The sequence below is a fragment of the Macrococcus brunensis genome (assembly GCF_004359615.1).
GTDB lineage: Bacteria > Bacillota > Bacilli > Staphylococcales > Staphylococcaceae > Macrococcus > Macrococcus brunensis.
Genome location: NZ_SCWA01000018.1, coordinates 1 through 40,505 on the forward strand (window position 1 = coordinate 1; position 40,505 = coordinate 40,505).

42 protein-coding genes, 1 pseudogene and 1 riboswitch are annotated in these 40,505 nt (G+C 38.8%); of the genes and pseudogenes, 10 read left to right on the plus strand and 33 right to left on the minus strand.

All coding sequences use genetic code 11. The features are described 5' to 3' along the window. Nucleotides 1–181: 181 nt before the first annotated feature. From ERX27_RS09150 to lpdA, 8 genes are all read right to left on the minus strand, one after another. Complete coding sequence (locus ERX27_RS09150) at nt 182–664, minus strand: TspO/MBR family protein (RefSeq protein WP_133432534.1); 483 nt, start codon at nt 662–664, stop codon at nt 182–184. Nucleotides 665–715: 51 nt separating this feature from the next. Beyond that, a complete protein-coding gene (gene merA, locus ERX27_RS09155) occupies nt 716–2,041 on the minus strand; it encodes a hypothiocyanous acid reductase MerA (RefSeq protein WP_133432535.1) in 1,326 nt (441 codons plus the stop codon). 78 nt (nt 2,042–2,119) lie between these two features. Next, on the minus strand, nt 2,120–2,437 hold the full coding sequence (locus ERX27_RS09160) for a thioredoxin family protein (RefSeq protein WP_133432536.1): 318 nt from the start codon (nt 2,435–2,437) through the stop codon (nt 2,120–2,122). A 55-nt stretch (nt 2,438–2,492) separates the two neighbouring features. Then, nucleotides 2,493–3,887: an MFS transporter gene (locus ERX27_RS09165; RefSeq protein ID WP_133432537.1), complete on the minus strand. Its 1,395-nt coding sequence runs from the start codon at nt 3,885–3,887 to the stop codon at nt 2,493–2,495. A 528-nt stretch (nt 3,888–4,415) separates the two neighbouring features. Further along, entirely contained in the window at nt 4,416–5,609 is a 1,194-nt protein-coding gene (locus tag ERX27_RS09170; protein WP_133432538.1) for a dihydrolipoamide acetyltransferase family protein, read from the minus strand. A gap of 18 nt (nt 5,610–5,627) precedes the next feature. Then, a complete protein-coding gene (locus ERX27_RS09175) occupies nt 5,628–6,614 on the minus strand; it encodes an alpha-ketoacid dehydrogenase subunit beta (RefSeq protein WP_133432539.1) in 987 nt (328 codons plus the stop codon). 15 nt (nt 6,615–6,629) lie between these two features. After that, nucleotides 6,630–7,619: a thiamine pyrophosphate-dependent dehydrogenase E1 component subunit alpha gene (locus tag ERX27_RS09180; RefSeq protein WP_133432540.1), complete on the minus strand. Its 990-nt coding sequence runs from the start codon at nt 7,617–7,619 to the stop codon at nt 6,630–6,632. A gap of 10 nt (nt 7,620–7,629) precedes the next feature. Beyond that, nucleotides 7,630–9,039, minus strand: a complete 1,410-nt coding sequence (gene lpdA, locus ERX27_RS09185) for a dihydrolipoyl dehydrogenase (protein WP_133432541.1) — start codon at nt 9,037–9,039, stop codon at nt 7,630–7,632. 272 nt (nt 9,040–9,311) lie between these two features. Here lpdA and ERX27_RS09190 point away from each other — a divergent pair, with 272 nt between their 5' ends. Both ERX27_RS09190 and ERX27_RS09195 read left to right on the plus strand, forming a co-directional pair. Further along, complete coding sequence (locus tag ERX27_RS09190; RefSeq protein ID WP_133432542.1) at nt 9,312–9,782, plus strand: CHAP domain-containing protein; 471 nt, start codon at nt 9,312–9,314, stop codon at nt 9,780–9,782. Nucleotides 9,783–9,867: 85 nt separating this feature from the next. Further along, the gene (locus ERX27_RS09195; protein WP_133432543.1) at nt 9,868–10,593 is read left to right on the plus strand and encodes a tryptophan-rich sensory protein; all 726 of its coding nucleotides are present in this window, start codon (nt 9,868–9,870) and stop codon (nt 10,591–10,593) included. A gap of 37 nt (nt 10,594–10,630) precedes the next feature. On the opposite strand, the gene ERX27_RS09200 is transcribed toward ERX27_RS09195, so the two are convergent. The 4 genes from ERX27_RS09200 to ERX27_RS09215 all read right to left on the minus strand — a co-directional run bounded on the left by ERX27_RS09200 (nt 10,631) and on the right by ERX27_RS09215 (nt 13,452). Beyond that, entirely contained in the window at nt 10,631–11,359 is a 729-nt protein-coding gene (locus ERX27_RS09200; RefSeq protein ID WP_133432544.1) for a CBS domain-containing protein, read from the minus strand. Nucleotides 11,360–11,469: 110 nt separating this feature from the next. After that, on the minus strand, nt 11,470–12,300 hold the full coding sequence (locus tag ERX27_RS09205) for a formate/nitrite transporter family protein (RefSeq protein ID WP_133432545.1): 831 nt from the start codon (nt 12,298–12,300) through the stop codon (nt 11,470–11,472). Between the two features lie 96 nt (nt 12,301–12,396). Then, on the minus strand, nt 12,397–12,792 hold the full coding sequence (locus ERX27_RS09210; RefSeq protein WP_133432546.1) for a hypothetical protein: 396 nt from the start codon (nt 12,790–12,792) through the stop codon (nt 12,397–12,399). A gap of 60 nt (nt 12,793–12,852) precedes the next feature. Further along, nucleotides 12,853–13,452: a TetR/AcrR family transcriptional regulator gene (locus ERX27_RS09215; protein ID WP_165983141.1), complete on the minus strand. Its 600-nt coding sequence runs from the start codon at nt 13,450–13,452 to the stop codon at nt 12,853–12,855. Nucleotides 13,453–13,604: 152 nt separating this feature from the next. Here ERX27_RS09215 and ERX27_RS09220 point away from each other — a divergent pair, with 152 nt between their 5' ends. Together ERX27_RS09220 and ERX27_RS09225 are read left to right on the plus strand one after the other, a co-directional pair. Continuing rightward, the gene (locus ERX27_RS09220) at nt 13,605–14,960 is read left to right on the plus strand and encodes a YhgE/Pip domain-containing protein (RefSeq protein WP_165983142.1); all 1,356 of its coding nucleotides are present in this window, start codon (nt 13,605–13,607) and stop codon (nt 14,958–14,960) included. A 246-nt stretch (nt 14,961–15,206) separates the two neighbouring features. Next, nucleotides 15,207–16,049 (plus strand): YitT family protein, encoded by an 843-nt coding sequence (locus ERX27_RS09225; protein WP_133432549.1) that lies wholly within the window; start codon nt 15,207–15,209, stop codon nt 16,047–16,049. Here ERX27_RS09225 and ERX27_RS09230 read toward each other — a convergent pair whose 3' ends face one another. Then, nucleotides 16,050–16,511 (minus strand): hypothetical protein, encoded by a 462-nt coding sequence (locus ERX27_RS09230; protein WP_133432550.1) that lies wholly within the window; start codon nt 16,509–16,511, stop codon nt 16,050–16,052. 142 nt (nt 16,512–16,653) lie between these two features. Here ERX27_RS09230 and ERX27_RS09235 point away from each other — a divergent pair, with 142 nt between their 5' ends. Beyond that, entirely contained in the window at nt 16,654–16,896 is a 243-nt protein-coding gene (locus ERX27_RS09235; RefSeq protein WP_133432551.1) for a hypothetical protein, read from the plus strand. 31 nt (nt 16,897–16,927) lie between these two features. Here ERX27_RS09235 and brnQ read toward each other — a convergent pair whose 3' ends face one another. Together brnQ and ERX27_RS09245 are read right to left on the minus strand one after the other, a co-directional pair. Then, nucleotides 16,928–18,286 carry a branched-chain amino acid transport system II carrier protein gene (gene brnQ / locus ERX27_RS09240; protein ID WP_133432552.1) on the minus strand — a complete coding sequence of 453 codons (1,359 nt, stop codon included), beginning with the start codon at nt 18,284–18,286 and terminating at the stop codon, nt 16,928–16,930. A gap of 165 nt (nt 18,287–18,451) precedes the next feature. Then, the gene (locus ERX27_RS09245; RefSeq protein ID WP_133432553.1) at nt 18,452–19,261 is read right to left on the minus strand and encodes an alpha/beta fold hydrolase; all 810 of its coding nucleotides are present in this window, start codon (nt 19,259–19,261) and stop codon (nt 18,452–18,454) included. 186 nt (nt 19,262–19,447) lie between these two features. Here ERX27_RS09245 and ERX27_RS09250 point away from each other — a divergent pair, with 186 nt between their 5' ends. Next, the gene (locus ERX27_RS09250) at nt 19,448–20,329 is read left to right on the plus strand and encodes an RluA family pseudouridine synthase (RefSeq protein WP_133432554.1); all 882 of its coding nucleotides are present in this window, start codon (nt 19,448–19,450) and stop codon (nt 20,327–20,329) included. 39 nt (nt 20,330–20,368) lie between these two features. On the opposite strand, the gene arcD is transcribed toward ERX27_RS09250, so the two are convergent. The 6 genes from arcD to tenA form a co-directional block, all read right to left on the minus strand. Beyond that, nucleotides 20,369–21,787, minus strand: a complete 1,419-nt coding sequence (arcD, locus tag ERX27_RS09255) for an arginine-ornithine antiporter (protein ID WP_133432555.1) — start codon at nt 21,785–21,787, stop codon at nt 20,369–20,371. A gap of 147 nt (nt 21,788–21,934) precedes the next feature. Next, nucleotides 21,935–22,348, minus strand: a complete 414-nt coding sequence (locus ERX27_RS09260) for a DUF2188 domain-containing protein (protein ID WP_133432575.1) — start codon at nt 22,346–22,348, stop codon at nt 21,935–21,937. A 74-nt stretch (nt 22,349–22,422) separates the two neighbouring features. Further along, on the minus strand, nt 22,423–23,682 hold the full coding sequence (locus ERX27_RS09265) for a Y-family DNA polymerase (protein WP_133432556.1): 1,260 nt from the start codon (nt 23,680–23,682) through the stop codon (nt 22,423–22,425). Between the two features lie 102 nt (nt 23,683–23,784). After that, entirely contained in the window at nt 23,785–24,942 is a 1,158-nt protein-coding gene (locus tag ERX27_RS09270) for an aminotransferase class I/II-fold pyridoxal phosphate-dependent enzyme (protein ID WP_165983143.1), read from the minus strand. A gap of 68 nt (nt 24,943–25,010) precedes the next feature. Beyond that, a riboswitch (SAM riboswitch) is annotated at nt 25,011–25,113 on the minus strand. Nucleotides 25,114–25,368: 255 nt separating this feature from the next. Continuing rightward, complete coding sequence (locus ERX27_RS09275; RefSeq protein WP_133432558.1) at nt 25,369–26,544, minus strand: M20 family metallopeptidase; 1,176 nt, start codon at nt 26,542–26,544, stop codon at nt 25,369–25,371. A 159-nt stretch (nt 26,545–26,703) separates the two neighbouring features. Further along, a complete protein-coding gene (gene tenA / locus ERX27_RS09280; protein WP_133432559.1) occupies nt 26,704–27,396 on the minus strand; it encodes a thiaminase II in 693 nt (230 codons plus the stop codon). A 450-nt stretch (nt 27,397–27,846) separates the two neighbouring features. Here tenA and ERX27_RS09285 point away from each other — a divergent pair, with 450 nt between their 5' ends. Beyond that, nucleotides 27,847–28,950, plus strand: coding sequence for an IS30 family transposase (locus ERX27_RS09285; protein ID WP_133432560.1), 1,104 nt, complete (start codon nt 27,847–27,849; stop codon nt 28,948–28,950). 292 nt (nt 28,951–29,242) lie between these two features. Here ERX27_RS09285 and ERX27_RS09290 read toward each other — a convergent pair whose 3' ends face one another. The 3 genes from ERX27_RS09290 to ERX27_RS09300 all read right to left on the minus strand — a co-directional run bounded on the left by ERX27_RS09290 (nt 29,243) and on the right by ERX27_RS09300 (nt 32,870). Further along, nucleotides 29,243–30,136 (minus strand): Abi family protein, encoded by an 894-nt coding sequence (locus ERX27_RS09290; RefSeq protein WP_133432561.1) that lies wholly within the window; start codon nt 30,134–30,136, stop codon nt 29,243–29,245. 290 nt (nt 30,137–30,426) lie between these two features. Further along, nucleotides 30,427–32,517, minus strand: coding sequence for a heavy metal translocating P-type ATPase (locus ERX27_RS09295; protein WP_133432562.1), 2,091 nt, complete (start codon nt 32,515–32,517; stop codon nt 30,427–30,429). Next, the gene (locus tag ERX27_RS09300; protein ID WP_133432563.1) at nt 32,514–32,870 is read right to left on the minus strand and encodes an ArsR/SmtB family transcription factor; all 357 of its coding nucleotides are present in this window, start codon (nt 32,868–32,870) and stop codon (nt 32,514–32,516) included. The genes ERX27_RS09295 and ERX27_RS09300 overlap by 4 nt, the downstream gene beginning before the upstream one ends. Before the next feature lie 96 nt (nt 32,871–32,966). Here ERX27_RS09300 and ERX27_RS09305 point away from each other — a divergent pair, with 96 nt between their 5' ends. After that, entirely contained in the window at nt 32,967–33,566 is a 600-nt protein-coding gene (locus ERX27_RS09305) for an SCO family protein (protein WP_133432564.1), read from the plus strand. Nucleotides 33,567–33,806: 240 nt separating this feature from the next. On the opposite strand, the pseudogene ERX27_RS09310 reads toward ERX27_RS09305, so the two are convergent. Then, nucleotides 33,807–34,094, minus strand: a pseudogene (locus ERX27_RS09310) (transposase); the annotation flags it as partial. A gap of 258 nt (nt 34,095–34,352) precedes the next feature. Here ERX27_RS09310 and ERX27_RS09315 point away from each other — a divergent pair. After that, nucleotides 34,353–34,913 (plus strand): histidine phosphatase family protein, encoded by a 561-nt coding sequence (locus ERX27_RS09315; protein ID WP_133432566.1) that lies wholly within the window; start codon nt 34,353–34,355, stop codon nt 34,911–34,913. Beyond that, complete coding sequence (locus tag ERX27_RS09320; RefSeq protein ID WP_133432567.1) at nt 34,910–35,428, plus strand: tunicamycin resistance protein; 519 nt, start codon at nt 34,910–34,912, stop codon at nt 35,426–35,428. Before ERX27_RS09315 ends, ERX27_RS09320 begins: the two co-directional genes overlap by 4 nt. 20 nt (nt 35,429–35,448) lie before the next feature. Here the strand turns inward: ERX27_RS09320 and ERX27_RS09325 are convergent, their stop codons facing one another. From ERX27_RS09325 to ERX27_RS09360, 8 genes are all read right to left on the minus strand, one after another. Then, entirely contained in the window at nt 35,449–35,997 is a 549-nt protein-coding gene (locus ERX27_RS09325) for a histidine phosphatase family protein (RefSeq protein ID WP_133432568.1), read from the minus strand. 37 nt (nt 35,998–36,034) lie between these two features. Then, nucleotides 36,035–36,616, minus strand: a complete 582-nt coding sequence (locus ERX27_RS09330; RefSeq protein ID WP_133432569.1) for an NUDIX hydrolase — start codon at nt 36,614–36,616, stop codon at nt 36,035–36,037. 10 nt (nt 36,617–36,626) lie between these two features. Continuing rightward, entirely contained in the window at nt 36,627–36,929 is a 303-nt protein-coding gene (locus tag ERX27_RS09335; RefSeq protein ID WP_243715886.1) for an NUDIX domain-containing protein, read from the minus strand. A 150-nt stretch (nt 36,930–37,079) separates the two neighbouring features. Next, a complete protein-coding gene (locus ERX27_RS09340) occupies nt 37,080–37,247 on the minus strand; it encodes an HIT domain-containing protein (protein ID WP_133432570.1) in 168 nt (55 codons plus the stop codon). Nucleotides 37,248–37,352: 105 nt separating this feature from the next. After that, a complete protein-coding gene (locus ERX27_RS09345; protein ID WP_133432571.1) occupies nt 37,353–37,676 on the minus strand; it encodes a GNAT family N-acetyltransferase in 324 nt (107 codons plus the stop codon). A gap of 33 nt (nt 37,677–37,709) precedes the next feature. Beyond that, complete coding sequence (locus ERX27_RS09350) at nt 37,710–38,903, minus strand: AlbA family DNA-binding domain-containing protein (RefSeq protein WP_133432572.1); 1,194 nt, start codon at nt 38,901–38,903, stop codon at nt 37,710–37,712. 56 nt (nt 38,904–38,959) lie between these two features. Further along, the gene (locus tag ERX27_RS09355) at nt 38,960–39,898 is read right to left on the minus strand and encodes a hypothetical protein (RefSeq protein ID WP_133432573.1); all 939 of its coding nucleotides are present in this window, start codon (nt 39,896–39,898) and stop codon (nt 38,960–38,962) included. 76 nt (nt 39,899–39,974) lie between these two features. After that, a complete protein-coding gene (locus tag ERX27_RS09360) occupies nt 39,975–40,364 on the minus strand; it encodes an integrase core domain-containing protein (protein ID WP_243715887.1) in 390 nt (129 codons plus the stop codon). Nucleotides 40,365–40,505 lie beyond the last annotated feature (141 nt).

Consider the following 40,505-nt stretch of genomic DNA (forward strand, 5'->3'; position numbering starts at 1 on the left):
TTATTACGTAATTACATCAGTAAAAAAATGGATGATCGCTACCTCTGTTTAGGTGTTTTCAATTTTTAAATTTTCGTAGAAAATAAAAGTTCAGAAAATTCTGTATTTATTTATGCAACACTAGTGACTTATACCCTCTTTACATTTATACATACAAAAAAAAACAGCCAATCGGCTGTTTTTAAAAATCTCGGCTAAATCCTGGTTTATCATGGTTCAGCTTAATGGTACCTGCTGTCAGATAACTTGCATATGCGAGCCATGCGACATAAGGTGTCATTAAGAGACCTGCTATCTCATTATGGTCATAAAAGATGAGGGCTGCTAAAAGTCCAGCCGCAAGCAGACAGAAGCTTTCAATGAGGGCTGTACCTCGTAATTTTAGATTAAAATACAAAATCGACCATAAATAGTTTAAACCGAGCTGTGCATAATGACTGACCTTAACACTTTTGTCTGTCGTGTAGCGATCAGCTAAATAATAAGCCACGCCCATTCCTGTATAAAGTACCGGCCAGACAATCGGGAAGGCAGCAGGTGGTGGTGCGAGCGGCGGCTGTTCATACTGCTTATAATCGTCTTGAGCTTTACTCGTTAATGCGCCGACTATGAGACCACCTGCTAGTGGTAACGTCATTTTTATGATTTGTTTCTTAACGGTCATGACTATCCCTCCAGAGTATAATTACTTATTCTATACCCGAATGGAAAATAATTACTCACTGACATTGAATAGATCATTGAATGACTCCACAATCGTTGGATGTGTATAGATCGTATCACGAATGACCTCATAAGGAACTTGCTGATTCATAGCAAGTGCAATCAAGTTAATCAGCTCATCAGACTTCACACCGTAAAGTGTCGCACCTAATATTTGATGTGTCTTCTTATCAACAACAGATTTAAAGAGTCCTCTGCCTTCGTCATCTATTGTGTGACGCGTGATGCTTGAGACTTTGACTCTACCTTCCATAATGTCATAGCCTTTAGCACGAGCTTCATCAGCTGTCATACCGACGACAGAAATAGGCGGTGTGATGAAAACGGTATACGGAATAATACCTCTATTTTCTGTCGTGCGTTTACGCTCGCCAACAAGTCCGTCTTTAATAACACGGAAATCATCAAGCGAAATATATGTGAACTGGGGTCCGCCCGTCACATCACCTGCAGCATAGACATTTGGCACAGTTGTTTCAAGATATTCATTTACTTTGATCTCACCGCGTGCACCGAGTTCTATATCTGTGTTTTCGAGTCCTAAATCTGTATTCGGCTTACGTCCTGTCGCATAGAGGACTGCATCTGCTGTAAAATCGCCTTGAGATGTCTTCACTATGACCTCATCACCTTGATCTTCAAATGCTTCAGTACTCGCATTTAATACGAAAGTCACATTATGCGCTTCCATATCTTTGATGGCCATAGCAGCAATCTCCTGGTCCTCGTGCCCAAGAATTTGGTTGCCACGCTCAAGGACCGTGACTTCGGTACCGAAATCACCGAATGATGCAGCGAACTCAAGTGCGATATAGCCGCCCCCGACAATGACCAGACGTTTAGGCTGCTTCGTCAGCTGCATAATGCCTTCTGAATCATAGACGTGTTTCGATTCTATAACCCCTTTAATAGGTGGCACGTTGGAGACAGCCCCTGTATTGATGACGATATGCTCTGCTGTCATTTCTTCTGCTGTCCCATCTGCAAAGTGCAGTTCAAGTACTTTATTCGATTTGAAGTGTGCTTTTGCGTCAATTACTTCTACATTTTCTTCCCCAGATAATTTATGATAATTCTTTTTGTTCAGAAGTGACGTCACTTCTTCCTTACGAGCAATCGACTGTTCGAATGGTCGTTGCTTCGCACTATCGTGAATGAGTAACTTTGAAGGAATACAACCGATATTAATACAAGTTCCCCCGTACATTCTGCTGGATTTTTCAATCACTGCGACCTGTTTACCTTGCCGACCCATAAATTTAGCCAGCGTCTTTCCTGCCTTACCAAAACCGATGACAATTAAATCATACTCTTTCATTACCATGTCCTCCTTATGTTTGGAACAATTGATGAAAACGCTTCAATTAATTATCTCACTGTTATGAACTGATTGCCATTAATATTCCAGTTTCAGCTGCTTCATTCGCGTATGAAGAGTTTCAAAATCAATGATCCGTGCTTGCCGGTGATATTCTCTATCCTGATTAAAGAGCATGACTACCGGAGAAGTAAACAAAGAGAGCTGACCCGCTGCCTCAGGAATCTCATCAGCCATCAGATAATAGCCCGAAATTTGTTCTTCCTCTACCAAAGCTTTTACACGAGGATAATCAGCATGACAGACTGAGCAGCCTGTTGTCATCGTATAGAGCAGTTTCTTTTCATTATTATTCAAGATCTTAAGCCATTCCTCGTAAATATTCAGTTTTACCATTTTATAACCTCCAATAAAAAAGAGACAACGATAACGTTGTCTCTTGAATTCTATCCTATTTTACACGTTTATCATCATTAGGAATTAAGAACATGATAGCCAGGAATGATACTAACGCCATAGCTACGTTCACCCATAATGCAATCATTGCACCGTGAGAAAGTCCCAGTCCAACAATAGCAGTCGCATAGACAGCACCACTGATTGCCATACCAAAACCGTTACCTAAAGATGAAGCCATTTTGTAGATACCCGCTGCAACCCCTGCTTTATTTTCAGGTGCAGTAGATACCGCTGTATCTGTAGAAGGCGTTGCATAGATACCTAAACCTAAACCAAATAATAAGTAACCGATAATTGAGCTGACGATATAGAGCATTTGAGGCAGGAATGTTAATGAAATTAACAGGATACCGATTGCCGCAATAATTGATCCTAACATCATCGGTTTTTTAGCGCCCATTTTCTGTAACATCTTTTCACCGACACGAATCATCAGTAAGACCATCACTAAGTAAGTCAGTGATAAAGAACCTGCTTGGAAAGATGAGAATCCAAGGCCTTGCTGTACAAATGTATTCGCTACAACTAAAGTACCACCGACTGCGTTTAACAGGAAATTAGAAACAACAGCACCTGTATAAGGTTTGTTAGAGAAGAGGTGGAAGTCGATTAATGGATTTCTTGATACGCGTTCACGTAAGAAGAAGATGATGAATGATACGACGATTAAAGCGATTAAACCTAATGAGATCATTGAAGTATAACCAAATTCTCCACCTTTAGTGATGAAGAGTTCAAGACCTAATACAAATACGACTAAAATGGCTAAACCAGGCACGTCAAAGCGTGTACGTGTTTCTTCATCTGCTTTTGTTTCAGGTGTACCTTTAATCAGGAAGATTGCAATAATAGATAAGACGATTGAAATAACGAAAATCCATTGCCATCCGAATGTTGTTGCAACGGCTCCACCGAAGAATGAACAGATACCTGAACCACCCCAAGAACCGATTGACCAGAAACTTAATGCTCTCTGACGATCTGCACCGTGGTAATAAGCTTTAACAATAGCGAGTGTTGCAGGCATGATTGCTGCTGCTGAGAAACCTTGGATAACACGTCCAACCATCATAACAGCTGGAATAGTTGTCGCTATAACGAGGACTGAACCGATAATGCTTAAAATAAGACCGGCTTGTGTGACTTTTACACGACCGTATTTATCTGCTATACCACCTGCACCTACCACGAACATCCCACAGAAAAGAGCTGTTAAGCTGAGCGCTGTATTGATGTTACCCATACTTGTATTAAAAGTATCTTTTAATGTCGGGACGATGTTAACGAGTGATTGAGCAAAAAGCCAGAAAGTTAATACTGCAAGAACAATACCGATAATTAACTTGTTATCGCCTTTAAAGTTTTCACTTGTGTGATTTTGATTCATGATTATCCACCTTTTATCGAGTTTTTTTCAACACATTACTTTTAGTTCCACTAATTAAAAATTTACAAACATTCTTTAGAAAAACGACTTAAATTTTCAAATATTCTGAAATTTTGTAAGAACAGTTATTCTATTATGAACAATCCTGCAGTAATTCCTCATAATCTTTCAGTTGTATAATCAACTGAGTTTTAACTGTACTACATCAATCTTAGTCTTCAGGACTCCTCTCCTGTTTTTTAATACCACTACTATACACCAAAGCGTTAAAGTATGAGACATACAAATGTGAACAATTAAAGAAAACGCTTATTTTTTAAGTGTATTTACCTTTTATAAGTATATTTTTACTCGTTGAATTAACTAAAAAGGTTCCTGTTAACTCTTGTTATATAGCATGTTTCTACTATATAAATAACTTTTGTATACATAACCTGTCTTCCTTGAGCTTTCTATGAAATCAGTTAGAAAAGTTAACAAAGTAATACCTTGAATGTTAACTTAAAACTCACATTCAAGGTATATGGTTTAATAAATATCTGATTCATTGTTAAATTGCAGCAGATTGCTTTTAACATCTGCCAGAAAACGTCCTGCAGCAAGTCCGTCTAAAATACGGTGATCAATCGACAGACAAAGGTTGATCATATCAGCAAATTTAAGTCCACCTTCTTCAGTTGGTATTACTCGCTTATTAATACTTTCAATCTGCAGGATAGCGGCTTGCGGATAATTAATGATGCCCTGAGACATCACTGAGCCAAATGAGCCCGTGTTATTGACTGTGATCGTCCCCCCCTGCATCTGCTCAGAGGTCAGACTGTTATTACGTACTGCTTTTGCAAGACGATCTACTTCTTTAGCGATTCCTTTAACCGACAATTCATCTGCATTTCTGATGACCGGTACAAATAGGTGATCATCCGTCGCAACAGCAATAGAGATATTGATGTCTTTAAAGAAAGTGATTTCATTATCAACCCATGATGCATTCATCTTTGGATGTTTCTTCAGCGCCTGTGCCACTGCTTTGATGAAGAATGGATAGAATGAAAGTGAGATGCCCTCCTGCTCTTTAAAAGTGGTTTTATGAGCGTTACGCAACTTTACAAGTTCTGTAACGTCCGCTTCCACCATCATCCAGGCATGTGGAATTTCATTAACACTTTGTACCATGCGCTTGGCAATCGCTTTTCTGACACCATCTGTCTGCATCACTTCTGTCGCAGCTGCCGGAGTCACGGTTTCAGACTTTTCTGCTGCTTTTTGAGGCTGGAAGTTCAGAATATCTTTTCGTGTGATGCGACCATGCCGACCTGTCCCAGTCACTTGCGAAAGATCGATATGGCGTTCCTGCGAGAGTTTCAGCACTGCTGGAGAATAGCGCATTTGATGCTTTTCTTCAGGAACATCTTTAGCTGACGCGTCATCATTCAGTGACTTGTCGTGATCCTCAGCTACTTCTTCCTCTTCCTGCTCGCCTGCTACTTCAATCGTCATAATGGGGTCGTGAATCGGAATATCTTTATCCAGTTCAACCAACAGTTCTTTGACAGTGCCTGCAAAATCAGAGGGAATTTCAGTAGTCACTTTATCAGAAGTCGCTTCAGCTATTGGCTGATAACGTTCAACTTGATCGCCCGGCTGGACAAGCCAGTTTGTGATAGAGGCTTCTGTGACACTTTCACCTAAACCTGGTAATACAATAGTCTTTATCGCCATGATGACGCTCCTTTACTCTTAAAATTCAGCCAGTTCACGCATTGCATGCTTTACTTTCTCTTCATTAATCAGAAATTCACGTTCTAAAGATAGCGCATAAGGCATGCTCGGTGAATCCGGACCTGCCAGACGACGGATAGGCGCATCTAAATCGAAGAGTGCTTCTTCAGCTATAATAGCCGCTATTTCACTCATTACACTTTGTTCTTTGTTATCTTCTGTCACAAGTAGGACTTTACCTGTTTTCTTCGCTGCCTGAATCAATGTCTCTTTATCAAGTGGATATAAAGAACGAACATCTACAATTTCTGCTTCGATATTCTCTTCTGCAAGTGTCTCAGCTGCTTTAAGTGCAAATTGAAGAGCCATCCCATAAGCAATGACGGTTATATCTTCACCTTGTCTGACAATATTCGCTTTATCAAGCGGCACGACGTAGTCTGTATCAGGTACGTTTTCTTTCAATAATCTGTAAAGACGTTTATGCTCAAAGAACAGCACTGGATCATCACTGCGAATCGCTGCTTTTATCAGTCCTTTCGCATCATAGGCAGATGATGGTGTGACGACGCGAAGCCCGGGCTGTCCTACAAAAATCTTATCCGTCGTCTGTGAGTGGTAGAATCCGCCTCTGACACCGCCACCATAAGGCGTGCGGTAAACAATCGGTGCAGTGAAATCCCCTCTTGTCCGGTAGCGTATGCGGGCGGCTTCAGACATGATTTCATTGACCGCCGGCAAAATATAATCTGCGAACTGAAATTCACCAATGGCACGATAACCACGTACACCAAGCCCAACTGCCAGTCCACCGATCAGCCCTTCTGTAAGGGGTGTATTGAATACCCGTTTATCACCAAAACGTGCTGCCAGATCTTTAGTCACACCAAAGACACCGCCTTTTACACCGCCGACATCTTCACCAAAAATAACGACCTTGTCGTCCTTTTCCATTTCTTCTGCGATTCCACGATTGATTGCTTCTAAATAAGTCATCATTGTCATAAATGGACCTCCTCTCTAATTCTCTGCCCAGACATGTGCCAGAATATCGGCTGCATCCGGATCCGGCATGTGTTCTGCTTCATCTGTTGCCTTATTGATTTCTTCTTTCAGTTCCAGCTCCATTGCATCTATATCCTGCTGCGTCAGATAACCTTCATCCAGCATCTGTTTCTGAAAAGCTGCAAGCGGATCTTTTGTCTTCATTTCTTCCAGTTCTTCTTTAGAACGATAAACCGTCTGATCATCATCCGATGAGTGAGAAGTCATCCGTGATACCATCAGTTCAACAAGTGCCGGCCCTTTCCCTGCACGTGCTGCTTCAACATAGTGTTTGAATGCAAGATAACATTCAGTAAAGTTCATGCCGTCTACTCGAATCCCTTCAAAACCATAGGCTGCTGCACGCTCTGCCATCTCTTTATTGGCATACTGTTCTTTGATGCCTACAGAGATAGCCCATAAGTTATTTTCGACTACAAAGATAATGGGAAGTTTCTTGATGGCGGCAAAATTCATCGCTTCTGCAACTTCACCCTGGTTAAATGATCCTTCTCCGGTTGTCGTTACAGTCACAGAGTCAGATTCCTCCAGTAACGCAGCGTAACCGATTCCTGTTGCAACGTTCAGCTGCGTAGAGACAGGGGAAGAATGTGAAATGATGTTGTGTTCTTTTGAGCCATAGTGATTTGGCATCTGGCGGCCATGAGATGAGGGATCCGCTTCTTTACCGAAGGATCCGAGGATAATATCTTTCGAGGACATCCCCCAGGTCAGACAAGCTGTCATATCACGATAATAAGGCAGGAAATAATCTTTTTCCGGCTGGAAAGCCATGACCATTGCCACTTGCCCTACTTCTGCACCTTGCCCGGAAATATTAAATGATGTTTTACCGATACGTGTCAGCTGCCAGAGTCGTTCATCTAATCTCCGGCCTCTAAGAACATGTTTAAACGCATGGATAAGTTCTTCTTTCGTGAGTCCTGTTTCTTTTAGTTGTCTCATTTTTTACCTCCTATTTATGAATCGCCAGTCCATAACTATCCAGTGCTGCCTCCATCAATGTTTCGGACATGGTCGGGTGCGCATGAATCACGTCACTTAATTCAAGTGCGGATGCATTTAAGTAGATACCTGCTGCTGCTTCGCCGATCAGCTCTGTAGCATGTGGACCGATAATCGTCACACCGATAAGGTCATCAGTCTGGGTGTCTCGCAGTACTTCAACAAAACCGTCCGGTTCTCCGTAAATGAGTGATTTCCCATTGCCTCTGAAATGAAACTTGCCGACTTTGACGTTCATATTTTCCGGGAAATTCGATGCATGATAGCCAACACTCGCAATCTCAGGTTGTGTATAAGTACATTTGGGAATATCATGATAATTAAGCGGCATCACTGCTTCTCCCAGTAAATGACGTACAGCTATTTCACCTTCTTTGGCAGCAACATGTGCGAGTTGAAGCGTATCAATGCAATCACCGATCGCGTAAATATGACTTTCTGCTGTCTGATAGTAATCATTGACCTGGATGCCTTTATCATCGAACTGAACGGATGTGTTCTGCAGTCCTATACCGTTAACATTCGGCGTCCGGCCTACAGCAACCATGACTTTATCAAATGTCATAATATCGTGCCCTACTACTTCAATCTGCACCTTCTCTGACTCTACTGAGGCACTTCTGACAGCTCTTTGCGTCATCACTTGAATGCCACGTTCTTCAAACTGCCTCTGCAGTTCTTTCGCGACTGATGCGCTTTCGTTGATGACGAGCCGTTCTGCGTATTCTATGATTGTGACATCTACTCCAAAACTGTTCAGAAGAGATGCCCATTCCACGCCAATGACACCGCCGCCGATCACTGCCATTTTCTTCGGCAGTTCCTGCAGACTAAGCACCCCGTCTGATGTCAGAATAAAGGTTTCATCTATCTCGACATCTGGCAGGGTACGCGGAGAAGAACCTGTCGCAATAATGAGCTTTTTCGGTACGATAATCTGTTCTTCCTCATCTGAATTCGGGAAAGTAACTGCTACGGCACCTGAGACAGGCGAGAAAATAGAAGGACCTAATATCGCGCCTTCTCCGTGATAGATTTTGATTTTATTTTTTTCGCATAAGGCTTTCACCCCTTGATGCAGCTGCTCAACAATCTTTTCCTTCCGGGCCTGTATTTTCAGGAAATCAAAGCCTGCTTCACTGCTCGAGATACCAAATTCACCAGCCCGTTTAATGGTGTCATAAACTTCCGCACTGCGTAGCAACGCTTTAGTCGGAATACAACCGCGATGCAGACAAGTGCCCCCGAGCTGTTCTTTCTCGACGATGACGACTTTCTGTCCTTGTTTAGCCGCATGAATAGCAGCCACATAGCCACCTGTCCCTCCGCCTAAAATGAGTAAATCTGTTTCTAATACCATTCAGCCACTACCTTCCATTTCAGTTATCAAATGCATCTATCTATACTGAAAATCTCTACGGTAATTATTCTAACACTTATTACCTGCTACTAGTAACTAATAATAATTTGATTTGCAATATTGATACAAATCATGTAAATAGTTGTATTCCTATATTTATTGGGCTATGCTATATTCACTTATTAAGTTGTCTAAGAGGTAATGTTTTTAAGAAAAGGAATGATGCTTATGACTATTAAAGGTGTATGTTTCTATGGCGACGAAGGTGGAATATGAAAAAAATTTTCTTGTTTGCTGTCATATTGCTCGGAGCTGGGGGATATCATTACCGGGAGACCTTTACGGCATCAAACAATCAATTAGTAAAGCAGATGAGACCTGACCCTATGACCATAAATACTTATGATGAAGGTCAATGTACTTATTATGTTTTTGATAAAGTCAGACAGGATGGCAAAATGATAGCGAAATCCTGGAATGATGCAAAATACTGGGCAACACGAGCAAAAGAAGAAGGCTATATTGTGAACCAGCGACCTCTTGAAGGTTCGTTACTGCAATCAGCCCGAGGCAGACAAGGACATGTCGCTTATGTGGAACACGTCTATCAAAACGGGAGTATTAAAGTAACAGAAATGAACTATATTAAGCCTTACTATATCTCGGAACGTGTGCTGACCAAGCAGGATATTCAGCGTTATCAGTTTATTCATCCGAAAGGTAATCCTAGAACAGATGCTTAATAACAGTCATTAAAAAACTGACGCATCTGGACGTGTTAAATTGACGTGACAGGGAATAATATATTTAAAGGAAAGGGTGTGGACGATGTCTCGCGCAAAAGTTTGGCCACTTATTTATCTGGTTGTATTTATCGGTACACTTGTCATGAACTATTTAACTTCAATGAATGTCGGCAGAGTAGCTAATCAGGATCAAGCACTGATTCAGCCTGCGGGTTATGCTTTTTCTATCTGGAGTCTCATTTATCTGTTCATTATCATCTGGATAATTCGTCTGTTGTTAGATAAACAACAATCTTACGACTTAACGCAAGGTGAGAATCTGACATTCTGGCCGATTCTGAACTTTATTCTGAACGGCTTATGGATTTATGTCTTCACGCAGAACTGGAAGCTCACTTCAGTTATCGTTATCATCGCTTTACTGCTTACTTTAGTCATTATCTACCGCAAAATATCGCAGCATCATAATCATCCATTTGACCGCTCAGTTTTTAGTATTTATTTTGCCTGGGTTACCGTAGCGACAATAGTCAATATTTTCACCTATGTGAAATCACTCGATGTTTCGCACGTCATAGGACTGTCTGAACTGACATGGACATGGGTGATGCTGGTAGTGGCAACTGCGCTTTGTGTTTATATCGCATTTAAGTATCACGATTTTCTTTATCCGCTTGTTTTCGTCTGGGCCTTCACTGCTATCTATTTTGAAAATCAGCATTCACTGCTATTAATGATCCTTATCGGCTGTATTGTAGTTCAACTAATCACAGCCCTCACTATATTGATACGAAAGTTTAAAAAATGATCACAGTGCCCAGAAACAAATAAAACAGCTTTCCCCATTATGTGGGAAAGCTGTTTTTTAATAAGAGATGCTCCATCACTTTCGGCATATCTCCTGGCGTCATAATACCTATGATGTCTTCTCTCTGCTTAATGGCGCCTGTTTTAGAAATCAGCAGCACCAGCTTGGACTGACCTTTCTGATTGATGCGTTCTATCATTTTTTTCTCAATTTCATAAAGCGGCATGTCCTGCCTTATCACTTCATAAGAAGCACCTTTATCGTCTTTAGTTAAAATTTCGCTGACCTTATATTTGTTTAAATCAAGTGGTGTTTCCTTCCTCACAGATGACAGCCAGTTCGTAATACCGTTGTCTGTCAGAATACCGAGAAAGCATTGTCCCTGAAAGACTGGATACTGAGAAACATGATACTGTTCTACGAGCTCAAGGACTTTCAGCAGGCTATCACTGTCTCTTAAACTGATGACTTCTTTACTGAAAATACTGACGGTCGCCGGATTCTCGAATTGTTGACGGATTGTCGTCAGCATATCGATGAATTCTGTTGTAGGCTCTGCTATATTGAATGTCTCTTTCTTTTCATGTACAAGTAAATTGCGTAGTTCACGGGCCATATCGATATCATCCTGATACTGCTTGATGACAGGATGCTTCTCTTTTAGCTGATAGAGCAGTGAACCGAAATTATCATCGCGTTTTGTGTATTTCTTCATCGCTTCATGCAGTAAATTGAATGCTGTCAGAAACTGATCCAGATTACCCAAATATCTTCACTCCTTTAAGCTTTTATACCCGTTTCACGTGTAACTACTGCCATCATCTAGCCCAGAAAATAAAAAATACGAACCTTTGGCAGGGTTCGTATTTGAAATCACTATTTGGCTTTAACAATATCGTCACGATGACCGTTCAGATAAGCATAGACTAACCCTACGAAGATACCGCCACCGATAAAGTTACCGATGAAAGCAAAGACCACATTTTTAAGAATATCAATCCATGAAATAGCAGCCGGATTGTAATACATCATACCGGCGAATAACCCTGTATTATATACCACGTGCTCATAAGCCATGAAGACGAATATCACGACACCGATAGCGATGAAGAATGCTTTTGCGAGTGCCTCTTTACACTGCATGGCAATAAAGATACCGATATTGATAAAGAAGTTAGCAAAAATCGCTTTAATCATAATCGCCAGCCAGGTTGATTCAATTGTTTTAGCAGAAACTGTCTTTGTAAGAGCGGTGACCATTTCAGGCGTCATCACTTTCGTGCCCGTCATCATACCGAATAAGATAAAGCCGCCGATAATATTACCGATAAAACAATAGATGAAGATTTTTGCGACCTTACTCATTGAAATCGTCCGATAATAAAGTCCTACCGTCAGGTACATAAAGTTACTTGTTAATAGTTCCGCTCTTGTCATGACAATCATAACGAGCGCGATACTGAAGGCGATAGCGCCTAAAATATTGACAAGTCCGTGACTTGCCCCTTCAAACTGTGTTTTGACAGCCAAAGAGAAGACAGCCATAATCGCCAGCAGAAAGCCTGCAATAATAGCTTTTAAAATATAGCGAGCCGGCTCACGGTCGACGTTCACTTCTTTTAATGCGACTTGTGTCAAAGCTTCTCCGATATTATCTGTACTGGTAAATGTATCAGATACGGACTTAACCGGTTTTTCAATTTGCATAAGTAAACTCTCCTTGTTTGTGATTTTATTAACATAATTTGATTTTACCACTTTCCGAGTAAGAGAGCGCAATTATTTTCATAAATTCATAAAATATCAGGTTCTATGCTCAATCGCAATTAAACGTGCGGCTATCAGCAAGTATACAAGATGTCCTGCCAGCCAGATGATAAAACCCGATGCTGAAAGAACAAGAGAATCTGTCACTGCTAAAGCTGTCAGCTGAAAATACAAAAAAATGAACTGAATGAGCGAAACAAGGAGCGCTGCTTTGAACAGCGTTCTATAACGGTAAAGAATGCTCAGCATATAATAGAGGACTACGCCGGCCATGACATGCAGTCCTAATTCTATGATAAAAGGCGCACTCTTAATCATAAAATCAATATTCAGCAATAATAGCGCTGTCTGTGTATGAAAGAGCTGATCAAGTAGCAACAGCACAATGTATAAACTAAGACTGGAGACAATTGCATAACAGAACCGTTTCATGAGTATGACCTGACCTCTCTTCTCTTATTTCTCTTCTACCCTACTTCCTTTTCCGCAAGCTTAGTTTTTCTTTTCCTGCTCCAAATATTGATGCATCAGTTTCAGCGGACCGTTGTAAGCAAGCGTAAACGCATATTTTGCTATCTCTTCCTTTGATTCTTTCATGCCACTCTTTACCCATTGTTTAATAATGCCGGTCTGGGCATTGACAATAAATGCAAAATAATAGTCAATCGGTACAATATCAACTCTCTCAGGCAGCAACAGCTGGTTTTTCAGTCTATTGCGAATAATGCGAGAAAACTCCTGCGGCAATCCTAAATCCTGATGAATCAAAGTAACCTTGAAATAATCCTGATTCTTTTCAATGACAGCGAGTATCAATCCAATCAATTCTGCCGCATATTGCTCAGGACTCTCTATCATATTACTCAAGGATTGCTTTGCTATATTCTCTTCCAGTTCATTCAATATCTCTTTTTCAAGTTTATCTCTTAAATCAAACTTATCTAGATAATGCAGATAAAAAGTTCCTCTGTTAACATCTGCTTTTTCAGTAATCTGATTGACTGTAATATCTTTGAAAGGCTTCTCTGACATAAGGTTAAAAAACGCTTCTTTAATACTTTCTTTTGTTTTACGCACTCGACGATCTTGCATTTTAACATCCTTCTTTCTATTAATAGACATTTTGTGAAAATATGTCTATTAATAAACATAAGTCATATTATTGATTATTGTGTTCTTTATTAATCAGATTATAATATACAGAGTAATTATTAATCAACATAATGTTCAATAAGGAGGACAATATGAAAATTTTAAAAAATAAACTGTATTATATTCCATTAATCGTAGGTACCTTGCTCATCTGTATTATGTCTACAGCGTTCTATCCCGCATTCAATCCGAAACCAAAAGAGTTACCCATCGCTATTGTCAATATGGACGAAGGGCTTGAAACTCAAGGTAAGGATATGAATATCGGTGATACATTCACAGATAAAATCAGAAATAATAAAGACTTGAATGAAACAGTGGATTTTATCAATGTTAAAGATAAAGACGCTCTGCAGAAAGGGTTCGATAACAACGAATATTACAGTGCAATTGTAATTCCGCCCCACTTTACAGAGAACGCGACGAGTGCGATGCGCAGTGAAATTCAGACTGCTAAAAAAGCCGAAGCGAAAGCAAAAGCCGAAAACGCGCAGGCAGACTTACAAGCAAAAGTCGCTAGTGGTGCAATCCCACCGCAGCAGGCACAGAAAATCGTTCAGGACATGCAGAAGAAAATGAAAGACATGCAGAAAGAAAATGCTAACTTATTAAAACCAATCGCTGTTAAAAAAGGTCAGCTTGAAGTCATTATTAATCAAGGGGCATCTAGCCAGGCTGCTGCAATTAGCGACAAAATGCTGTCAGGTATGGATGACAGCATCAATAAAATAATCAGTCAACAAGCCGTGGCACAACTCGATAAAAACAATATTAAAGTAGTAGCGTCTGACATGGATGCCATCATGAATCCAGTCACTGTTAAACATACAACCTTAAATCAAATTAAAGACCACCAAGGTAATGGTATGGCCGGCATGCTGCTATTCACACCTATCTGGATGGGCTCACTAGTAACAGGCGTTCTGCTCTTCTTCGCCTTCCGTACATCTGGTTTAGTCACGCAGGGTGAACGTCTGAAAGCGACATTTATGCAGGCGATTATGGCCGCTATCGCAGCCATTGTTTCAAGTATTCTCGGTGTCTGGTTCATCACACAAGTTCTTGGTTTCTATATGCCCGACATTACTCAGACAACGATGTTCATCGCTATTTCTATGTTCGGCTTTATCATGCTGATTCTTGGAGTCATGGCATGGCTCGGTATGAAAGCTATTCCTATCTTTGTGCTACTGTTATTCTTCAGCATGCAGATGCTCACCCTGCCTAAACAGATGCTGAACGAGTTTTATCAGAAATATGTATTGACGTGGAATCCATTCGGCTTCTACGCAGATGGTTTACGTGAACTGATTTACTTGCATAAAGACTTAACACTGAATATACCTGTTTTAGTGATGGTTGGCATCGCATGTTTTGGGTTTGCTTCATCATTACTCGCAGCAGCTCTCCGTAAACACAGCACAAAACGCGCTGAAGTTCCGACATAATCAGAAAAACCGATTTCTCTAATAATGAGAAATCGGTTTTTTATTTAATCATGTATGCTGAACTCTATTAAACTAAATAAATACTGCCTATTCAATAAGTATTACTGTGATGCCAATAAATTGGACGAGGGAAAGCGATGTAATAAGAAGTCCGGCTATCTGTAAGATTGAGTGCAGAGCCCATTGGTCTTTCTTTAATTTACTTTGCTATAATGAACCTAATCTATTTCACAAAGGAGATTCAATATGCGTATCCAGGATCACTTTATTTTTAAGTTGTTAGTGACCATTATCGGTTCATTCATTATCGCTATCAGTTTTAATTTATTCTTACTGCCCCACAATGTGCTGAGTAGTGGTCTAAGTGGTGTCGCCTTACTTGTCCATATCCTGACATCACTGGATACCGGTCTCGTTAATCTACTGATCAACTTACCTCTCGTGATTCTAGGCTTTTTAAAACTACCTAGACAAGTGATGATTCAGACCATATTAAGCGTCGGCTTTATTTCTTTTTTCTTATCTATCATCCCAGTGACACAAATATCTTCAGAACCGTTGATTGATGTTATTTTTGGTGGTATGCTCTGCGGTCTGGGGGTCGGTGTTATCCTAAAGTACTCGGGCACAACAGGTGGTATGGATATTATTGCAATGATTATCTCACAGCATAGCAATATCTCTATCGGTGTCGTTATGACAGCTTTGAACGGAATCATCGTCCTTTGTTCCGGTTTCTTCCTCGGCTGGAGCAATGCACTGACGACTTTACTTTCTATTTATATTACCGGTAAAACTGTTGATACCATCTTTACTTCACATATCAAATTGACCATCAATATCGTAACAACAAAAGGTGAAGCGGTCAGACAAGCGCTGATTGCTTCTATCAGACGTGGTATGACTATTACCGATACATACGGCGGCTATACTCAGAAGCCTGCACAGATGATTATGATGGTACTGACGCGCTATGAACTTCAGGATGCCATTCGTGTGGCTAAAGAAGCAGATCCAAACTGTTTTATCAATGTCCATGAGACTACAGAAGTTCATGGACATTTCGCAAAACCTGGCACGCGAGGATAATCAACGGTGTGAATAGACTTCATAACCATTCTGTCTTAATTCCTGTGTGAGTGCTTTCGAGATAATTCTTGTTTCTCGTTCGTGTGTGATAGTATAAAGAATTTCTTCTTTACCATTCATAAACGCAAGGTCCGCCTCTATACCATCAAGCGATTCCATCAAGGTGTAAGTATCATTAGAAACTGCTCTATAGAAACAGTTATAGCGCTTGAGGTATTCTGCAACCTTCATATTGTAAGGAAAATAATAAGAAGAGGCTCGGTCACCTGACCGGATAGTACCGGGCCATTCTCTAACCTTTTTAACAGTGATGATGTCTTCCTGAAATTCCTGGTAAAAAGGTTGTCCCTCAAAATCTTCATCACTTGTAACGGTAATGATTAATCTATCTGCATATTTGGCTAAATATTTTTTCAGCAGTGTTCTATACATGACTCTATCACCTATCTCCAGATAAAACATCCCATCCTCCTATACCATTTATTGTAATATTATTCATTTTAGTGTAACATAAAGTTTGACAGTAAGGTGTGTAGCAAACGTTATAAAATTATTTAATCATGTCTCGTATGAATTTCGAATACTTTTATACGGGGGAATTGTCGTGAACAATTCAAAAGAACTGATATTCAGAGACTGGAAATTTCATTTAGATGTACCGGCTGGCCATAGCATCCTGACGAACGAAGAGATGATTTCAATCCTGGATAAGGATTATGATACAATCGCACTTATCAATTTTCAAAATGATAGAGTTGAGATTGGTTCATCTAGCTATTGTGCTAAGATTGCTTTTAATGCAAGTACTAAAGAATTTTTCATCAGTCAAAAGGAAGAAGAACTATAAAAAGAAGTCTGGAGATTCTCCAGGCTTCTTTTTATAGAGTGCTTTTCAGTTCAGGTTTACGCGTTTTGTAGATAATAAAGCCGATGACAAAACCGATAATAGCAGGAAGCACCCAGCCCATACCAATCGAGAAGAAAGGTAGATAATGGTTGCCGAAGTTAATTATACTTTCTGCAAATGCTGTCTGACTCAGGAAAGCAGGGCTTGCTTTGATACCATCAATCAGAGCGGCAATCAGCGTGAGGTAGATAGTCGCCTGGTAGACGATTTTTGAATCATGAAATAGACTACTAAAGAGCGTCAGCAGAATCAGCACGATAGAAAGCGGATACAGGAACATCAGTACCGGCAACGAGTAAGCGATGATCTGCGTCAAGCCGACATTCGCAATAGTAAATGACACGATACTTACCACCGTTGCGAACATGATATATTTCTGACTCGGAAATAGTTCTACAAAAGTTTCAGAAAATGCCGTGATTAAGCCGATCGCTGTTTTCAGACAGGCGATGATAATAATCAGAGATAGAAGGATGATACCGTAATCCCCTAAGTAGTACTGCGTAATCTGTGCGAGTGCGATACCCCCATTGTCACTGACTTCGAACTTTCCTAGACTCATCGTTCCCATAACAGCGAGTAATGTATAAATCAGACCCATCAGCATCACTGTGACAAGTCCTGACTTGACCGTTTCTTTGGCGATTATTTTTGGATCAGTGATACCGAGTTTCTTGATGGTTGTCACGATAATGATACCGAACGCAAGAGATGCCAGGGCATCCAGTGTATTATAGCCGTCAATAAATCCTTTTAACAGCACAGAATCCTGATAGTTAGCCGATACAGCTGCATCTTGAATGCCTCCCATCGGACGAACCAGCGCCAGGAGAATCAGTAAACCGAGTAATACTAAAAAGACCGGATTCAGAAATTTACCGATATAATCCAGAATCTTCGACGGACGACGTGCAAAGAACCAGGCCACAATGAAGAATAAGCCGCTGAATAATGCTAAATATAAGCCCGTTGATTCTTCAGGCAGCGAAGAGCCGAATGCAATCTCAAAAGAAGTCGTTGCCAGTCTTGGTAAGGCGAAGAACGGACCAATAACCAGATAAAGCAGAATAGTAAAGATATAGGCATACGTTTTATTGACCCGACTTGAAATGTCGAAGAGACCATTTGTCTTTGAGATACCGATTGCGATAATCCCTAGAAAAGGTAAACCAATCGCTGTAATCAGGAAACCAAGATTGGCGATAAAGACATTCGATCCTGCTGTCTGTCCGAGATGAATCGGAAAAATCAGGTTCCCTGCCCCAAAGAACAATCCGAATAACATCGAACCGATAAACATATTTTCTTTAAAGGTGAGTTTTGATTTCATAATAATATCCTCCATATTAAATATTCATTAAACCCGTTAATAGACTAGAAGAATTTGCCCCTGAAATCTCTTTCCCTTTAACGTATTAATGTAAGTATTTCTCATTATATTATAAGATTCAGAAAATTTAAATAAAATTTTAAATTTAATGCTCATTTTTTATCCTTACATATAATTCGATAGGAATGGCAGAATGAGTCTATTTAACTCATTTGCATGTGTTTCAGGTAACCAGTGGCCGCCTTCTATTTCATGATAATGAAAAGAAGCATAGATATACTTCGCAGATGCTTTCATCTGATCAGTGGTTAGTGCAGGGTCCTGATTCCCTATTATCCCCATAACTGGCACGTTAACAGCATCTATTCCAGCTATGATTGTCTTTATATTATGGCGATACCAGTTTAGTCCTGAAGAAAGACGACCAGGCCGTATTAAATCCATATACCAATGCTGATGCATTCTATCGTTTTCTGCTATCAGCGTCAGTGCTTGATAATCACCCGCTGCAAGCACTTGTTCAGCTACGCCTGGTAAGATAAAAAGACCGATATAACTCCCTTTCATCATCTGCTTAAGCCCTCCGCTGCGGAAGTAACCACTCGGATGCCCGACACTCAGCGCTGTAAAACTGATCACCTGTGGTTCATAGTTTGCAGCCATATACCATCCCAGGCATGCACCCCAGTCATGACCAATGACATGAGCCCGAGCAATATCTAATTGTGCAAGTAACGTAAACATATCTGCTGCCGAGTCCTCAATCCGATAGCTGTCAGAGAGTGCAGTATTGCCATACCCTCTTAAGTCGGGTGCTATGACACGATAACCATTTTGGATCAACTGCGGCATCATCTGATACCATAGCTTCTTAGAATCAGGGAAACCATGCAGCAATAAGACAGGCTTGCCTCTTCCTTCATCGACAAATTCATATTGAATACCGTTAATCATCAATTGTTTTACGTGAAACATAAGGGTCCTCCTTTAATTTGTTTTACTATGAATACCCTATAACAGCTATTTATACATATTCTCGCTCTTCATTATTCTCTAATATGTTTCACCCATATAAAAGTCAAACAAACACTTGATGAAATTCATTTATTATAATACAACCCTATGCTATGCTTGAATGAATAGATAAAGAAGGAAGTTATGATGAAAAATACAAAAGAAAACAATGAACAGTGGACCGTGAATGAAAAGAATGAACTCTTAAAATTTTTATTTGAGAGGATGCCTGATAGAAGTAAGAAGTCTGTCAGAGCTGTGCTCGCAAGAGGACAGGTCTTTGTCAATGATGTATCAGTAAGCCAGTTCAATGCGTTTCTCGAACCGGGCGACATCGTTGCAATTCGTCTCAGTGCGCCCAACAAACAAGCCTCGCTCCGAGGCTTGAAGATCCTCCACGAAGATGCAGACCTTATTGTCATCGATAAAGAAGCAGGCTTATTATCGATTGCGACAAACAATGAAAAAGATAAAACAGCTTATCATATACTGTCAGAATACGTAAAACGGGCACATCCTAGAAATCGTATATTTGTGGTACACCGTTTAGACCGTGAGACTTCAGGTGTTATGGTATATGCCAAGACGCCTGAAGCGCAACAGATTCTGCAGAACAACTGGAAACAACTTGTGACAGAACGCACTTATATGGCACTGGTTGAAGGTCGTGTCTCTGAAAATGGTACCATCACAAGCTTTCTTTCAGAAGATAAGACACTCACGATGCGTTCAAGTCAGAATGAACAGCACGGCAAAAAAGCAATCACTCATTATACTGTCTTTAAAACAAGTCGTAAACAGACACTGCTTAAAGTCAATCTGGATACTGGCCGTAAAAATCAGATTCGAATCCATATGCAGGAATTAGGTCACCCTATCGTCGGCGATAAGAAATACGGTGCGACGACTAACCCCTTCAGAAGACTCGGTCTGCATGCACATATTCTCGCTTTTACCCATCCCGTGACTCATCAGAAGATGCGCTTTCAGTCTCCTGTACCACCGATATTCCTGACACAGTTCAAATAAGGAAAAGCAGCAGAATATGATCTTCTGCTGCTTTTCTATTTAGAAGTTCGACACTTTGCCGCTGATAATAAAATAGACACCGGTTAAGGCTAAGAGTGTGATGACCCCAAATAATATTTTATCCATTTTTGAAATCGGTCTATCGTGCAGTTTCTGGACATGCTGATAGACAAATATACCCGGGAAATAGAGAATCATCGTCAAAAGGAGATATTCAAGCCCTGCTGCATAGACGATCCAGATTGAATAGATGGAAGCCACTGCTCCTATTAAAGTCTGCTTACGGGAATGCTGTCTGCTGGACTTCAGCTGATAGAATGCACTAAATGCATAGGGTAACAGTACCGCTGACGATGCCAGGCTGAAAGCAAAGTTATAGGCTTTATCTGTAAAGAGTAAGGTGATGAAAAACAACTGAACAATTAGACTTGTTATCAGCATAGAGTGGATAGGTGCATGATTATGGTTATCTTTACCGAACCACGCCGGAAAGATATTATCTTTGGCAGCTAAATTGGGCACTTCTGCTGCGAGCAATGACCAGCCAAGCCACGCCCCTATAACAGAAATGATCAAGCCGATATTGATAACGACTGCTCCCCATTTACCGACAACTTGTTCCATGACGCCTGCCATCGACGGGTTGCTGAGTTCTCCTATCTGATTCTGGATAATAATCCCTTGCGCAAGAACCGTAATCATAATATAGATGATAAGAACGCCGAGAAGTCCGATAATCGTCGCTTTTCCGACATCACGCCGTTGTTTCGCACGGCTTGAAAAAACAACGGCACCTTCCACACCAAGAAATGCCCACACCGTCACCAGCATTGTACTTTTGACCTGAGCCATAATATCCTGAAAATCAAAACTTTTCGGACCTTGGTCAGTCATACCATAAAAACCTGTCATAAATGTATCGAAATTAAAGCCAATAACCAGTACGACTAAAAATAAGAAAAGTGGAATCATTTTAGCGATGGTCACAATCATATTGATTAACGTTGCATTCTTGACTCCTCTGGAAATGAGCAGAAAGACACACCATAATAATAACGAAGCTACTATTATACTGGGCAAATTACTGCCACCTTTAAACATCGGCAGAAAATGACCGAGTGCTGTCATCAGCAATGTGCCGTATGCAACATTGCCGAGTAACGCACTAAACCAGTAACCCCAGGCAGAATTGAATCCCATATAATCACCGAAACCTGCTTGCGCGTAACTATAGATGCCGCCGTCAAGTTTCGGTCTGACACTCGTTAAATTCTGAAAGCTGAGCCCTAGTGCTATCATGCCGACTCCTGTGATCAGCCAGCCGATGAGGATAGCTAGTCCGCCTGCTTCAGTACCCATATCACTGATCAGGTTAAAAGCACCACCGCCGATCATCGTTCCCACCACCATCGCAACGAGCGCCAATAAACTTAATTTCCTATCATTCGCTTTACCCAAATCTCTCCACCTCGATTAATCAAATACAGTCCTATTACTCTTCTTATGAGTAAAAATTTTTATCGACTTCTACCTTTACCCATTTAAACGGCCAAATAGCATTAAAATTCAAATAGATACCCCCAATCAGTAGATTGGAGGTATCTATCAATCATTTTTTTGATGCTGAATGACTTTCACATCTTTGTTATCAGCAATTTCTTTAGCACGCTTTGCCGCTTCCTGTTTTGTATCATGCGTTGAATCTGCGCGTTGAGCACCCTGTGTCTTCACGTGCCACTTATTATCTTCAAAGTAGACTTCAACGTCCTTGTCCATCAGCTCTGGATGTGCTGAATCATCTTTTTTGTGCTGCGTGATTTTCTTGTTCTTCAGTTCATGCAATTCTTCTGTTGAGGCCGCTTTATACCAGTCTTTCGCCTGTTTTGTCGCAATAGGAATCAAATCTTCTTCCTTATAGCCATCTGTCAGCATCGCATTTCCGATATCGATGGCCTTCTTCCGTTCAAGTTCATCAAAGTTCTTCCAGCTGTTCGGGTAGTCATTCATTGTCCACATCATCATCACTCCCATTTCAATTGTTACTCTTTCCATAACCCTTTTGAGGAGATATTAATCTTCTGTTAATGAAAAACTTAACCTTTATGACCGGCGACGAGCCCTTTTCGCAGTTTAATGGTGCCACTATTCGTTAAGGACGACGCTCGTATGACGATTTCTTTACCGTACTTACGACGGAGCTGGTCAAGGTAGTTTTCTACAATCTCCCGTTTCATATCTTCCGGTGCTTCAAAGAGACTCATCTGTCTGATTCGACTGTCACGCAGATTGCTGAAAGAAACACTTACTGTCCTGAAAAGGCGGTTTATCTCTGCATATTCTTCTAAGTGCCGCCAGATTAAACTAACAACCTGCATAGTCGCTGTGAAATAATCCTTCTTAGTGAACTGTTTATGGATTCCCCCGCCATCTGCATAGCCTACAGTAAAGGCAATCGTCGTCGGATACAGATTCTTCTCTCTGACGCGGTAAAACACCTCATCTATCTGTTCACTGATGACCGTCTTCAGTTCATGAAACTGGTAATCTCGCATTAGAATCTGTGACTTACCGTATGATTTGCCTTTGATGACATGCGGTTTGCGAATCACACTTTCATCTATTCCATTGGCATGCAAGTGCAGATCGACGCCGATAATACCGAAGTCACGCTTTAAATATTCAACTGGATAATGGGCTAGATCACCGATACTGAAGATGCCTTTCTTGTTCAGCTTCTTCTCCGTCCGATTATTAATGCCCCACATCTCAGTCAGTGGTTCGATATCCCACAGTTTACGGGGGACATCGTGATAACGCCATTCAGCGACACCTTCTGTCGTCCGTTTTGCTTCTAAGTCCATGGACAGCTTGGCAAGCAGAGGGTTTGAGCCGATACCTATCGTGCTGACAATCTGCGTCTGATTGTAGATTTCCTGCTGCAGTATACGTGCCATCTGATAAGGTGACCGGGCAAACAGATGATAGGAATCCGTGATATCCATAAAGAATTCGTCGATACTATACTGATGGAAATCTTCGGGCGCTACATATTGCAGCGCAATCGCTGAAATCTCGCTCGATACTTGAATATATTTAAGCATAGAGGGGTTAATGATATAAATATCTGAACGATGCGGAATTTCAAATAATCTTGATCCAGTTTTTATACCTAATGTTTTTAAAGGCGGTGTTGCAGCCAGTACAACAGAACCTTGACGTTTCGTATCTCCGACAACAGCGAGTTTAGTCGTCAGCGGATTCAGTCCTTTTTCGATACACGAGACCGATGCAAAGAAGCTTTTAAGGTCAACACAAAGTACATCACGAGAACTACATTGATAATAGTCATACATTCTCCCACCTCATTTATATATCAAGTGTATACGAGAACATACGTTCGTGTAAAGTAGTGAGAAGGACTCTTACTTTAATAAAATAATTCACTTAAAACGGCTTTAGTGATAGAGCGCTTTTGTTTCGGCAAGTCTATTCAGCAGTTCCTCTATCTCCTCATCACTGATAGCAAGAGAAATCCGAATATACTGATCACCATTTGAACCAAATGGCAAGCCCGGTGTCGTCAATATAGACTGTTTCTTCAGCAGGTCATCTACATATGCTTCGCTGTTATAACCATCCGGGATTTTAAGCCATAGGAAAATACCGCCCTGCATCGGCTCAAACGGAATACCTGCCTCAGTCAGGAAGCTTGTCACTTTATCTCTACGCTTTCTGAAGATGGCGTTCTGCGTCTCTAGGAAAGGTTCTCCCAGTGCCAGTGCACTGACCGCTGCTTCCTGGACGACCCCCCACATCCCGACTTGTGTATGGTCCTGATAATAATTGAGTGCGCCGACGATATCCTTATTACCTACCGCAAAACCAATCCGCACCCCTGACATATTAAAGCCTTTAGAGAGTGAATAAATTTCCACTGCCACTTCTTTTGCACCTTCTGACTGCAGGATACTTGGATTTTTAGCGTCGAATCCGAACGCTGCATAGGCAAAGTCATGCACAATCTGTATCTTCGTCCCTCTGAAGCGCTCGATAATCTCATCGAACCCTGCACGTGTCGCGACCGCTCCTGTCGGATTGCTTGGATAATTGAGATAGATGAGTCGAGTCTTGTCTAATACCGCGGAATCAAGTGCATCAAAATCCGGCCAGTAACGATTGGCCGGCAGTAGTGGCAGCTCATAAACTGTACCACGTGCAAGCTTCACACCTGCAAGATAGTCCGTGTAACCTGGGTTCGGCAGTAATACACCTTCTCCCGGTTCAATGACACAAAGAGGCAGGTTGACCAGTCCATTCTTCGTCCCATAAAGAATACAGATTTCCTCGTCTTTATCCAGCTCAACACCATAAGTCTCCAGATAGAATTGCTGAATCGCTTCTTTTAGGACTTCCTTGCCCCGGAACACGCCATATTTATTATTAGCAGGCTCCTGCACTGCTGACTGAATTGCTTCCAGCACTTCTGCCGGTACTTTCTGGTCAGGTATACCGACTGCTGTATTAATGAGGGGTTTAGTCCCGATTTCGAGCTTTCTGCCCATCGTCTTGCCGAAATAACTTTCGGGTATCGAATCCAGTAATCTAGAACGCATGCTCTCTCTCCTTCTTGTCATTAAAAATTAAAAACGTCATTACTTCAGCAGTAATGACGTTAGAAAATCACTTATCTGCCAAGCTTCTGCTTGATGGATTTAGCACAGTGCTCATAGAGCCTGTTGCTGAGACTTCATAGGGCCAGTTCCCTCCATCTCTCTGGATAAGACATATTTAAATGATTGTTATCAATATAGTATTAAAACAGGAGGTTGTCAAACCGGTTTCCGCTCCAACACTGTCTCTTTATAAGTGAAGTTCAGTTTCCTTTTCCAGTCGAGGCGCCTGCAGCTTAATAATCTGCCAGAAAATGACGATCATTATCAGCTGTGCCATACTTTTCTTTTGACTACTAGCTTGATTAATCATCAATAATCATTTGCATAAAAAGAAGACAACCATAGTCTTTCCTTGCTCGATATTCATTATTTTTCATCGTTCAGATAAGTTAATACAGCTGTGCCTACTGCTTTAGCTGCAACCATCATCGATTTTTCACTGATGTTGAATTTAGGATGATGGTGCGGGAAGATTTCCCCGTCTTCTGGTGCTGCGCCTGAGTAAATAAAGGTACTTGGAAGTTCTTTAGCATAGTATGCAAAGTCTTCTGACGGGGGTTGTGGTTCTGTCTGCTCAATTTGTACATCAGAGTGATCTTTAATGGCATTGACCACATACTCTGTGAATGCTGGATCATTATATAGCGCTGGGTAGTCATCATTATATTCCAATTCACATGTGACACCGTACATGGCTTCAAGCCCTGATGAGAGACGTTTAATTTCTTTTTCGATAGTTGCTTTTGTCTCTTCAGTCAATCCACGGACGTCTCCTTCAAGTTCAACAGCATCTTTGATCACATTAAACGGGCCTTTCCCATCGAATGAACCAATAGTCACAACACCTGTTTCAAACGGGCTGAGTCTTCTTGATACGACTGTCTGCACAGCAGTGACGAAAGCGCTCCCTGCTACAATTGCATCATTCGCCATATGCGGAGATGAGCCGTGACCACCTTTACCTTTGATCTTCAGTTTGAAGAAGGCACGTCCCGTCTGCACAAACCCAGGATAATAGTACATTTTACCTGTTTCCATCGTACTCATGACGTGGACACCGATCACGTTATCAACGCCCTCAAGTACGCCGTCCTTAATCATTGTCTGTGCCCCACCTGGCGGAACTTCTTCAGCTGGCTGATGAATAACGACAATCTTACCGCTGAAGCTATCTTTCATTTCGATCAATGTATCTGCAAGTATCAGCATATAAGCTGTGTGCGCGTCGTGACCACACGCGTGCATGACACCTTTATTTTTAGATGTATAAGGCAGACCGGTTTCTTCTTCGATTGGCAATGCATCAAAATCTGCACGAATCGCAATTGTTTTACCTGGTTTACCAGAGTCAATAGTCACTTTAACCCCATTCGCGCCGACATTTGTCTCGACTTCAGCATCTTTTCCTTCGTAGAAATCCGCAATATATTTCGGCGTTTCTTTTTCTTCGAAAGATAATTCTGGATTTTCATGTAAATGACGTCTGATGGCAATCATTTGTTCTTCTTTACTTTCAAGTGTTTTGATTAACTGATTGTACACGCCTATTCACTCCTTACGAAATCATTTTATTTCAATAATGTCCCCTTCTTTATTTTTTGTAAACATACGCTCTTTAACTGCCTTTCATATCACTGATTCTGCGACCATTCAGAACCAGTTTTGGAGCGTCAGGGTCATGTCCTTGCAGAGTTGCGACAATTACACTGTCTCCTTACAGGGCCAGTTCGAGATGTTCTCAGCCATGTCCCAGAACAGATATTCATAATAGCTGGTCTTTACGACAATCTCTTCCAACACTTTTAATTCTGCCTCACTCTTACCTTCAGCAGCTTCATTCATCAGCCGGATACAGTCATCCTTCAGTTCAGTGAATTCAGGTGAATGATACATATCCACCCATTCCTGATACACACCAGGATTGTTGTTTGATGCTGCAAGGTGCTCACCAATATAGTGATAGCTCCACGTACAGGCAAGCACTGCTGCTATCGTATATTCAACGCCACCCTGATGAGCCATCTTCAGCATATAGCTGGTATAAGATTCCGTCACTTCAGCCGCTTGCACCGCCTCAAGCTCTTCTTGTGTTATACCGAACTGCGCTGCATAAGAACGGTGTAAGGCCATCTCCGTCGCCAATGTGCCGTGCAGCAGTTCGCCGAAAGTCGTCATCATAGCAAGATCAGTGGCCTTCGAGGCACCGACTGCAAACAATCTCGCATATTCAATTAAATAAATATAATCCTGCTTCAGCCAGTGTTTGAATTTCTCAAGGTCTAATGTCCCATCACCCAGACCTTTAACAAAAGGATGCTCTAAATAAGAATTCCAGATCGGTTCCACTCTCTCAAATAAACGTTCTGTAAACACTTTATCTTCACTCCTCCCCATCCTTTACATACACTTCAACGATAGATAAGTTATCAGTAAAAGTCAAAAGGTTAGAAAATACAACTAATTGTCATGATTATATTTATTACGTTGCTTTTTGAGGGCAGTGTTTCTTGTGAAACAACACAAAAGATTTCAGTACATTTCTTTAAAACTTGTATGCTTATGCAAACTATAGACTATTACTATTAGATTCTTTTATTATCATTTATCGTACGTAAGTCTAATTGTATTGCTTGAAATGAAAATTAATTTATAGTAAAAATTTTCTGTTTGCGTTGCCACAGCAGTTTCGTTATTAATAAATTAAATTTTCTTTATCTGGCAAGTTATACAATCAAGTTAGCCACCTAAGGTAGAGGATACATTAATTGTTTATAAAAAAATACGCCATGACGAGTTCATGTTAATATTGTAGTTCTCACACCGACAATAAAGGAATGAATTCGTATGACGCATATCAATGGTAACACGAAAACCGTTAAGGGCAAACACCTTTCTAGAGATGAACGGATCATCATACAGACGTTGATCAGTGAAGGATATTCAAACAGACAAATAGCTGGAAAGCTCGGTAGAGCGCCACAGACCATTAATAATGAGATAAAGCGTGGCACGTACACACAAAAGAGCCGGCAGGTGCATAACAATAAGACTTACACTTACTACAAGTGCGTCTATTCACCTGATTTTGCCCAGGATAGATACTTTGAAAATCGTATCAAGTCAGGACGTCGTCCTCTTCCCGTTACAGATAATCCCTTTGTTGAATGGGCGGATAATCTGATGATACATGAGGGGATGTCTCCGGCTTCCGTTATTATGATGGCTAAGAAAGCTGAGCTCTTTCCAGAAAGATTCATCCCCTGTATAAAGACACTCTATAACTCGATTGACAGAAAGCTGATAAAGACGCGTAATATCAATCTTCTGATGAAATTGAAGCTTAAGAATAAGAAGCCGGCAGGCTTTACTCGCATCGATAAAAAATTACTGGGACAGTCCATCGAACTACGTCCTCGTGCAGTAGATACACGTACGACCTTCGGACACTGGGAGATAGATACTGTAGTCGGTCAGAAGTCTGCCGAAGATCAGGTTCTCCTCACCATGGTTGAGAGAAAAAGCCGGTATGACCTTATCTTAAAGATTGATGGTAAACAAAGTTGCCATGTAGTCAATGCACTACGTCATCTGATAAAAGAAACAGGAGATGCTTTCCCTAAAATATTCAAGTCCATTACATCAGATAACGGACCTGAATTCAGCGATCTTTCTGAATGCCTGAGGGGATTATCAGAGGTCTACTTCAATCACCCCTATGCCTCCTGGGAAAGAGGGACGAAAGAAAATCAGCACAGATTTATTCGCCAGCATATTCCTAAAGGTATCCCCATTTCAACTGTAACAGCTTCTAACGTCCATAAAATCCAGGAATGGATGAACAGATATCCACGCAAGATACTAAATGGACAGTCAGCGATGGAAGTGTTTTTGAAAGAACTAATTAAAGAGAACATACTGAGTGAATCCCTAGGATTCTATATGAACTAGATTTGTCAGAGTGGCTAACTTGTAATTGCAATTTAGAATGTGTTTTTTAATATTAAGTAGAAGGTATTTATAAAATTATTGAATTTTTAACAATATCATTGATAGGGGGAACCTTATCAAAAACTTCATCATTTATGGTAAGCTTCAGCGTATCATTTAGAAGTGCGATTAATTTATAGTATTCAAAAAAGACATGCCAAAATGACATGTCTTTCGCCTCTATCCGCGTGGTTAGACGCAGCAAGGTAGGGCTTCCCTTATTCCTTATTCACTATAATAATAGATATTCAATCTATTCGCAAGTGTTTAATTTAATATAGTGATTAACAACCATACTTATACTATCAACATATTTTATTATATAATCGTAATTATTATAATAATCTCTATTTAACAATAACCTTTCTAATAATCTTTGAAGATTACTAGAAGCTCTATTTTTTATTGATTGATTACAATACTTATTATGAATCATTAATAACGTTGCAATATCAATAAAAGGTTTAGATTGTTTATAGTGTATGTCAATTTTATGCAAACTAAAATAACTATTTAATTCTGGAGTAACATTAGTATCATCAAATAATGGAACATTAATTACAGAATTATGTGCGCAACTATTTCTGATATTCCTTACTAATACCAACTGATTACTAGCCAACTTTAATCTCCTATTTTTAGAGACTTCATAATAAAAAGTTACGAATCTTTCAAAATGATAAAAACTCATAATTTCAAAAGCTACCCAATAAGGAGTGGCTTGATAAAACTTTTTCCATTCTGGATAAACTTCGTTTTTATTCATTTTATATTTAAAAATATCTCTCTTAGTAATATTTGTTTTATCTATAAATTGATCAATTATATTATATCCATCTTCATTTGGGGTCATACTTAAATATTTGTTTAATATAACCTTTAAAGAATGCTCTATATCTAATGTTAGTTGTAGTAATGTATATCTCATTTCCATATCAATAGATGCTAAGTCCGATAAACAAGCAAATTCTACATTATAGCTGCCATCTATATTTTTCATAAAACTTTTCCGAAAATAGAATAGTTTAAAAAGATAAGTTTTATCTAGCAGAATGTTTTGTGCATCTTCTTCGTTAATAATATTGAAATATATTCCTTTGTCCTTTAACTTCTGGATTTGTGCTACGATAGTTAGCTTGTTTTTCATTAATCATCACCTAATGAATTTTGTATTAAATTCATTATAACATAAACAAACGAACGTATGTTCTATTTATGATAACTTTCAGCGTATCGGTTAAGAGTGAGGTTAATTATTATAAATGCCAATTCTTTTTATAAGAGAATTGGCATTATATATTATTCTATTTCTTCCTGTTTAACATTATTTCTTTGATAGCCACTATTAATTATGAATACACTTCCATCTTCATAATATGGTATGATAGCTAATTCATTTCTAATTATAATTTTTTGATTTTTAATACAGGGAGTATATTATTTATTTTTGAGCCTAATCAAGCGCATACTATTTAGCGTGACAATCAAAGTAGCCCCAATATCTGAGAAGATGGCAATCCATAATGTTAACCAACCAGGTATGACAAGTAGTAAAGCAATTAGTTTAATAATCAGAGAAAAAGCAATATTCTGTTTAATAATTTTTAATGTCTTTTTACTTAACCTAATAGTATAGGGAAGTTTCTTCAAGTCATCTGACATCAATGCAATATCAGCAGTTTCTAACGCAGTATCTGTGCCTGATCCTCCCATCGCAATTCCAATATCAGCTGCTGCAAGCGCCGGAGCATCATTAACTCCATCACCAATCATCGCAATTTTATGCTGTTTCCTTGTTTCACGTATGATATTTAGTTTATCTTCAGGTAGCAAGTTAGCATGGACTAATGTCAATCCTGTACGTCTTCCGATAGCTTGACCTGTTCTTTCATTATCACCTGTCAACATCATCGTGTTAAGTTTCATCTGCTTCAACTCTTTGAGAACGGCTGTCACCTCAGGTCTTAGCCCATCGGCTACTGCAATGATTAGTTCAATTTTATCACTACCGAATAACATCACTGTCTTACCATCTGTCTGTAACGTTTCGATTCTCTCATCGCCACCGAATCCAAGCGACTCAAATAAGGACGGGCTACCTATATAATATGTCTTACCCTCGATGTCGCCCTTCACACCTTTACCTGTAATCGACTGGAAGTTTTCAACTGTTACAGCTTGATAGGATAACTGCTCTTCCTCTGCTTTACGAACGATAGCTGACGCCAGAGGATGCTGCGAACCATTTTCAAGTGCAGCTGCTTTGATAAGTGAATCATTATCATCAGGGAAGATATCTGTGACTACAGGAATCCCCTCCGTCAATGTACCAGTCTTATCAAAAGCAATCGTATCAATATGACCAGCTTCTTCGAGGTGTATTCCACCTTTGATTAGGACGCCTTGACGTGCTGCATTACCAATAGCAGTAACTATTGCAACGGGTGTAGAAACGACAAGGGCACATGGACATCCAATAATTAATACGGCAAGACCTTGGTACAACCAATCATGCCATGAACCATTCAGCAATAACGGGGGAATCAGCATGACTAATACAGCGATTATCATAATGGCAGGCGTATAGTATTTAGCAAATTTATCGACGAATGCCTGAGAAGGAGCACGTTCTGCCTGTGCTTCCTCAACCAGATGTATGATCTTAGAAATCGTCGTATCTTCTACTAGTTTTGTGACCTTGACTTCAATAAGCCCTTCTTCGTTTAAAGTTCCTGCAAAAACTTCATCATTTATACCTTTGGCTACCGGTACACTTTCCCCAGTTATAGCAGCCTGATTGATTGTAGAATGACCTTTAATAACAATACCGTCCATTGCCACTTTCTTACCAGGTTTGACGATCATGATATCACCGATTCGAATATCTGTGACATTCATTGTCTGTTCAGCACCATCTATTCGAATCAATGCCTCTGATGGTGAAACATCCATCAGAATATTGATAGATTGTCTCGCTTTATCCATTGAATAGCGCTCCAATGCTTCACTTATCGCAAACAGGATGACAACAGTCGCTCCTTCCTGCCATTCTCCGATTAAGGCTGCACCGATAACCGCAATCGTCATCAATGTATTCATATCAAATTTCAATCGAATCAAGTTTTTAAATCCGGTGATGAAAAGAGAATATCCTCCTATGATGATTGCCACCAGATAACCGATTGTCGGCAGAATATGCTTCTCTCCTAAATTAAAGGAAAGAATCAGGCTGATAAGAACGATGACAGCAGCCACGTAGACAGGATAATTCTCTTTCTTCTTCCAGAAACTTTCTTTTTCGATTTTGCGTTCACTGATATCTCTCACTTTAACATTATCGAATGCGCCGGCTTTTTCCATCTCCGCAATCGTCGCATCTCCAGTGATGTAAATCTTCGCAGCCGTATGATTAACTTCTGCATCGACCACATTTGGTAAAGCTTTTAAATTAGCTTCATATGTCTTTGCACAACTTGAACAAGAAAGATTTTGTATACGATAGGATTTTCTCTCATTATTCGTATTCATGCGATTTCCTCCATATGTTCAATGGTCATTTCCATGATTTGTCTGACGTGTTGATCATCAAGACTATAGTGAACAAGTTTTCCTTCTTTTCTAGTTTTCACAACTCCTTTTTTATGAAGCTTTCTTAAATGACTTGAGGCATTAGCAATGGAAATTTCTAGAATACAAGCTATATCACACACACATAACTCTTCTTCTGTACATAAAGCACTTACAATTTTTGAACGATTGTCGTCAGCAATCACTTTTAGAAAGGAAGTTACTTTCTCCAAAGGCAATTGATTTAAGTGTTTCTTCACTCTGTCGACCTGTTCTTTATTATGACAAATGACATCACATTTATATGAATTCATATTAACAACTCCTTATTCAATTTATTAGTTGAATGTAGTATATTATAATAAGGGATAATAATCAATTATATATTTGAATAAGGAGAAATAATTAATATGAAAAAATTTATTTTATTACTACTTTTAAGTGTGCTAGCTGGGTGTGGAAATTTAAAAATACAAGAAGGCTATGGCAATACATTATCAGAATTTAAAGCAACTGATGAGAATGGAAAAATATTTAATACTAAAGATATGCAGGGAAAAGTATGGCTTGTAGATTTTATATTTACCAATTGTGAGACAGTATGTCCACCTATGACTAAAAATATGAGTGATGTTACAGAAGAGCTTGAGAAAAAAGGAATAAAAAATTATGGAGTTCTTAGTATGAGTGTCGATCCAAAAGTAGATTCTCCGAATAAGTTGAAAGCTTATGTGAAAGATTTAGATCAAACAGGAGGGAAATGGAAGCTTGTAACAGGTTATAAACCAAAAGATATAGCTGATTTTGCAGTTGAAAATTTTAAAACAATAGTTGCTGCTCCAACAATAGGAACCAACCAAGCAACTCATGGTACTTCATTTTACTTAATCGATCAAAATAGAAAAATAATAAAAGATTATATCGGTAAAGATACTGGAGAAGAAAAGTTTCCTAAAAATGAAATAGTGGAAGATGTACAAACATTAGTTGACAAAGGGCCAATAAAGTAATTTTTGTTCATAAATCCATTAATTACCTTACTAATACTATCAATATATTTTATTACATAATTGTAACTATAATAATAATCTCTGTTTAATGATAACCTTTGTATTACTTATACTGATTACTTATGTTGTCGCAATTGATATGGTTTACTTTTTACTATAATGTTTGGAAAATAAAATAACAAACACTAATAGAAAGGATGAGAAACATGGTAGTATCTTACAGATTGCTTACTTGGTCTGTCAACATAATATTGGACAGTTTTTATAGAATATTTCTTTATATTCCCTTGGTGTTAGATAATTTAATGCGCCGTGCGGCCTGACATTGTTATACCAGTTCACATAATCAAAAAGTTCAATATTCAAATGATCAGTAGATTGAAAGTTATATTGATTGATAAATTCAGTCTTCATCGCTTTAAACGTAGTTTCAGCTACTGCATTATCGTATGGGCATCCTTTCATACTTAGCGATCTCTGGATACCAAAGGTATCAAGCACTTCATCAATAAGATGATTATCAAACTCTGAATCGTCTACACTTCATTGGACATATTATAAGAGAATCAACTAGAATATAACCGCATCACTTATGATACGACTCTCTCAAAGGAATCCTAAACTAATTTATTTAAATACATTCATTTTGCATATACTTAGTTTTATTTATGGTAGGCCTGAGCGTATCGTTTCAAACAGCGGTTTATAGTTTCTGTATAGCTTAAATAATATTATAATCAATATAATGTTTCCTAAGGAACAATGTTAATGAAATGGGGTTATTGAATGTGTATAGTTTATTTCGTTAGACATGCAAAGAGGGATACAAGCATTCAAACCGATGAAACAGCTCCACTAACTGATAAGGGCCTCAGAGATGCTGATCAGCTAAAGTACTTCTTTAGTGATAAAAATATTCAGACTATTTACAGCAGCCCGTACAAACGCACTATTGATACTATTGAACCTACTGCTTTATCTTTAGATTTATCCATCAATATTATAGATGAATTTCACGAAAGAAAAATCGGTGCTTGGATAGATGATTTTCCTATATTTGCTGAACAGCAGTGGAAAGATTTTAATTATAAACGTCAGAATGGAGAATCTTTAGATGAGGTGGGAGAACGTCTATTAGATTCTTATCAAAAACTTGAACAAGAACTAAATAGTGATGTCATTATCTGTGGACATGGAACAGCATTTGCGGTACTATTCCATCACCTGACAGATGGAGAATTTGGTTTTGAAGAGTGGAAACAAATGAAAATGCCGGATTTGTATAGCTATGAGGTTGGAAGCAAGGAACTGAAGAACTTAAATTTTTCTGAGGGAGTACCGAAATGATAAATAAAACAAGAATCATTTGGTTAAATGGTGCTTTTGAGGTAGGTAAAACAACAGCAGCAGAGACACTAGTAAAAATTATACCCCACTCTTTCCTTTTCGATCCTGAAGTTGCAGAAGGTTATATCAATCATGTTATACCTGATGATATCAAGTATTCAGATTTTCAAGACCATTATGAATGGCGCATGATTAATCGTATGATGATAAATAAACTTCTCCAGCAATATACAGGTATCATTATTATTCCTATGACTATAACAAATGAAGATTATTTCTATGAAATAACTAAAGACATTGATTCTGCTGCTATTAAAAACTTCTTATTAGCAGCAGACAGAAAAACTCTTGAAAGTAGATTGATAAAACGTGGTGATAATATAGATTCATGGCCTCATCAACAAATAGAGAGATGTCTAAAAGCTTTTAATAATACACTCATATATCAAGTGATTGATACTAGCAATAAAGAAATTGATGAAATCGTTTCATCTATCCTCATAGAAATTAATTGAGAAGATTATCTTAGTCATATTTATTCAATTTCTATGACTCCAAATTCTCCTGTCTTTATTTTATATCTTTGTTTTTTATTGCTGTATTCAGTCCTATGTACGAGATTTTGGATAACTTCGAATACACCTGAATGTGCCACAATTACGATAGACTCTTCATTATCATTATCTTTAATAATTCTGGTCCAATATTGCTTGATTCTTTCATAAAATTCTTTAGGACTCTCACCTTCCGGATATTTTTCATCCCATTTCAAAGTATTCCAATAAAGATCTGGAAATCTTTCTTCTGCAACCTTATTATCCATTCCAGCTAATAATCCATTATTCACTTCTCGAAGTTCTCTACAATAAGTGACTTTATCTAAATTTAATATACTTCTTAATATAGCAGTAGTTTCAACTGCTCTTAGTAAATCACTACTTAATACAGCATTAAACTTTACATCTCCAAGTAGATGAGCCGCCTTTTTAATTTGTTCTACACCACTTGAAGTTAAAGGTTCATTAGACCATCCGCCTCTTTTGTTTAATGTATCTTGTCCATGTCGCAGAAGATATACTTTCATAAATCCTCCTCTTTTTAACTATTAATTAAATGCTTTTTTATCGTCTGTTTAACAATGCACCCAAACACTCAAAATATGTACTGCTATAAGGGAGAAAATCATCTCTGGTAAATAATATTTCTTCCTCATCAGATATTTGATAGCCTGAACAGCTTTTAGAATGATTTAAGCAAAAATTATAGAAATCCTTCTTATTTACTTTTATTAAGGCTTCAACCTCAGCGTCATGTTTAATCTTTTTAAGCTCCTCTGCTAAAATTTCGAGCGTATAGATATTAATAAATTCTTTATCAATCATTTCAGGAGTTGTGAGTTCTTCAGGAATTGTGCAAAGAAAGATTAGCCTTTCAAAAGATACATTAAGACCCATTTCTTCTTCAATCTCACGCACACCATCTTCCACTGTCTCTGTACTCAATAAATGTCCACCTACTGTCACGTCGACCATACCTTTATAATCTTTGACATGCATACTTCTCTTCTGCAGAAATATGTCATCACCTTGCGTAAATATGCATTGGAAAGTTTCATGCCACTCTCCCCATTGATGAACATGTGATCTTTCACTTGTCCCTTTAAATTTTCTATTCTTATAATAAATATTTAGTCGTTCACTCATAAAAACTACCTCAGCTATAATGATTTAATAAAAACTCGTGAACAATCTTAGGTGGCGCTATATTCTTTGGCAAATCAGTCATATCGAAGAATCTAAGTTCTTCCGTTTCAGATTGTTCTGGTATAAGAATCCCCTCAAAGCTCTTTGATTCATAAAGAGCTATTACAGAATAAGCTTCATCTCCATTTGGATAGGTGTAATGTAACTTATCTCCAGAAAATAATTCAAGTAGTTTCAAATCCTTAACCACCAATCCAGTCTCTTCAAGTACTTCACGTTTTGCGACATCTTCAAATGATTCTCCCAAATTCATGGCCCCTCCAGGAAGTCCAAAGATTATTATCTTTTCGTAACTGCAAAAGAACTTGATTCTCACTATTGATAATTAAAACTGAAGAGCCTGCTAGAATAATCGGTTTATGACCGACCATTTCACGTATGTATTTCACATAATCCATCATACTCACTCCTCTATCCGCAACTTTTTATATAAAATGTCAATATCCTCTTTTGTCCCTATAAAGTTCGGCCAAGCATCTATTCCATCATTATTTTTTCTCGGAATCAGATGGATATGAAAATGAGACACTGACTGATCTGCCGCTACACCATTTGCGTTCAATAAATCCACAGAAAATTACAATCAATTCTCTTCAAAATCGAGGTTAATTGGACTTTTAGGTAAATTATTTTCTTTTTTTAATGTATCTGTAGAAGCTATCGAATAATCAACTTCTTATATTGAGAACTGATCAACCCATACCTTTCCCTGTCCTATCAAAAGAACTCCAAAATGAATAGAATCAGCAGCTTCTCCTACATCAAGTACTACACCATAATGATTCCAGTTATTGGTGCCTGTAATTGCTCTATCAAACATGTTGTCAAATTGCAGCATATCTGAATTTTCATCATCAATCCAATTCTCTACTTCTTCTTTACTAAATGGATGATCATAGTATTGCATGGATTCAGGATCAGAGAATACCTTAGCTAAATCATCTTTATCTTCTATTCTCAATTCACGTAGAATTAACCGTTCCGTTTCCATTACTGACATATTTATCACACCTCTAATGTCATATTTTAAGACTTACACATTCATTCTGTATTGTTTTAACTTTTCGATAACCATTAAATTAGTCGCTAAATCTTGTTTTACAAATTTATATTCTTCATCAGTTAAACCCGTATTATAGCCGGCTAGACTCACTTCTTCTTTGTAACGGATAACATCTGACTTAGCTTGTTCAGGGTTTTGATTAATCAGAAATTTCATTAACTTCACTTCGTCTTCATCTGTAAAAACAGGTATATAGGAAAGATGTCTTTCCCACAACCATCCTTCGCTATCCAAATTCTGTAGCTTCATTAAAAATAAGCTAAGCTGTAATTTTATCGAATCCCTAATATAGTAATTAAAACGATTAGTAAATTGTCCACCAAATTTAAAAACATTTAATGCTGAATCGCTCGGATATATTACAATTCCTCTTGCTTCATCAATATATCTAGCATAATCCCAGTACAAAACCGTTGAGTGAAATTTGACATTTACCCTTAACATAGAACTCCTTCCGTTCATATGGACAAAAGAGAAATTAAGAGGCATTGAGTTTTCTGCTTCATATTCATCTATCATTTCAACTGTAAATTCCGGATGCAATAGGTAGTACCACGACATGCCATCTGCATTAGAATTCATTAACTTCCAGTTATTTACGTCATTTAAATATCGTCTAATTCTTTCTATCGGATCGGGCAATAAGCCTAAACGATATTTCATTAGATTCTCAACCTCTGTAATTGAGGCAGCACCTTTGTGAGAAGTATTGCTATCTTGATTTCTGGTATAAATAGTACGGCTCCGTAAATAAACGTTACCTTGTCCTTTTGGCTTAACATCTTCAGCAAGTGTAAAAGGAACATGAGTTGATTTTGGAATTATAATAATATCTATTTCAACATCGTCAATAGTTATCGTTTGAAGTTTAATATCAGGAGCCCCATATCCTTCCCACTTCTTAGTTCGTACATAATCATTTAGTTGCTGCTGATTTCTTCTGAAACTCTCATTGTTAAAACCAACTAATTCTCCATCATCTGAAACTCCAATGATAAGATATGCATCCCGATTTTCCATATTATTTGCTAGACAGATAATGTCGTGCAACAACTTATGATTATTTTCTTTCGAATGATGCTCCAGCTTATAATCCCAATAACTACCCTCGTACCTTAACTCAATTAATTCTTTAATTTCTTCAATAAATAAGTTCTCACTCATAGTAAAAATCACCCCTTATATTTTTTATAGGCATAATTTCAAGAACGAATAATTCATCACCATCTATAACTATTATCATTAAATTTGATATCTTTAGTAAAGGTTTCATCGAGCAAGTACTTAATTAAATCCTCATGTTGGTATTCGTTTAAACCATTCTCAATGTGATTTTCGTTTTCTAACCATTTTAATGTCTTCTTGTACCACAGTACTTCTTCCATAGTAGCTTTAGGTACTTTCTTACGTTTTATAAATTCAGTGAGCGCATGCAGTTCTTTATCCATCTTGTATTCATAAATGAGCTCCTTAATTGCTTGGAACTCACGCTCCCTGTTCTTTTTAAGCCTCTCTAATTCAGCTTCTTTTCTCTTTCTTTCTGCCACTTCTTTATCATGTTCAATCTTAGCTTCATGCAAGAGTTTAGCCAATTCAAAGATTCGGGAAAATATCAGTTTTATGAGCTCATCCACCTCATACTTCCCCTGAAATGTTTTCTCGATGCCATAATTTCTATCATCCCAAGGATAACGACCCGTGACTTCACACCTAAAATAACCCGTTGGCTCATCAATATGAGATGGGTACTTACCTTCAGCATTCTTGGTACGGATATTCTTATCCCTGAAATGCAGTGCAATAGTGAACTGGTCTGCATATACAGTATGACCGATATTACTCTTATCAAATATATCGGTCACCTCTTGATCAGTCTTTATATTAACTAAAATTCTTTCTTTATCTACTGCAATGGAGCATCCAGCTTCCTCTAAAGCTTTAAATAAGGTGTCACAGATTAAGTAGTACTTCGGAAGTGTAGTGTCAGAAATGTGCCACGTATTTAACACAACTGGCTTATCTCTATTCATATAGACACTATATCTATGCGGATTCCGATCTGCCTCTTTCTTTAATCTTTTCTCTTCTCTCTCGTAATCACGATGCTTCACAATCAGTTTATGATATCGTCCTACTTTTTCAGGAATCTTCAAATTCATATAAATCTTATAGATATCTTCTTTTTTCTCTTCATCAAAATACGACCATTTTTCAAATAACTTTGCTTTTGGTCTGTCAACATAATATTGGACAGTTTTTATAGAATATTTCTTTATATTCCCTTGGTGTTAGATAATTTAATGCGCCGTGCGGCCTGACATTGTTATACCAGTTCACATAATCAAAAAGTTCAATATTCAAATGATCAATAGATTGAAAGTTATATTGATTGATAAATTCAGTCTTCATCGCTTTAAACGTAGTTTCAGCTACTGCATTATCGTATGGGCATCCTTTCATACTTAGCGATCTCTGGATACCGAAGGTATCAAGCACTTCATCAATAAGATGATTATCAAACTCTTTGCCTCTGTCTGTATGGAACATCTGTACCTCTCTTAAATCATGTCTGATAGTACTAAGAGCTGCTGAAACAAGACGACTATCTTTACTGGGTCCTGCCACTGTAGCCAACAATTTGAATCGTCTACACTTAGTTGGACAATTTCTATGTGAATAGATATTGTTAATCTAAGAAAGTAGGCGATTTATTTATGTCACGTGAAAGAAGAAGTTTCAGTCCAGAATTCAAATTACAGATGGTCA

What these genes read in the sequence shown, in the direction of transcription:
- ERX27_RS09150 (WP_133432534.1), bottom strand. Translation starts at nt 664, where the DNA reads ATGACCGTTAAGAAACAAATCATAAAAATGACGTTACCACTAGCAGGT.
- merA (WP_133432535.1), bottom strand. Translation starts at nt 2,041, where the DNA reads ATGAAAGAGTATGATTTAATTGTCATCGGTTTTGGTAAGGCAGGAAAG.
- ERX27_RS09160 (WP_133432536.1), bottom strand. Translation starts at nt 2,437, where the DNA reads ATGGTAAAACTGAATATTTACGAGGAATGGCTTAAGATCTTGAATAAT.
- ERX27_RS09165 (WP_133432537.1), bottom strand. Translation starts at nt 3,887, where the DNA reads ATGAATCAAAATCACACAAGTGAAAACTTTAAAGGCGATAACAAGTTA.
- ERX27_RS09170 (WP_133432538.1), bottom strand. Translation starts at nt 5,609, where the DNA reads ATGGCGATAAAGACTATTGTATTACCAGGTTTAGGTGAAAGTGTCACA.
- ERX27_RS09175 (WP_133432539.1), bottom strand. Translation starts at nt 6,614, where the DNA reads ATGACAATGATGACTTATTTAGAAGCAATCAATCGTGGAATCGCAGAA.
- ERX27_RS09180 (WP_133432540.1), bottom strand. Translation starts at nt 7,619, where the DNA reads ATGAGACAACTAAAAGAAACAGGACTCACGAAAGAAGAACTTATCCAT.
- lpdA (WP_133432541.1), bottom strand. Translation starts at nt 9,039, where the DNA reads ATGGTATTAGAAACAGATTTACTCATTTTAGGCGGAGGGACAGGTGGC.
- ERX27_RS09190 (WP_133432542.1), top strand. Translation starts at nt 9,312, where the DNA reads ATGAAAAAAATTTTCTTGTTTGCTGTCATATTGCTCGGAGCTGGGGGA.
- ERX27_RS09195 (WP_133432543.1), top strand. Translation starts at nt 9,868, where the DNA reads ATGTCTCGCGCAAAAGTTTGGCCACTTATTTATCTGGTTGTATTTATC.
- ERX27_RS09205 (WP_133432545.1), bottom strand. Translation starts at nt 12,300, where the DNA reads ATGCAAATTGAAAAACCGGTTAAGTCCGTATCTGATACATTTACCAGT.
- ERX27_RS09210 (WP_133432546.1), bottom strand. Translation starts at nt 12,792, where the DNA reads ATGAAACGGTTCTGTTATGCAATTGTCTCCAGTCTTAGTTTATACATT.
- ERX27_RS09215 (WP_165983141.1), bottom strand. Translation starts at nt 13,452, where the DNA reads ATGCAAGATCGTCGAGTGCGTAAAACAAAAGAAAGTATTAAAGAAGCG.
- ERX27_RS09220 (WP_165983142.1), top strand. Translation starts at nt 13,605, where the DNA reads ATGAAAATTTTAAAAAATAAACTGTATTATATTCCATTAATCGTAGGT.
- ERX27_RS09225 (WP_133432549.1), top strand. Translation starts at nt 15,207, where the DNA reads ATGCGTATCCAGGATCACTTTATTTTTAAGTTGTTAGTGACCATTATC.
- ERX27_RS09230 (WP_133432550.1), bottom strand. Translation starts at nt 16,511, where the DNA reads ATGTTTTATCTGGAGATAGGTGATAGAGTCATGTATAGAACACTGCTG.
- brnQ (WP_133432552.1), bottom strand. Translation starts at nt 18,286, where the DNA reads ATGAAATCAAAACTCACCTTTAAAGAAAATATGTTTATCGGTTCGATG.
- ERX27_RS09245 (WP_133432553.1), bottom strand. Translation starts at nt 19,261, where the DNA reads ATGTTTCACGTAAAACAATTGATGATTAACGGTATTCAATATGAATTT.
- ERX27_RS09250 (WP_133432554.1), top strand. Translation starts at nt 19,448, where the DNA reads ATGAAAAATACAAAAGAAAACAATGAACAGTGGACCGTGAATGAAAAG.
- ERX27_RS09260 (WP_133432575.1), bottom strand. Translation starts at nt 22,348, where the DNA reads ATGATGTGGACAATGAATGACTACCCGAACAGCTGGAAGAACTTTGAT.
- ERX27_RS09265 (WP_133432556.1), bottom strand. Translation starts at nt 23,682, where the DNA reads ATGTATGACTATTATCAATGTAGTTCTCGTGATGTACTTTGTGTTGAC.
- ERX27_RS09270 (WP_165983143.1), bottom strand. Translation starts at nt 24,942, where the DNA reads ATGCGTTCTAGATTACTGGATTCGATACCCGAAAGTTATTTCGGCAAG.
- tenA (WP_133432559.1), bottom strand. Translation starts at nt 27,396, where the DNA reads ATGGGGAGGAGTGAAGATAAAGTGTTTACAGAACGTTTATTTGAGAGA.
- ERX27_RS09285 (WP_133432560.1), top strand. Translation starts at nt 27,847, where the DNA reads ATGACGCATATCAATGGTAACACGAAAACCGTTAAGGGCAAACACCTT.
- ERX27_RS09290 (WP_133432561.1), bottom strand. Translation starts at nt 30,136, where the DNA reads ATGAAAAACAAGCTAACTATCGTAGCACAAATCCAGAAGTTAAAGGAC.
- ERX27_RS09295 (WP_133432562.1), bottom strand. Translation starts at nt 32,517, where the DNA reads ATGAATACGAATAATGAGAGAAAATCCTATCGTATACAAAATCTTTCT.
- ERX27_RS09300 (WP_133432563.1), bottom strand. Translation starts at nt 32,870, where the DNA reads ATGAATTCATATAAATGTGATGTCATTTGTCATAATAAAGAACAGGTC.
- ERX27_RS09305 (WP_133432564.1), top strand. Translation starts at nt 32,967, where the DNA reads ATGAAAAAATTTATTTTATTACTACTTTTAAGTGTGCTAGCTGGGTGT.
- ERX27_RS09315 (WP_133432566.1), top strand. Translation starts at nt 34,353, where the DNA reads ATGTGTATAGTTTATTTCGTTAGACATGCAAAGAGGGATACAAGCATT.
- ERX27_RS09320 (WP_133432567.1), top strand. Translation starts at nt 34,910, where the DNA reads ATGATAAATAAAACAAGAATCATTTGGTTAAATGGTGCTTTTGAGGTA.
- ERX27_RS09325 (WP_133432568.1), bottom strand. Translation starts at nt 35,997, where the DNA reads ATGAAAGTATATCTTCTGCGACATGGACAAGATACATTAAACAAAAGA.
- ERX27_RS09330 (WP_133432569.1), bottom strand. Translation starts at nt 36,616, where the DNA reads ATGAGTGAACGACTAAATATTTATTATAAGAATAGAAAATTTAAAGGG.
- ERX27_RS09335 (WP_243715886.1), bottom strand. Translation starts at nt 36,929, where the DNA reads ATGAATTTGGGAGAATCATTTGAAGATGTCGCAAAACGTGAAGTACTT.
- ERX27_RS09345 (WP_133432571.1), bottom strand. Translation starts at nt 37,676, where the DNA reads ATGTCAGTAATGGAAACGGAACGGTTAATTCTACGTGAATTGAGAATA.
- ERX27_RS09350 (WP_133432572.1), bottom strand. Translation starts at nt 38,903, where the DNA reads ATGAGTGAGAACTTATTTATTGAAGAAATTAAAGAATTAATTGAGTTA.
- ERX27_RS09355 (WP_133432573.1), bottom strand. Translation starts at nt 39,898, where the DNA reads ATGAATTTGAAGATTCCTGAAAAAGTAGGACGATATCATAAACTGATT.